General features: G+C 69.4%; 49 protein-coding genes and 1 pseudogene (1 of these 50 cut by a window edge). 10 read left to right on the top strand and 40 right to left on the bottom strand.

What is annotated here, in order from left to right:
• From ACWCQS_RS37550 to allB, 28 genes are all read right to left on the bottom strand, one after another.
• Positions 1–1,044, bottom strand: partial view of a B12-binding domain-containing radical SAM protein gene (locus tag ACWCQS_RS37550; RefSeq protein WP_451008640.1) — the 5' portion only. It extends 453 nt beyond the left edge of the window; the window shows 1,044 of its 1,497 coding nt (coding positions 1–1,044); it begins with the start codon at positions 1,042–1,044; its stop codon lies beyond the left edge, outside the window.
• 6 nt (positions 1,045–1,050) lie between these two features.
• Positions 1,051–1,893, bottom strand: coding sequence for a carbon-nitrogen hydrolase family protein (locus ACWCQS_RS37545; protein WP_451008639.1), 843 nt, complete (start codon positions 1,891–1,893; stop codon positions 1,051–1,053).
• Positions 1,893–2,597, bottom strand: coding sequence for a class I SAM-dependent methyltransferase (locus tag ACWCQS_RS37540; protein ID WP_451008638.1), 705 nt, complete (start codon positions 2,595–2,597; stop codon positions 1,893–1,895). Before ACWCQS_RS37540 ends, ACWCQS_RS37545 begins: the two co-directional genes overlap by 1 nt.
• Complete coding sequence (locus ACWCQS_RS37535) at positions 2,587–3,966, bottom strand: coproporphyrinogen-III oxidase family protein (protein WP_451008637.1); 1,380 nt, start codon at positions 3,964–3,966, stop codon at positions 2,587–2,589. The genes ACWCQS_RS37540 and ACWCQS_RS37535 overlap by 11 nt, the downstream gene beginning before the upstream one ends.
• A complete protein-coding gene (locus tag ACWCQS_RS37530; RefSeq protein ID WP_451008636.1) occupies positions 3,963–4,937 on the bottom strand; it encodes an ABC transporter ATP-binding protein in 975 nt (324 codons plus the stop codon). The genes ACWCQS_RS37535 and ACWCQS_RS37530 overlap by 4 nt, the downstream gene beginning before the upstream one ends.
• A complete protein-coding gene (locus tag ACWCQS_RS37525; protein ID WP_451008635.1) occupies positions 4,930–5,709 on the bottom strand; it encodes an ABC transporter permease in 780 nt (259 codons plus the stop codon). Before ACWCQS_RS37525 ends, ACWCQS_RS37530 begins: the two co-directional genes overlap by 8 nt.
• Positions 5,706–6,560, bottom strand: coding sequence for a carbon-nitrogen hydrolase family protein (locus ACWCQS_RS37520; RefSeq protein ID WP_451008634.1), 855 nt, complete (start codon positions 6,558–6,560; stop codon positions 5,706–5,708). Before ACWCQS_RS37520 ends, ACWCQS_RS37525 begins: the two co-directional genes overlap by 4 nt.
• Entirely contained in the window at positions 6,557–7,738 is a 1,182-nt protein-coding gene (gene mfnA, locus ACWCQS_RS37515; protein WP_451008633.1) for a tyrosine decarboxylase MfnA, read from the bottom strand. The genes ACWCQS_RS37520 and mfnA overlap by 4 nt, the downstream gene beginning before the upstream one ends.
• Before the next feature lies 1 nt (position 7,739).
• The gene (locus ACWCQS_RS37510) at positions 7,740–8,525 is read right to left on the bottom strand and encodes a carbon-nitrogen hydrolase family protein (protein ID WP_451008632.1); all 786 of its coding nucleotides are present in this window, start codon (positions 8,523–8,525) and stop codon (positions 7,740–7,742) included.
• A complete protein-coding gene (locus ACWCQS_RS37505) occupies positions 8,522–9,460 on the bottom strand; it encodes a carbon-nitrogen hydrolase family protein (protein WP_451008631.1) in 939 nt (312 codons plus the stop codon). The genes ACWCQS_RS37510 and ACWCQS_RS37505 overlap by 4 nt, the downstream gene beginning before the upstream one ends.
• A 70-nt stretch (positions 9,461–9,530) precedes the next feature.
• Positions 9,531–10,559, bottom strand: a complete 1,029-nt coding sequence (locus ACWCQS_RS37500) for a phenylacetate--CoA ligase family protein (protein WP_451008630.1) — start codon at positions 10,557–10,559, stop codon at positions 9,531–9,533.
• 2 nt (positions 10,560–10,561) lie between these two features.
• Positions 10,562–13,597, bottom strand: a complete 3,036-nt coding sequence (locus ACWCQS_RS37495; RefSeq protein ID WP_451008629.1) for a flavin reductase — start codon at positions 13,595–13,597, stop codon at positions 10,562–10,564.
• Complete coding sequence (locus ACWCQS_RS37490) at positions 13,594–15,063, bottom strand: 4-hydroxyphenylacetate 3-hydroxylase N-terminal domain-containing protein (RefSeq protein WP_451008628.1); 1,470 nt, start codon at positions 15,061–15,063, stop codon at positions 13,594–13,596. The genes ACWCQS_RS37495 and ACWCQS_RS37490 overlap by 4 nt, the downstream gene beginning before the upstream one ends.
• Before the next feature lie 47 nt (positions 15,064–15,110).
• On the bottom strand, positions 15,111–16,580 hold the full coding sequence (locus ACWCQS_RS37485) for a hypothetical protein (protein ID WP_451008627.1): 1,470 nt from the start codon (positions 16,578–16,580) through the stop codon (positions 15,111–15,113).
• Between the two features lie 7 nt (positions 16,581–16,587).
• Positions 16,588–16,836, bottom strand: coding sequence for a ferredoxin (locus ACWCQS_RS37480; RefSeq protein ID WP_450986577.1), 249 nt, complete (start codon positions 16,834–16,836; stop codon positions 16,588–16,590).
• Between the two features lie 2 nt (positions 16,837–16,838).
• Positions 16,839–18,206 (bottom strand): phenylacetate--CoA ligase family protein, encoded by a 1,368-nt coding sequence (locus tag ACWCQS_RS37475; RefSeq protein ID WP_451008626.1) that lies wholly within the window; start codon positions 18,204–18,206, stop codon positions 16,839–16,841.
• Positions 18,203–19,189 (bottom strand): BtrH N-terminal domain-containing protein, encoded by a 987-nt coding sequence (locus ACWCQS_RS37470; RefSeq protein WP_451008625.1) that lies wholly within the window; start codon positions 19,187–19,189, stop codon positions 18,203–18,205. Before ACWCQS_RS37470 ends, ACWCQS_RS37475 begins: the two co-directional genes overlap by 4 nt.
• Positions 19,176–19,853, bottom strand: coding sequence for a hypothetical protein (locus ACWCQS_RS37465; RefSeq protein ID WP_451008624.1), 678 nt, complete (start codon positions 19,851–19,853; stop codon positions 19,176–19,178). Before ACWCQS_RS37465 ends, ACWCQS_RS37470 begins: the two co-directional genes overlap by 14 nt.
• A complete protein-coding gene (locus tag ACWCQS_RS37460; RefSeq protein ID WP_451008623.1) occupies positions 19,850–20,506 on the bottom strand; it encodes a class I SAM-dependent methyltransferase in 657 nt (218 codons plus the stop codon). Before ACWCQS_RS37460 ends, ACWCQS_RS37465 begins: the two co-directional genes overlap by 4 nt.
• 25 nt (positions 20,507–20,531) lie before the next feature.
• Positions 20,532–22,604 carry a molybdopterin-containing oxidoreductase family protein gene (locus ACWCQS_RS37455; protein WP_451008622.1) on the bottom strand — a complete coding sequence of 691 codons (2,073 nt, stop codon included), beginning with the start codon at positions 22,602–22,604 and terminating at the stop codon, positions 20,532–20,534.
• The gene (locus ACWCQS_RS37450; protein WP_451008699.1) at positions 22,601–23,638 is read right to left on the bottom strand and encodes a BtrH N-terminal domain-containing protein; all 1,038 of its coding nucleotides are present in this window, start codon (positions 23,636–23,638) and stop codon (positions 22,601–22,603) included. The genes ACWCQS_RS37455 and ACWCQS_RS37450 overlap by 4 nt, the downstream gene beginning before the upstream one ends.
• Before the next feature lie 94 nt (positions 23,639–23,732).
• Positions 23,733–25,121, bottom strand: a complete 1,389-nt coding sequence (locus tag ACWCQS_RS37445) for a TrpB-like pyridoxal phosphate-dependent enzyme (RefSeq protein ID WP_451008621.1) — start codon at positions 25,119–25,121, stop codon at positions 23,733–23,735.
• Positions 25,122–25,273: 152 nt separating this feature from the next.
• Positions 25,274–26,191: a transcriptional regulator gene (locus tag ACWCQS_RS37440; RefSeq protein ID WP_451008620.1), complete on the bottom strand. Its 918-nt coding sequence runs from the start codon at positions 26,189–26,191 to the stop codon at positions 25,274–25,276.
• A 929-nt stretch (positions 26,192–27,120) separates the two neighbouring features.
• Positions 27,121–28,032: a DMT family transporter gene (locus ACWCQS_RS37435; RefSeq protein WP_451008619.1), complete on the bottom strand. Its 912-nt coding sequence runs from the start codon at positions 28,030–28,032 to the stop codon at positions 27,121–27,123.
• Between the two features lie 91 nt (positions 28,033–28,123).
• Entirely contained in the window at positions 28,124–28,750 is a 627-nt protein-coding gene (locus tag ACWCQS_RS37430) for a dihydrofolate reductase family protein (RefSeq protein ID WP_451008618.1), read from the bottom strand.
• Between the two features lie 88 nt (positions 28,751–28,838).
• Positions 28,839–29,657: an AIM24 family protein gene (locus ACWCQS_RS37425; RefSeq protein ID WP_451008617.1), complete on the bottom strand. Its 819-nt coding sequence runs from the start codon at positions 29,655–29,657 to the stop codon at positions 28,839–28,841.
• Between the two features lie 123 nt (positions 29,658–29,780).
• Complete coding sequence (gene alc / locus ACWCQS_RS37420; protein WP_451008698.1) at positions 29,781–30,920, bottom strand: allantoicase; 1,140 nt, start codon at positions 30,918–30,920, stop codon at positions 29,781–29,783.
• A 43-nt stretch (positions 30,921–30,963) separates the two neighbouring features.
• Positions 30,964–32,304 carry an allantoinase AllB gene (gene allB, locus ACWCQS_RS37415; protein WP_451008616.1) on the bottom strand — a complete coding sequence of 447 codons (1,341 nt, stop codon included), beginning with the start codon at positions 32,302–32,304 and terminating at the stop codon, positions 30,964–30,966.
• Positions 32,305–32,576: 272 nt separating this feature from the next.
• Here allB and ACWCQS_RS37410 point away from each other — a divergent pair, with 272 nt between their 5' ends.
• On the top strand, positions 32,577–33,371 hold the full coding sequence (locus ACWCQS_RS37410; RefSeq protein ID WP_451008615.1) for an IclR family transcriptional regulator: 795 nt from the start codon (positions 32,577–32,579) through the stop codon (positions 33,369–33,371).
• A gap of 10 nt (positions 33,372–33,381) precedes the next feature.
• On the opposite strand, the gene ACWCQS_RS37405 is transcribed toward ACWCQS_RS37410, so the two are convergent.
• Entirely contained in the window at positions 33,382–33,699 is a 318-nt protein-coding gene (locus ACWCQS_RS37405) for a DUF5955 family protein (protein ID WP_451008614.1), read from the bottom strand.
• A 128-nt stretch (positions 33,700–33,827) separates the two neighbouring features.
• On the opposite strand from ACWCQS_RS37405, the gene ACWCQS_RS37400 reads away from it, so the two are divergent.
• Both ACWCQS_RS37400 and aceB read left to right on the top strand, forming a co-directional pair.
• Positions 33,828–34,430 (top strand): nucleotidyltransferase family protein, encoded by a 603-nt coding sequence (locus tag ACWCQS_RS37400; RefSeq protein WP_451008613.1) that lies wholly within the window; start codon positions 33,828–33,830, stop codon positions 34,428–34,430.
• A 184-nt stretch (positions 34,431–34,614) separates the two neighbouring features.
• On the top strand, positions 34,615–36,240 hold the full coding sequence (gene aceB, locus ACWCQS_RS37395) for a malate synthase A (protein WP_451008612.1): 1,626 nt from the start codon (positions 34,615–34,617) through the stop codon (positions 36,238–36,240).
• A gap of 3 nt (positions 36,241–36,243) precedes the next feature.
• Here the strand turns inward: aceB and ACWCQS_RS37390 are convergent, their stop codons facing one another.
• From ACWCQS_RS37390 to ACWCQS_RS37375, 4 genes are all read right to left on the bottom strand, one after another.
• Positions 36,244–36,519, bottom strand: a complete 276-nt coding sequence (locus ACWCQS_RS37390; protein WP_388635438.1) for a SelT/SelW/SelH family protein — start codon at positions 36,517–36,519, stop codon at positions 36,244–36,246.
• A 10-nt stretch (positions 36,520–36,529) separates the two neighbouring features.
• A complete protein-coding gene (locus ACWCQS_RS37385; protein ID WP_451008611.1) occupies positions 36,530–37,444 on the bottom strand; it encodes a HipA family kinase in 915 nt (304 codons plus the stop codon).
• 95 nt (positions 37,445–37,539) lie between these two features.
• On the bottom strand, positions 37,540–38,526 hold the full coding sequence (gene speB / locus ACWCQS_RS37380; RefSeq protein ID WP_388635456.1) for an agmatinase: 987 nt from the start codon (positions 38,524–38,526) through the stop codon (positions 37,540–37,542).
• A 74-nt stretch (positions 38,527–38,600) separates the two neighbouring features.
• Positions 38,601–40,202, bottom strand: coding sequence for an acyl-CoA carboxylase subunit beta (locus ACWCQS_RS37375; RefSeq protein ID WP_451008610.1), 1,602 nt, complete (start codon positions 40,200–40,202; stop codon positions 38,601–38,603).
• A 605-nt stretch (positions 40,203–40,807) separates the two neighbouring features.
• Between ACWCQS_RS37375 and ACWCQS_RS37370 the strand changes: the two genes are divergently transcribed.
• The 4 genes from ACWCQS_RS37370 to ACWCQS_RS37355 all read left to right on the top strand — a co-directional run bounded on the left by ACWCQS_RS37370 (position 40,808) and on the right by ACWCQS_RS37355 (position 47,015).
• Positions 40,808–43,621 carry an AAA family ATPase gene (locus ACWCQS_RS37370; protein ID WP_451008609.1) on the top strand — a complete coding sequence of 938 codons (2,814 nt, stop codon included), beginning with the start codon at positions 40,808–40,810 and terminating at the stop codon, positions 43,619–43,621.
• Positions 43,602–44,534 carry a metallophosphoesterase family protein gene (locus tag ACWCQS_RS37365; protein WP_450987045.1) on the top strand — a complete coding sequence of 311 codons (933 nt, stop codon included), beginning with the start codon at positions 43,602–43,604 and terminating at the stop codon, positions 44,532–44,534. The genes ACWCQS_RS37370 and ACWCQS_RS37365 overlap by 20 nt, the downstream gene beginning before the upstream one ends.
• Complete coding sequence (locus ACWCQS_RS37360; RefSeq protein ID WP_451008608.1) at positions 44,531–45,214, top strand: 4'-phosphopantetheinyl transferase family protein; 684 nt, start codon at positions 44,531–44,533, stop codon at positions 45,212–45,214. The genes ACWCQS_RS37365 and ACWCQS_RS37360 overlap by 4 nt, the downstream gene beginning before the upstream one ends.
• 142 nt (positions 45,215–45,356) lie before the next feature.
• On the top strand, positions 45,357–47,015 hold the full coding sequence (locus tag ACWCQS_RS37355; protein WP_451008607.1) for a flavin monoamine oxidase family protein: 1,659 nt from the start codon (positions 45,357–45,359) through the stop codon (positions 47,013–47,015).
• Positions 47,016–47,258: 243 nt separating this feature from the next.
• On the opposite strand, the gene ACWCQS_RS37350 is transcribed toward ACWCQS_RS37355, so the two are convergent.
• From ACWCQS_RS37350 to rfbD, 6 genes are read right to left on the bottom strand one after another with little or no spacing between them, the layout of a single operon-like run.
• The gene (locus tag ACWCQS_RS37350) at positions 47,259–48,662 is read right to left on the bottom strand and encodes a class I adenylate-forming enzyme family protein (RefSeq protein WP_451008606.1); all 1,404 of its coding nucleotides are present in this window, start codon (positions 48,660–48,662) and stop codon (positions 47,259–47,261) included.
• 15 nt (positions 48,663–48,677) lie between these two features.
• Entirely contained in the window at positions 48,678–49,391 is a 714-nt protein-coding gene (locus tag ACWCQS_RS37345) for a thioesterase II family protein (RefSeq protein WP_451008605.1), read from the bottom strand.
• A gap of 8 nt (positions 49,392–49,399) precedes the next feature.
• Positions 49,400–50,386 (bottom strand): dTDP-glucose 4,6-dehydratase, encoded by a 987-nt coding sequence (gene rfbB, locus ACWCQS_RS37340; protein ID WP_451008604.1) that lies wholly within the window; start codon positions 50,384–50,386, stop codon positions 49,400–49,402.
• Positions 50,383–51,450, bottom strand: a complete 1,068-nt coding sequence (locus ACWCQS_RS37335) for a glucose-1-phosphate thymidylyltransferase (protein WP_451008603.1) — start codon at positions 51,448–51,450, stop codon at positions 50,383–50,385. Before ACWCQS_RS37335 ends, rfbB begins: the two co-directional genes overlap by 4 nt.
• The gene (locus ACWCQS_RS37330) at positions 51,451–52,074 is read right to left on the bottom strand and encodes a dTDP-4-dehydrorhamnose 3,5-epimerase family protein (protein ID WP_451008602.1); all 624 of its coding nucleotides are present in this window, start codon (positions 52,072–52,074) and stop codon (positions 51,451–51,453) included.
• A gap of 3 nt (positions 52,075–52,077) precedes the next feature.
• On the bottom strand, positions 52,078–53,070 hold the full coding sequence (gene rfbD / locus ACWCQS_RS37325) for a dTDP-4-dehydrorhamnose reductase (protein WP_451008601.1): 993 nt from the start codon (positions 53,068–53,070) through the stop codon (positions 52,078–52,080).
• Positions 53,071–53,319: 249 nt separating this feature from the next.
• Between rfbD and ACWCQS_RS37320 the strand changes: the two genes are divergently transcribed.
• From ACWCQS_RS37320 to ACWCQS_RS37310, 3 genes are all read left to right on the top strand, one after another.
• Complete coding sequence (locus tag ACWCQS_RS37320) at positions 53,320–54,339, top strand: ABC transporter ATP-binding protein (RefSeq protein ID WP_450987036.1); 1,020 nt, start codon at positions 53,320–53,322, stop codon at positions 54,337–54,339.
• The gene (locus tag ACWCQS_RS37315; RefSeq protein WP_451008600.1) at positions 54,336–55,232 is read left to right on the top strand and encodes an ABC transporter permease; all 897 of its coding nucleotides are present in this window, start codon (positions 54,336–54,338) and stop codon (positions 55,230–55,232) included. The genes ACWCQS_RS37320 and ACWCQS_RS37315 overlap by 4 nt, the downstream gene beginning before the upstream one ends.
• Positions 55,233–55,302: 70 nt before the next feature.
• Positions 55,303–56,247: an ACP S-malonyltransferase gene (locus ACWCQS_RS37310; protein WP_451008599.1), complete on the top strand. Its 945-nt coding sequence runs from the start codon at positions 55,303–55,305 to the stop codon at positions 56,245–56,247.
• A 206-nt stretch (positions 56,248–56,453) separates the two neighbouring features.
• Here ACWCQS_RS37310 and ACWCQS_RS37305 read toward each other — a convergent pair.
• Positions 56,454–56,831, bottom strand: a pseudogene (locus ACWCQS_RS37305) (NAD(P)H-binding protein); the annotation flags it as partial.
• Between the last annotated feature and the right edge of the window lie 551 nt (positions 56,832–57,382).

Here is a 57,382-nt window from a genome sequence, read left to right as displayed (position 1 = left end):
GTGCTCGATCGGGCTGGCCGTGAAGAGGCGGTCGATCTCGAGGACCCGCGCCATGTCGAAGCCCTTCATCAGGTCCGACAGGGCTTCGTCGGTGAGCGCGTCGGTGCCGAGGTCCACCCGGATGCAGCCGGCCGCGTGCAGCAGCTCGACGAACTCCGGCGTGACCGCGTTCGGCGTCAACTGGCAGTACCAGGGTACGTCGAGCTTGGCGCGGATCATCTCCTCGCACACTTCGGCCGCGTACTCCATCGGGTAGTTGAAGGTCGCGTCGACGATCTCGAACTCCCGCACGGCCGGGTTGTCCGCCATGGCCCGCTGAATCTCGCCGACGACCTCGACCGGGTCCTTGAACCGGTCGCCCTTGCCTTCGGTCTTGCGGATGATGCAGTACGAGCAGAACAGCTTGCAGCCCCGCTTGGTCTGCAGGGTCTCGATGGCCGGCTGGTGGTCGCGGGTGAGGTCGGAGGCCGCCGAGACGCCCTCCTCGAAATACCGGGGGTCGTAGACGGATCGGTCCGGCTCCAACGCCCCCAGGTCGAAGGCGGAGTTCGACTGGTTCTGGCAGAACTTCCCGTTCTCGTCGAGGTAGCAGAGTCCCGAGATCGACTCCAGACGACCGCCGGACTGGAGGTAGTCGAGCAGTTGGACGATGCCGGCCTCGCCCTCACCCGCGATGCCGTAGTCCGGCTGGGCGTACTCGAAGAACGACAACGGCTCCACCGAGAAGCCGGATCCGCCGAGGACGACCGTGGCACTGGTGTACTTGCGTACGCACTGGACGATCTTCTCGGTCATCGGGCCGAAGAAGACCGGGTCGATGAACGTGAGGTTGTCCAGGTTGCGTACGGCGATGCCGACCACGTCGTACGTGCCGGTGGTCAGCCTTTCCCGGACCGCCTTCAGCTCCCGGGACTCCCAGAGGAGGTCCAGGACGTCGACGTCGTGTCCGGCGTGCTTGAGGGCGGCGCTGATGTAGGCCATGCCGATCGGCAGCGCCGGCCGCGGCACCCTGATCTTGTTGGTGGAGATGAGCAGCACTCGCATGGGATGTCACTCTCGTTCGAGCTGCCAGTACGTCGCCGGCCGCAGATCGCCGCGCAGGGTGGCCTTCGTGCGGTAGCGGCGCATGCGGTCCAGGTCGATCTCGACGACGCCGACGCCCGCCTCCTTGCCGAGGTCCACCATCCGTTCGTCGCCGTCGACGAAGTCGAATCGTTCGGCCTCGAGGAACAGCGGGTCCGCCAGGATCTGACTGCACCCCATGTAGCCGAATCCGGCGTACAGATTGGTGCCGATCCCGGACGCGAACGCGACGATGCATTCGGCGTCCACCGCCCGGACCGGCAGTCGCATGTTCGCCACGTACGCGAACATCTCGGGCACCAGCGCGGAGCACACGATGATGTCGACTCCTCGGCGGCAGTACTCCCGCGCGACCTCGGGGAAGTTGATGTCGTAACCCTGCATCAGGCCGATGCGCCCGAACTCCACGTCGAAGACCGGGTATTCCGATCCGCCGGCGAGGTAGCGGGCCTCGAGTTCGTGGCAGTGCACGCGCCGGTAGCGGCCGAGCAGGGTTCCCTCCGGGCCGATGAGAACCGATGTGCTGTAGTACTTGCCGTCGTCGCCGCGCTCCAGCAGGCCGGCCGCGATGTGCACGCCTGCCTGCTTCGCCTGCTCGCAGAGGAAGTCGGTCTCCGGCCCCGGGACGGGCACGGCCACGTCCGCGACCTCGAGGATGTTGCCGGAGGTGGAGAAGGCCTCGGGCAGGCAGATCAGGTTCGCCTTCCGCTCGACGGCCTCGCGGATGTACCGCTCGGCCCGGCGCAGGTTCTGGGCCGGCTTGCCGAGTTTCGACTCCATCTGGATGACGGCGATCGATGTCCCGGACATCACGGGCTCACCGGCTCGAGGGGGCGCGAGGAGATCACCAGGCCGAGGTCCTCCTCCACCACCTGCCAGTCGGTCAGGCCGGCCTCCCGGAGCAACTCGGCTGCCTCCTCGCGGGTGTACGCGGCCTGCAACGACCGCATGAACTCGTCACCACCCTCCTTCACGAACTGCAGGATGAAGGTGATGTGCCCCTCCTCGGCGTGCCGGTTCATGTCCTCGATGATCACGACGCCGTCGGGTTTGCAGATGCGGGCGCATTCCTTCAGCGTCTCGACCGGCCTGCGCCAGCGGTGCAGCGAGGAGAACGAGAACACGATGTCCGCGGAATCGTCCGGGAACGGCAGCCGGTTCAGCTTGGCCATCTCGAATTCGACGTCGCCGGCGGTGTTCGCCCACACGGCCAGCGTCAGGTTGTCCTCGGCGACGTCAACGAGGTTCTGGTTCTCCTCCACCCCGGACACGGCCAGGTCCGGCAGTTTGCCGGCCACGTGCAGCGACAGCAGGCCGGTGTTGAAGCCGACCTCGACCAGGTCGGTCATCCCGTCGCGGACGTTGGCCAGGATGCGGTCACTGGGCCGCTTGTACGCCATCAGCGCGGATCGGCGCATGCCGAGGTCGTAGAAGCGCACCTTCTCGATGTCGTCGTGCGGGGATGGCTGCGGCACGCGGTCGGTCAGGTTGAGCAGTCGGGTCTCAGTGGTCATGGCGGGCCTCCTCGGCCTTGGGCCGGGGGGTGATCTGCACGGGGATCGGCTGCTGGGCTATGAAGTTGGAGATGTCCGCCCCCAGATGCTGCGGGTAGCGCCGGTACTCCGGCGAGTAGAACGCCTTGGAGATGTTGTCCAGGTAGTACCAGCCCTTCGGGCCGGTCACCTCGATGCCGTCCTCATCGGCGGTGATCAGGCCCTTCTCGATCAGGTCGTCGATCTCGGCGCGGAACATCTCCATGAAGTCGACGCCGTGGATCCGGCGGAACCGGTCCCGGTTGACCCGCCCGGCCTTGACGCCGAGGACCATCGATCGCCGGATCGCCTCCGACTTGGTGATGTGCTTGCCCATGGAGATCGGCAGCCGGCCCTCCATCACCGTCTGGATGTAGCGGCCGATGTCGGGCTCGTTGAAGTACCAGTGGTCGCGCAGGTGCCCGGTCGCGGTGGGGCCGAGCGGGATGATGGGGACGTCCTCGCTCCACGACGTCTCGCCGTACTTCGGCTGGTAGCCGGGTTTGGCGAAGCAGTCGCCGTAGTAGCCCAGGAAGCCGCTCTTGGAGAGCTTGTCCGCGGCGAACAGGAACATCTCGTCGACCACGGCCTTCTCCGGGACCGGCGGCAGCTTCCTGCGCTTCGTGGAGACCTGCGCGAACTCCATGTAGGTGTAGAACGAGATGCAGGTGACCCCGAGCTCGATGGCGGTGTCGAGGCTGTGCTCCCAGCTCTCCATCGTCTGCCCGTTGATGCCGTGCATGAGGTCGATGTTGATGTTCTCGAATCCGCACCGGCGCAGCAGCCGGATGCTCTCCTTGAGCATCTCCGGGTCGTTCGGGCGGCCGATGTTCTTCAGTTCCTCCGGCACGAAGGTCTGCACGCCGAGGCTGATGCGGCGCACTCCGCGTTCCAGCAGGACGTTGGCCTTGCGCTCGGTGATGTCGACCGGCGTGGTCTCGATGGAGAAGTCGGCGTCCTCATCGACGTTCAGGCTGCCGAACAGGTGGCCCAGCAGTTCGTCGAGCTGCGGGGCGGTGAGCGCGGTCGGGGTGCCGCCGCCGATGTAGCCGAGGGTGATGACGTGGTCCTGGATGTACGGCCGGTCCGCGTAGTTGGTGATCTCCGTCTTCAGCGCTTCCAGGTATGTGCGGGTCAGGTCCCGGTCGGTCTGGTGCTTGATGTACGGGCAGCTGAAGCAGAGCCGGTTGCAGAACGGGATGTGGACGTACACCCCCATGGGCTTGCGGGCGAAGACCTCCTCCTCGTTCACCGGCACATGCTTCGTCGGGTACTGCCGCACCCACTCGTTGTCGCGCTCCGGGTATTCCTTCCAGAACGGCATGCTCGTGGTCGTGGTGGTGATGCTCATGCGATGTCCCCCAGTTCGACTTGATCGACGATGGAACGGACGACGTCCGCCAAGGTGGGCTGGAAGTAGGACGCGGAGCGCAGTGCGAGGCCGGCGGCGTGGGCATGGGCAACCATCTCGGCCAGAGTGCCTTGATGATCACCGTCGGACAGGTCGAGCTTCACGCCGTGATCGACGGTGTGGACGGAACGGATCAGGCCGCCGGTCGTCGCCTGCCGCTCCGCCCAGTCGTGCAGCTGCGCGAGGTGCGCGTCGGTGAAGGCCTCCAGGATCAGGCTGGAGCGCTCGCCCCAGCGGGTGACGGCGTCGAGCGAGGCATCCTCGACCTGGTGGCCCTGGTGCAGCACGACGACCGAGTCGGCGAGCGCGAGGAGTTCGTCGCGGTGATGGCTGGCGAACAGCACGCCGACGCCGTCCTTCTTCAGACCCCGCAGCAGTTCCAGCAGCGTCTCGCGGGCCGTCGGGTCGAGGCCCGTGGTCGGCTCGTCGAGGATCAGCAGGTCGGGCCGGTGCGCCACGGCGCAGATGACGTGCAGCTTGCGCTGGCTGCCGCCGGAGAGGCTGCGGACGTACTGGTGGCGGTACTGCTCGAGGTCCGCCAGCGCGATCAGCTCCTCGTAGCGGCCCGGGTCGGCCCGTCGGAGCTTGAGCTGATGCTTGACGTACGTCTCCACGGTGACGCCGTCCGGCAGGTCCTTGGCCTGCTGGACGTACCCGATGTGGCGGCTGACCTGCCCCCAGCGGCGGGGCGGGGTGCCGCAGATGCGCACCACTCCGTCGGCCGGGCGCAGCAGGCCGGCCACGAGCCGGATCAGTGTGGTCTTGCCGGCGCCGTTGGTGCCGATGATGGCCACGCCTTCGCCTGCGTCCACCGTGAATTCGACGGAGCGCAGGGCGAAGTCGGGGCTCACCCGGTAGTCGAGTCGGGAAACGGACAGCACCGGCGTTCCGGCGCCCGTGGTGTCAGCCATGGCCGATCCTCCTGCGAAATGCCCATGCGGCGACGCCGACGGTCAGGAACGAGTAGACGACCGCGAGGGCCGTCGACGACCCGGAGGCCGAGACGTGCGGCGAGGTGGCGGCGCGGAAGATCTCGACGTGCACCGCGAGCGGAAGCCTGGCGAAGACGTCGCCCAGCGTCCCGAGGTTGGCGAGCGGGAAGAAGATCCCGGCGAAGTACATGAGCGGGATGACGATGATGTTCACGACCGCCGGGAAGGAGATCTCGTTGGTGTATGTCGCGACGAGGATCCCGAGCCCGGCGAAGGCCGTGCACGCGGTGAAGAAGCCGAACAGGAACAGCGGCACCGACTCGATGCGGGCGTCGAAGACCCCGACGCCGAGCACGACCACCAGAACGAACTGGAACAGGCACTTGAGCACGACGCCGACCAACCGGGCGAGCAGGAACCCCGAGTAGGACAGGGGCGACAGGATCAGGTCCTCGATCGTCCGGCGGTTGCGGTCGATGATGACCGTGTAGCCGACGGTGTAGGTACAGCTGAACATGATCCCGGCGCCGATGATGCCGGGGAAGACGAAGCCGAAGTAGTTGGCGGCCGTCGGCGCCGGACTCACCATCTGGTCGGTCGCTGCCCCGAAGGCCAGCACCATCGACACCGACGTCAGCAGCGTCGAGATCGCGAACAGGCGGTTGTCGAAGAACTGCCGCATGTCGATGGCGACCAGCCCGAGCACGTCGCCGAGCCAGCTGGACTCCGGCTGCACACGCATTGCTGTCATCGAACGCGACTCCCGTGGCTCGTGGTCCAGGTCGAGCGCAGGTCGTCGTGGAAGGGCAGGTCGGCGCGGATCTTCCGCCGCTGCCGCCAGTGCACCTCCGCGTCGATCACCGTTTCGCGCGTGCCCGGGCCGGCCTCGGCGAGGATGTCCGCCTCCGGGTCCTGCCGGGCGTCCTGCACCAGACCGTCGACGATCATGCTGCGGCCGAGGTAGCTCATGTTCGCGAAGCGGTTCTCCCCGACTCCGCTGGCGAACACCAGCGCACACTCGTTGTCGGCGGCCCGAGCGCGGCAGATGGACCGCAGCGGGTGTGAGAACGGCCCGAAGAGGTTCGCCACGCAGACGACGAGGTCGGCGTCCTGGGCGAGGTAGTGCCGGCTCGCCTCCGGGAACCGCAGGTCGTAACTCACCAGCAGGCCGATCCGCCCGACCGGGGTGTCGATCACCTCGCCCGGCGAGCCGGTGGACACGTATGCGGACTCGCCCGCCCACACGCAGGCGCGGCGATACCAGCCGAGGGGATCGCCGGCGGGGCCGACGAGCACGGCGGCGTCGAAGACGTCACGCCCGGACGAGAGCAGCACACCGGCGGCGATGTGCATCCCGAGGGTGCGGGCCTGCTCGGCGAGGAACTGCACGACGGGACCGTCCTCGGCGGTCGCGTCGGTGCGCAGCGTGGGGAAGTTCAGGCCGGTGGCGAACGTCGCCGGCAGACACGCCAGGTCGGCCTCGCGTTCTCGCGCGGTGGACAGCAGCTTGGCGGCTCGCGCCAGGTTCTCGTCCCGCTGCCCGGGCTCGATCCGCATCTGCAGGGCGGCGAGCCGGGTACCGGGGCCATGGAAGAGGCTCATCGCAGCGCCACCTCGGCCGCGACTTCCTGACGGGCCCGTTCCAGCACCGGAAGGAACTCGTCCACCATCTCCGGTGTCACGTGCCGGGTGACGACCAGGCGCAGGGTTTCGCCGAACCGCTTCGAGGTGGAGACGATCCAGCCCCAGGATTCGAGCAGCTGCGAGATCCGTGCCGCATGCGGCATCTTGACCACCACGATGTTCAGCTGCGGTTCGGCGAACAACTCGTGTCCGGCCGCGCGCAGCCCGACCACCAGGTGCTTCGTCACCTCGAAGTTGGTCCGGGTGAGGGCCCGGAAGCCATCACGCCCGAGGTGCTCCAGGACCGCGTAGGTCGACACCGCGGCGGAGCCCGGACGGGTGCCGAGCAGCGTGTTGTGCACCGGTGTGTCGACGAAGAACGAATCGACCGCGAAGCGTCCGGCGTCCTGTGCGCCCCGGAACAGGATCGCGCCGGCCGGGACGTTGGCCAGTCCGTACTTGTGCGGGTCGATGGTGATCGAGTCGACGCCCTCGACGGTGAAGTCGAACTGGGGCAGGTCATGGCCGAGTTCGCGGGCGAACGGGATGATGAAGCCGCCGGTGGCCGCGTCCACGTGCAGGTGCACGTCCCGTCCGGACACCGCCGGTCCGATCTCGTCGACCGCGTCGACGACCCCGAACTCGCTGCTGCCCGCCGTCGCGATGACCGCGACGGTGTGCTCGCCGATGCGCCGGGCGGCCTCGTCGGCCGGCAGCCGCAGGGAGTCGTCGACCGGCACGACGACCGGGGTCAGCCCCAGCAGGCCGAAGATCTTGGTGAAGGAGAAGTGCACGGTGCTGCTGACGACGACTTCGGGCCGGTCGGTCAGCCGCCCCCGGGCGCGCGCCGATTCGCGGGCCACCAGCATCGCGATCAGGTTCGCCTCGGTCCCTCCGGACACCAGGCTCCCCGACCCGCCGGGACGGCCCAGCAGATCGAGCAGCAGCTGGACGACCTTGCGCTCGATCCGCTTGGTACCGCGGAAGATACGTACGTCGCCGAGGTTGGTGTGCGCCGCGGCGGACGCCATCTCCACACCCAGCGGATGGGGTTCGGTGCAGATGGAGTTGAGCACCCGGTTCCACGGCACGTCGTCTGCGAGCTCCGTCGCGATCCGGCGTCGGACGTCGGAGGCGGGAGCGCCGGCGATTCGCATCTCAGCTCACCTGCGCCGTGAGGTCGGTGTACAACTCCGTGCGGCGCGCCCACAGTCCGAACCAGAGCGTCTGCTGGAAGCGCAGGTCGGGTTCGCGCAGGTGCCGGATCCTCTCGACGTCCCAGGGCGTCTCCAGGATGCCCTCGTGGGTGCCCGCCTCGGCGACGAATCCCTCGGGCATCGCCACTGCGCTGCCCCCGCCGCAGCGCTCGCTCAGCGAACCGGCGAAGGCGACCGCGACGGTGTTGAGGGTCGCGATACCCCACACCGCGGCGCGCTGTGCGGCCTGCTGTGTGCCGTCGAGGGACCCGGCCACCAGCAGCAGTTCGGCGCCGGCCAGGCATTCGATGCGCGGCGGTTCGACCAGCCAGAAGTCGGGTCCGAGGAGCACTCCGACGTGACCGAACGGCGTCTCGACGACCGGGAAGTCGTCGCCGGTGCCGGTCGTCCGGTCGGGCAGGACGGCCCGCTCCACCTGGGCGCACACCGATCCGCTCGGGTCCAGCAGCCGGGCCACCTGCGTCAACCCGCCCGGCCGTTCCTCCGGCCAGGAGCCGGTGAGCACGTAGGCACCATGGGTTCGCGCCAGTGCCGTCAGGCGGTCCAGGCACTGCTCACGCAGCCGCGGGGGCAGCGCCGAGACGTCGTCGCCGGTGGTGAACGCGTTCTCGGGGAGGACGACGAACGACGCCTCGTCGGTCACCCGGCTGTCGAGATCGTTGAGCACGGCGGCGGCCGTCGCCTCGGGGTTCGCCCGGCGGGCGTGTTGCGCTACGAAGATGGTCACGGACGGGTCCCCTCACTTGCACTGGTCGCGGCGACGGTCCGGCTCCGATCCGGGCCGCCGCCCCCGGTCAGGCTCGCCCGCAGTTCCGCGGCGAGATCCCGGTTCACTCCGGCGTACGGGGTGAGCAGCGTCTGGTAGGCGTCCGGCCGGCGCAGCTGCTGCCAGCGGCGGCCGTCTCCGGCCGCGGGCTCGTCGATGTCGACGACGAGCACCTCCGGCTTGTCGCTGCCGGCCTGCGCGATCACGCCCTCCGGGAGGGCGACCAGGCTGGTGCCGGCGAAGTGGATCTCCACGAGCCTGTCGCCGCGTTTGCCGCGGACGACGCCGACCGAACTCGCGTAGACGATGTTGACGTCGTTCAGGTACGCCGCCGTGCGCAAGGCGTTCACCATCAGCGGCTGGTTCTGCCCCAGCGTGCCGCCCGGCACGAAGATCGTTCGGGCGCCGGCCAGCGCCAGCATGCGGATGACCTCCGGGATCCAGAAGTCCGAGCACACGGCGATGCCGATCTTCCCGAACTCGGTCGACATGACGCCGAGCGAGTCCGCCTGACGGCACACCACCATCTCGTTGCCGAAGGCGTGCGCCTTGATGGCGCGTCCGGTGATGGCGCCCTGCCGTCCGATCAGCAGGGATGTGTTGCGGTACATGCCGTCCTGCAGGTCCTCGACGATCGAGCCCAGCAGGATGTGGGTGCCGAGTTCGCGGGCCAGAGACTGGAAGCCGTCGACGACCGGCCCTGGGATCGGCGTGTCGGTTCGCCCTTTCAGGCCGTCCTGGCCCGGCATGTACCACGGCGGGCCGAGCAGGAACTCGGGAAAGCACACCAGGTCGATGTCGCCGCCGCTGCAGACGTCCTCGATCGCCTGGTACGCGTTGCGCAGGCCGTCCTCATGATCGTCGGCCCATTGGGTCTGTACTACCGCTACCCTCATACGTCTTGTCTCCTCGAGATGCCACCGGGGGGATCGGCCACCGCGACGGCTCGCCGCGGCCGGGTGCAGGTCATGACGTGGCGGTACTCCAGTCCTTCGCGTCGACGATGGTGACCTCGGCCTCGACGCCGAGCGCGGCGCCGATCTCGCTGCGGATCAACCGCTGCATCGCGCCGTCGGCGAGCGATTCCGGGTCGGCCACGGCGCAGGTCACATGGAAGGTGCCGTCCCGGACCTCGCAGGCGAAGTGCGGCGCGAGCCCGGCGTGGCCGAACACGATCCGCTCCACGTCCACCGCCGAGATCGGGGCGTCCGGTCCGGGTAGCGCCGCGGCCACGCTCCCGAGCGGAACCAGGACCCGGCTCGCGGCACCGCAGTCACACCTGCGGTCCGCCGGCCACAGCTCGACGAGTTCGCCGGTGGGTGAGCCCTCCAGGAGCAGCTCGCCGCGCCGGCCGCCACGGACCTCCGCCCGTAGCCGGTTCTCGCACAGGTGCAGTGCGCCGTACTCGCAGGCGACGGCCGCCGTCGGCGTCGACGGCGTCCCGTAGAGGGCGGAGGTCTTCGCCGCCCAGGCGGCGCCGATGTGATCGAGGCGTTCGGCGGAGCATGCCTCCCCCGCGCAGATGATGGTCCGGATCGCCGAGTGGTCCGGCCGCTGCCCGAGCGAGACCGCGAGGCTCGCCAGCTCCGCGGCGAAGCTCGGCGAGCACACCAGGGCCGTCACCTCGTACTGCTCGATCAGCCCGAGCAGCCGCTCCATCGGGCAGATGGTCCCGCTCGTCCCGACGCTGATCACCGAGGCGCCGACCATCTCGATCACGCGGTCCATCTCGGCGCCGACGAAGGACAGTTCGTACGGTACGGCCGAGACGACGACGTCGTCCTCGGTCAGCAGCCGGCCCAGCGCCAGCGCCAGGTCGATCTGATTGCGGATCCACTCGTCGCGGTTCATCACGATCGCCTGTGATCCGCCCGAGGAGTCGACCCGTTCGCCGTAGCGCGCGTGGACCGCGCCGCGACCGTCCGCCGTGTCGCCGGTATCGCGGGTGAGCAGTTCCAGGAACTGCTCGTAGTGCGTCGCGATGGGCGTGGTCATCGTCACCTGACCTCCGTTTCCCGGGCGAATCGGCGCCACCCGTGGTCGTCGAGAGCGCTGTCGTCCCGTTCGGCGCGGAGCAGGGGCCGGCGGTCGGTGCCGGCGTCGATGTCGACGTCGAGGACCTTCGCCAGGACGAACTGGTGGTCGCCGATCTGGTAGGTCGACTCCACCGCGCAGTCGATCGTGCCGACGGCGCCGGGGAGCCGGGGGCAGCCGTTGGAGGACGGGGTCCACGAGAGGGTGTCGAAGCGGCTGTCCGGCCTGCCCTGCGAGAACGCGTCGGACAGGTCCTTCTGATCCTCGCCGAGGATGTTGACGCAGAACCGGCCGGTGTCCGCGATGGCGACCCAGCTGGTGCTGCGCGAGCGCACCAGGAAGCCGATCAGGGCGAGTTCCTCGGAGACGACGGTGAGCGAGCCGATCACCAGTCCGTACGGCGACGGCCCGTGCTGCCCGGACTGCCGCGCCGTCCCGGCGACCACCGTGACGGCTCGCGGCAGCAGCTCGCCGATGACGCCGAGGTCCGGCACCGCACTCGGCTGCCCGCCTCCGGCGGGTTCGGGCCCGGGCGTGATCGCGCCGGGTTCGTCGCGAAGCCGGCGTACGAACCGGCCGGTCACGCTGGCCGGGTTGTCGGCGAGTTCCTCCGGGGTCCCGCTGTGCACCACCCGGCCACCGTCGCGGCCCGCACCGGGACCGAGATCGATCACCCAGTCGGCGATGGCGATCACCTTCACGTTGTGCTCGATGACCACGATGGTGTTGCCGGTGGAGATCAACCGCTCGAACAGGGCCAGCAGATGGCGGATGTCGGCGGAGTGCAGGCCGCGCGTCGGCTCGTCGAAGATGAACAGTGTGCGGCTCCGGCGTTGCTTGAGCAGTTCGCCGGCCAGGTTGAGCCGCTGCGCCTCGCCACCGGAGAGAGTGGTCGTCGAGCAGCCGAGCTGCAGGTAGCCCAGGCCGAACTCATCGAGCACGCCGAGGGCCTGGACGACCTTGGGGTAGCTCTTCGCGTCGAACCATTCGAGTGCGTCCTCGACGGTCATCGACAGTACGTCGTAGATGTTCTTGCCGCCCAGCCGTACCTCGAGGACGTGCTCCTGGAACCGGTGGCCGTCGCACTCGGGGCAGACGATGAACTCGCTCTTGAACAGGGTCATCTCGATCTCGGCCAGCCCGAGGCCCTTGCAGGACTCGCACCGCCCGCCGGCCACGTTCGGGCTGAACTCGGCGCGGCCGAGGCCGCGTTCGACCGCGTCGGTACTGGCGGCGAAGGCGTCGCGGACGTGGTCGCTGATGCCGATGTACGTGACGAGTGTGCTGCGGCTGGAGCGGCCGATCGGGCGCTGCTCGACGTAGATGACGTCGTCCAGGGCTTCGGCTGCGTCGACGCCGGTGCTGCCGGCCGCCGCGCCCGTCGACCGCTGGGCGATGGCCCGGGAGACGGAGTCGTGGATGCCGGCCACCAGTGAACTCTTGCCCGCGCCGGACACGCCGGAGACGCAGGTCAGCCCGCCGAGCGGGAACTTCGCGGTCAGGTCCACGACGTTGTTGCGCGTGATGCCGCGTACCTCGAGCCAGGGTGCGCCGGTGAGGTCGGCCTTCGTCCGCGACGGCCCGTTCGACAGCATCGCGGTCGCCGTCGGCGAGTCACCGGAGTTCAGCAGGTCGGCGTACCGGCCCTCGAAGACGATCTCGCCGCCGCGGGTTCCGGCCCCGGGCCCCAGTTCGACGATCCAGTCGGCGGCACGGATCACCGACTCGTCGTGCTCGATGACGATGACGGTGTTGCCGAGATCGCGCAGCCGCCGCAGTGAGTTGAGGACCTTCCCGGTGTCGGCCTCGTGCAGACCGGCGGTCGGTTCGTCGAGGACGTACATGACCCCGGTCAGGTCACTGGCCAGGTGCTGCGCCAGCAGCAGCCGCTGCAGTTCGCCACCGGACAGGGTGGTGACCGGCCGCCGCAGCTGGAGGTGGCCCAGGCCGACCTCCTCGATGTTCGCGCTCTGCTTGGCGATCGCGGAGGCGAGCTCGCGGACCTGCGGCGGCAGGTCACCGGTCGCGAGTGCGTCGCGCAACCGGCTGATGGAGGACGACAGTTCGTCGCTCTGGAAGTCGTGGAAGGTGTGCCCGGCCACCGTCGCCTTGAGCGACTCGGGGCGCAGCCGTCCTCCGTTGCACGCGGAGCAGACCTCCCGGCCGAGGTAGTTGGTGAAGGCGTTCTTGCGGGCGGCCGACGACGCGTTCCGGTAGGCGCGTTCCAGGAAGTCCAGGATGCCCTCGAAGCGGAAGTCGTTGGTGACCTTGCGGATCTTGAGCGTGTAGATCGTGTCCGAGCCGTGCAGCACCCGCTCGGTCTGCTCCGGGCTCAGCTTCTCGAACGGCAGGTCGAGGTCCAGGCCGATGTCCGCGGCCATCGCCTCGAAGGCCTTGCGCACGTTGGGAACGGCGAACGTGCCGGGGTCGGCGCCGTCCCAGATCTCGGTGAGCGTCTTCGACCGGTCCGGGATGATCTTGTCCAGGGAGAAGCCGACGAGTTCGCCGATGCCGTCACACGGAAGGCACTTGCCTTCCTTGCGGTTCGGGCTGAAGTGCTTCGCGGAGTGTGGTTCCGCGAAACAGCCGCACTCGTCGCAGAACAGATCCGGGCCGGTCGGGCCGAGACAGGCCGGGCAGACCGGCCGCGAGCCGGCGCCGAACAGCAGCCGGTACAGCCCGTCGAGGCCGGTGAGTGTCCCCACGGTCGAGCGGGGATTGGAGTAGCCGCCGTCGCGCTGGCGCAGGGCCACCGGCGGCTGCGTCCCCGCGATCCGGTCGAACTGGTAGTCGCCGTCGCCCATGTCGAGGGACTTGCTGGACAGGGCACCCAGGTACAGCGTCTTGGAGTGTTCGAAGAGGGTGTCGATGACCAGGGAAGACTTGCCCGATCCCGAGACGCCCGCGGCGACGACCAGCTTCCCCTTGGGGAAGGAGACGTCGACCGACTTCAGGTTGTGGGTCGTGACTCCCTCGAGTCGAATGCTGTCGAGACTCATGTGATGTCGTTCCGCCCTTCGACCAGCTTTCGGGCCTGGGTTTCGCAGCGCTGCAGGTCGGGATAGCGGGCGTAGAGCATCGAGCGGACCCGGGCGGGATCACCGCGGTTCCACGTCTCGTAGAGCTCCTGGCGCATCCCGAAACGGTCGACGACCAGATCGGCGGCGAGCCGGAAGAGCCGGGCCTTCTCCTCCACCCGCATCTCGCGCCCGCACATGTAGGTGTCCAGCACCGTGCGCAGCTCGGGCGTCGCCAGATCGGCTTCCGAGGGCTGCATGATCAGACCCGAAGCGCCGATCTGCCGGATGATCGCCGAGCCTCGCGTGGAGAAGCCGCCGGCGACGGCGTCGAGCGCGGCCGTCGAACCGGGGGCGAGCAGACCCGAGGGGGTGGGGCGGCACTCGGCGTCGATGGCGGCCAGGCCGAGCCGTACGATCTCGACGTACGAGGTGAGTTCGCCGAGAAGGTCCGTGACCTGCCGGAACTTGTCGACACCGATCGCCTGGGCCAGCAGCGACGCGACGCCGAGCATGGTGCGCAGCCGGTGGTAGTAGCGCAGTTGGCCGGTGTAGAGCGACCACTTGTTCAGCTCGCCGAAGCCACGGACGGCCGTATCGGAGTCGTCGAGCAGGAAGACCCGGTCCATCGGGATGAACACGTCGTCGAACACCAGCATGGCGTCCTGCTCGTCGTAGTGCGCGGAGAGGCCGCCGCCGGAGCCGTCGGCGTAGGACTGGCGGCACAGGACGCGAAGGCCCGGCGTCGCCAGCGGAGCGGCGAACCAGCAGACGTAACTGGGGTCTTCGCGCAAGTAGTTCGCGGGCGAGAGGTAGATGAGCACCTCATGGGCGTACGGCGCCAGGGTGGCGATCTGTTTGGCTCCGCGCACGACGATGCCGTCGGTGCCGCGCCGCACCACCCTCAGTCCCAGCTCCGGCCGATCGGTGGGGGTCGAGGAACGATCGATCTGCGGGTCGCCCAGGCCATGGGTCAGCGTGAGGTCGTTCTCGCGGCAGTAGCGGTAGTAGTTCTCCGCGTTCCGCCCGAACCTCGGGTCGACCTTGGCCAGTTCGAACCGGAAGTCGTACAGGCCGACCACGACGTTCGACATGAAGTCGGGCACCCGGGAGAGCTGGCCGTAGGAGGACTCCACCCACCGGTGGGAGTTGGCCCACTTGCGGCTGAGCTCGTCCCGGTTGGCCGGGGCCAGGTACGACAGGCTGACCAGGTTGCCGGAAGTCTCCGACCGGTAGAGCATCTCGTCCGCCCGGTCGGGCAGATGCTGGGCGTCGTAGAGGCCGGCCAGCGTGGACAGCATCGGCTGAAAGCGCGGGTCGCCGGTCACGTCGACCCGGCGCCCGTCGCACCAGACTTCCCGCTCGTCCTTGATGCTGGCCACGTACTCCGGCCCTCGCCAGGCTCCGCTGGAGGAGCCGGGCAGAAGGGCTGTCTCGTCAGTGGGCATGACGCCGTCAGAGGCGTGAGGTTCTCGGGTGGTCACCGTCCGCGCTCCTACGGGTTCCGCTCGGCCGCACCGGAACGGAACGGCTGATAGCTCTGCTCTTGCACCTGGGGGAAGTACTCGCGTGTCGCCTCACCCACGATCCGCATCAGCTCGGAGTCGAGCGAGCTCGGATCGGTGACGAGCTTGGCCAGTGGTGAGTCCGGCACGGCGTTGGCCAGGCTCGTCCGGCGCGCCCGGTGGATCGCCGCCAAAGAGTGCTGGGCATTGGCCGCGTCCCGCATCTTGTAGACCGCCTGGGGCCCGTCCGGGACTCCGATCATGGACTTGGTGCCACCACTGCCCAGGCAGTTGCGGGGCATGTGCAGATGCTCATGCCGCCACTGCTGGTGGGCGGAGTGCAGTTGGAACGCCTGGTCGACCACGGTGTGCCGCAGCCACGCCTCCGGATCGTCGTGACGGCGTGCGTCGATGTCCCGGACGGTCTCCTCGAGGGAGGACCCACCGAGCGAGCACAGCCAGGCCTCGAGGTCGTTCCACATGTGCTTGAACAGGTCCCGGAACATGTGCTGCTTGATCGACAGCGAGTGCGTGCCGCTCGCGGGTCCCAGATTGGTCCGGAACTCGTGGTACTCGCCGGTGGCCAGGTGCTCGGCCATCACGCGCTGCGCCTCGACCACCGGATCGAGCAGCCACCGGCAGGCCGTCAGGTGCTGCGCCGCCCGGCTCAGAGCCGATGCCCGGATCGCCCGGATGGCGACCTCGAGGTGGTCGTTCGCCTCGGCGCAGAGAATCTCCGGGACCTGGTGCAGGGCGACGAACTCGCCATGCAGGGTGCCGGCGTTCAGCTCGGTCGCGGCGACCGCTCGCGCCAGCGTCTCGGCGGAGATCAACTCGTCGGTGCTCCGGCACACCCCGATGGGTACGGCGGTGAGGTCGCTCTCCCACTTGGTCGCGTCGTGACATCCGATCCGGATGCCGTGCAGCAGGCGGTACAACGAGTCGTCGATGCTCTTGGTGGCGATGGTGGAGCGGGTCACCTCGGGTGCGCCGGCCAGCAGCGGGCCCCTGGCCGCCTCCTCCAGCCCGCGCAGCGCGTCGACGTAGGCCGCGTAACCGGCGGACTCCGAGATGCTCAGGGCCGAGGTCCCGGCGGACAGGCCGGATCCGAAGACGCTGCGGGCGTGGAACATCACGGTGCCGAGCCTGCGCAGCAACCGGTGGAATCCGACGGCCCATTGGACATACCGGGAGGCGGCTGGGATGTCGTCGGCCAGCACACGCGCCTGGGTCCTGCCCGCCAGCCGGGCCAGGTTGAGCAGGCACACCTCCGAGGCTTGGAAGACCGCGCACACCGTGGAGTCGTACGTGCCCTCCGGCACCGCTCGTGCGGCCCGCGCCTCGGCGAGCAGGTCGATGCGGTGCAACTGGTCGTAACTTTCGGCCACCGGCCCCAGTTCGGTCGTCTGCCGCGGGCCGGCGCACGTGTCGGCTACGGCCGGGTCGTCCAGGCTTGACATTGCGCCATCACTCCTCAGTAGGCCCCGCTGTGTACCGGATCGATTCGGTGGGGCAGGATTCGAATGCGTCGAGGACCCGCTCCAGCTCGTCGGGCGTCTCGGGCTGTTTGCACACGTAGTGGACGTCGTTGTCGAGGTCTGCGTCGAAGTTCTCGGGCGCCAGGTCGTTGCAGAGCTTGCAGTCGATGCATGTGTCGTCGATCTCGAAGCGGCCTTCGATCGGAAGGCGCGTGGGAAGCGGCAGTTCCACCCTCACCGTCAGCCCCTCCCTCCCACGTAGGCGCTGAAGTTGCGCATCGTCGGTTTGGCCGAGGTGCGCAGCGCCGTCTCGAACCGGTCGGTGTCCAGTCGGCGGAATCGTGTGGACGCGCCGAGGCGGTCACGGACACCGGCCGCGATCGATGTCCGGGTCGCGTCGTCGCCGCTCGACGGCGGCAGGGCGATCTCCAGGGCGTCCCCGTCGACGTCGAAGGCGAAGTAGTACGGCGCGGTGGTCATGGCGCCCAGCACGATGTCCTCGATCTCCAGCTGGGAGGTCCAGCGGTCACCGACCGGGATCCGGTCACCGATCCGGCCACGGTGGCGCAGCCGGCGCAACGGGGAACCACAGCCGCACGGCGCCGCCTCGATCTGGCACACGTCACCGGTCCGGTAGCGCAGCAGCGGCATGGCCCGGCTGGCCAGCGTCGTCACGGCCAGCTCACCGACACAGCCGTCCGGCAGCCGCTCGCCGGATCCCGGATCCACCACCTCGAAGAACGTTCGTGTCTCGACCAGGTGCAGCTCACGGTCCCGGCAGAACATGGCGAGCGTGTTGGTCTCGGTCATGCCGAACATCGAGTACGCCACGGCGTCCCACTGATCGGCCAGGCGCCGCTTCTTGGCCGGCGACGCGCCCTCCCCCGCCATGAGGATCTTCGAGACCGCGAGGTCGCGGCGCGGATCGATGCCACGGCGGCGGGCGATCTCGCCGAGGAACAGGGCGCGCGTTCCGGAGCACACCAGTGTGGTCGCGCCCGAACGCAGCAGGGCATCGACCATCCGGTCCGGAGTGCAGGACGGTGAGGCCGCGCCGAGCGGCACGATGGTGCACCCGAGGATCTCGATGGCGCGGTCGAGGTCCTGGCCCACCCCGGCGAGCTCGTACGGGACGGCGATGGCCGCGACGTCCCGCTCGTCCAGCACGGCGGCCAGCAGGCCGGCGACGGTGAGGTTGTTCTCCAGCCAGTCCGCCATCGTGAAGAACGCCGCGATCGGGCGTCCGTTGCCGGTGCCGGAACTCTCGTCGAATCGGATGACCTCACGCCGCGGCACGGCGAGCATGCCGAGCGGGTAGGCGGCGGAGAGATGTTCACGGGTCGTGAAGGGGATGGCCTCGAACGCGTGCGGACGGCCCTGCGCAACCGCCTTGGCGACATCGGCGGGAACGAAGTCGGCGTAGAACGGCGAGTTGTGGCACGCGTGCTCCACGGTCGCGGTGAGCGCCTCCGCCGCCCACGCGTCGAGCGCCTGCCGGTCCAGTGACGTCACCGCGGCGACCTTCCGCGCGATGTCGACGCGGGAGAGGAGGGTGTCGTGCAGCCTGCTGCGCGGGTCGTGACCGGCCGGCCGGGCGAACGTGGTCATCGGGACGCCCCCTCCAGCCGCATCATGGCCGTACGCTCGTCGGCCGCGAGACCGTTGACGATCGACGCCGCCTCGTCGAGTGCTCGCCGGGCACTGGCGTCGTCGGCGTCGCGCAGCAGGTTCGCCACTTCCGTCCACCGCTTGGAGATGCGGCGGTACTCGACGGCGAGCTCGTCGTAGGCCTCGATGCCGGTCAGCTCGTGCGCCTCTTCCAGGAATTGCGCCCACAGCGTCCGGAAGAGTCCGCCGCCCGTTCCGCCTTCCTCCATGCTGGTGCCGACAATGCTCATCGCCTCGGCGGGACGCTCGAGCCGGTCGCGCCATGTCGGCATGAGCGAGCCGGCCTTCGCGATCCCTTTGAATCCCATGTTGGTGATCGGCGGGTTCAGGAACTCCTGCGCGGTGGCCAGAATCGAGGACCGGCAGGCCTTCGCGAGGATCGACTCGTCGTACCCGCGCGGGTCCACTCGGACCGACAGGCTGCGCGAGCACATCGGCCCCCTGGCGGACCGGGCCCGCGTCAGGCTTTCCCGCGATGTCGACTGGACGCCGAGTGATCGGGTCTCGACGAGGACGAACCTGTCGTCCTCGTAGCCGATGCAGGCGACGTAGTGCGCGGCGAAGTGGTGGTTCTCGTGCGCGTAGTCGAGGTGGTAGCGGTCGAGTTTGAGTCCCACCACGTCGCCCTCGTCGAGGGCCTTGAGCAGGGTGGCCTCGGCCTTCGCCGGTGACGCGGTCTCCTGCGTCTGCAACTCGAGGGTGAGGGCGTCCGCCACGTTGCGCATGAGGTGGTCCGGCTTGACCCGGCCGGCGAGGAACGGGTTGGGCATCTGCTTGGAGTGCCAGTACAGGAACGACAAGCCTTGTCCCAGCCCGAAGATCAGCGGCTCGCTCAGCTCGATGTCATGGTTGCGGAGCATGTTGAGCAGCGTGGTGGATTCGCAGTGGTCGCCGGAGTACGGCGAGATGTCAATGACTGCCATCGCTGTGCCCCATCTCGCCGCGCGGCGACTCGTACACGATCTCGAGCACGGAACTGCTGTCGTTGTTGCGCAGGTGCCCGTAGGTGTGGCCGAGTTCGTCCGCCTCGGTGAACGCGATGTTTTCCAGGTGGTCGACGCTCCGGTCCAGGACCTCCAGGACGTAGCGGACGTCGGCGTCGGTGTGCACATCGATGGCGACATGCGACATGAGCCGTCCGCGCTCGTCGGCGGAACGCTCCGCCCACGGGCCGAACCGGCGGCAGGCGAACATCTCGATGGCACGTCCGTCGGAGAGAACGATCGAGTTCCACCAGCCCGGCGTGCCGTACTGCCGGGGTGAGATGTACGACGGCCCCATCTCGATGGTGGCGATCCGACCGGAGGCGCGGAGGTCGTTGAGGTAGGCGTTCCAGGCGAACACCTCGTCGTCACTGTCGTAGTCGCCCATGTAGATGCCGACGTGATTGACCCCGGCGAACCTCTCGACGACGTCGTCCGGCGCGTATCCGCACCACGCCGACAGGTACTGCCCGCAGTCGAGGTCCTGCCATGTGCTCGACGTCTCGAGGATCTCTTCCCAGGAGCGGCCGAATCCGGGACGGTCGGGGAAGCGCCCCTCACGAGTGGCGGTGATGGCCGGCAACCTTCCCGCGAGTGCATTCATGGCGCGTCCTTCCTGCCCGTGATGACGATTCCCATCTGCACTTCCGTCACGGTGGCCGTCGCGAGCGCGGTGCCTTTCAGGATTTCCTCGACCTCGCTCTTGATGTACGAGGACCGGATCGAGGTCCGGAAACCCGGGCGCATGTCGGCCGCGATGTTCGCCTTCATGAACTGAAATGTCGTCCGGTCGACGTCCCTGCGCAGATCGGAGATGACGTACCGTCCGCCCGGCCTGAGCACGCGATGCATTTCCGACAGGGCGGCCACCGGGTCCGCCCATTCGTGCAGCGAGGAGGCGCTGATGGCGTGATCGAAGCGCTGGTCCTCGAACGGCAGCGCCAGCACGGTGCCGCATTCGTAGGTGCATTGCCCGGTGACGCCGTAGCCGTCCGCATTGGCGCTCGCCCGCCGGAGCATCGCCGGCGAGATGTCGAGGCCGACGAGCCGGGCGGAGCCATCGGCCTGGGCGATCCATTCCAGACCGAGGTAGCCGGGGCCGCATCCGAGCTCCAGGACCTCCCCGGAGTTGATCCCTGCCTGCAGGATGTCGTCGACCTTCTCCTGGAGCCAGCCGTTGTCCCGGATGTGGCGCTGCATCTCGTCGTACTTGAAAGCCAGTTCGTCGCCCTGCAGGCCTTCGTCGGTCTCCGGCACGCGGGCGGCGACGGTGCCTCGCGCCCTAGCCACGGCCGGGCTCCAGTCGCCGAATTCCCACTGCTACACCTCTCATCGTCGCGCTCCCCATATGCACGTCGGAACGGTCGTTGTTCGTCACGAGATTGACCGAGGATCTGAGCGACTCATCGACCGAGGACTCACTCGGATACCACCAGCCGGCATCCGCCATCACGACGTTCGGTGCGACGGAATCGGAGATCTTGACCGTCATGCGCACACCCCGCGCACCGGCCCGCGAAAAGATGACCACCTCGTCACCGTCTGTCAGCCCTTCCCGCTCCGCGGTCTTCGGATTGACGGTCACCCGCGCCGTCGTCTGATTGCGCGATGTGGTCGGCAGCTGGTGGAACTCGGTGTTGTAGAACTGGCGCGGATGGGCGCTGGTCATGACGTACGGCAGATCCGGGTCCGCCTCCGGCGCAGATCGGAAGGCCGGGAACGGTTCGTAGCCCATGGCGCGCAGCCCGTTGTTCAGCAGGTTCACGCGTCCGGATCGGGTGGCGAATCCGCGGTCGCGATACTTGTGATACCGCTTTTCGTTCCGGATGTAGCCGATCTTCTTGAACTGTTCCCAGGTGAGTTCGAGGCCGGCCAGCTTGGCGTCGAGGGCGGCTTCCAGCGAGGGGAAGAAGTGCCGGCTCAGGCCGAGCCGCTTCGCGAGTTCGAGGATGATCTCCTCGTCCGAGCGGCAGCCGTCGACAGTGGCGATCTTCTGCCGGGCCGCGATGTAGGAGTTGAACTCGACGATCTGGTCCCGCTCGAGCCAGCTCGAGGTCGGCAGAATCACGTCGGCGTGCCGGGCGGTCGGCGTCATGAACAGGTCGCACACGACGACCAGGTCCAGCTTGGCGATCGCCCTGCGGACCAGCTCGGTGTTCTCGTGCGAGGCCAGGATGTTGCTGCCGAAGATCACCATGGAGGTGATCGGGTACGGCGACCCGGTCACGATGGCCTCGTGCAGGTCTCCCGGCGCGACCCAGCCGGACATCGACAGGATCTTGTGCTTGTCGCCGCCGATCCGCTTCCTCGCCTGCTCCTCGGGGAGCAGATCCGAGCGGGGAAAGGCACGCCGGCCCTCGATCGGCATCGGGTCCCAGATCACATCGCCACCGGGAGCGTCGATGTTTCCGCAGATCGCGGCGAGGATGGCGATCGCGCGGTGCGTGTCGAAGGAGTTCTCGTTCTGCGACAGACCGGTTCCGGCCTCGATGCACGCCCGTGACGCGAGGGCGTAGGAGCGGGTCGCCTCGTGGATGAGCTCGGGTGCCAGGCCGGTGATCCGCGCGACCCGCTCGAGGTCGTACGCCCGTACGTGCTCGGCGAGTTCGTCGAATCCGGAGGTGTGCGCGGCGACGAAATCGCGGTCGTACCAGCCCTCGTCGATGACGATCCTGATCATGCCGAGTGCCAGTGCGCAGTCGGTTCCCGGCTGGATGGCCAGATGCAGACTGGACCGGGCCGCGGTCTGCGTCCGTCGCGGATCGACAGTGATGACGCGGCTGCCCCGTTCCACGGCTCGCAGCAGCTTGACACCGATCACGCCGTCGGAGTGGGTGCTCGGCTTGTTGCTGCCCCAGAGCAGGACCACCTCGGGATCGCCGTCGTAGTCGCAGAAGGTGAATCCGCCGTACGTCATGATCGAGGCCATGACGCGGGGGTAGAAGCACACGTGGGCCGGACCGACCACGTTCGGCGTCCCGATCGCGTTCGCGAGCCGGAACACCCACTCCTGGTAGTTGCGGTCGGTCCCTTGGCCGAGGACGACGGACTCGGGCCCGTGCCGGCCGATGGTCGCGGCGAGTTCGCCGCCGATCCGGTCGAGGGCGGCTTCCCAGCTGACTGGCTCGAACGTCCCCGAGCCGCGCGGACCGGTCCGCACCAGCGGCGTCGTCAGCCGGTCCGGGCTGCGCAGCAGGTCGAGTGACGCCTTGCCCTTGATGCAGAAGTAGCCCTCGCTGGTGGGGTTGTCCGGGTCCCCGTGGATGTCGGTGGGGACGCCGTCCACGAGTTCGACGACGGCGCCGCAGCCGCCGTGGCACATGCGGCAGACGGACTTCACCTGAGTGATCGTCAAGCCGGCTCACCTGCCCGTTCGGTGGCCGGCACGAGCAGCCTCTCGAAGATGGACTGTTCGGCGTCGGCGATCGCGTTCAGCCGGGCCGCGACAGCTTCCAGCTGCCTTCGCCCGTCGTCTGCGCCGCGGTAGGCCATCAGCATCTCGATCGCCTGGTCCCATTGCCGCTGTACGTCGCCGAAGTCATCGACGAACGGGTCGAGTTCGGCGTCGCCGCAGCGCTGCCGGGCCTCGAGCAGGAAGTCGCGGTAGAGCTTGCGGAAGTTCGCCCCGCCGGTTCCCGCGAAGCGCCAGAAGCGGCCGACGCCCGGCACCATCTCGTCGGCGGAGGTGAGTGTGTCGCTCCATTCGGCGATCTCGGAAGCGGCCCGCCGCAGGGCGCCGATGCCCAATCGCGGTCCGCGGTCGGCGATCATCCTCTCCGCGGTCGGCCGGATGGCCTTCCAGATCTGCTCGCGCAGGACGGCATCGGTCGCGGTGGTCAGCCGCGCGGGCAGCCGCTCCACGTACATCTGCAGATTCGGCGACGGCATGAATCCCTCGTCGGAAGCGCGGGCCCGGCGCAGCGACTCCTCCGGGAGCGTCTGCGCCCCACCCTGCTGATCGGTGTCGACCACGTAGGCGAGGGAGTCGTCGAGCCCGTACAGCGCGATGTAGTGCGCCGCGAAATGGCTTCGGGAGGTGAAGTAGTCGAGGTGGAAGATGTCGACGGACATTCCCACGACATGTCCGGCTTCGAGCAGCTTCGCCGCCGCGGCGCGAGCCGATTCCGGGTCGGGCGCCCGCGATTCGCGCAATTCCACACCGAGGGCCGAGCAGGCGTTGCGGGACAGCAGGGCAGGACCGATGCGGCCGGTGAGCATGGGCGTGCTTCGCCCAGGATCGGGAGCATCCCAGTACTGGAAGTCGATGCCCTGACCGAGGCCGAACAACATGGGTTCGGAGATGTCGACGCCGGCATGGTGGATCATGTTCCGAAGGGTGGTCGTCTCACAATGAACGCCGAGCTGGGGCTGAAATGTCGCCAAGCGCATATGGCTTCCCAATCGCAAGGTGCGAAGACGCCGTGAGATGGTGGCGCGGCTACGGGTGGTGTGGCCACGTGTGGTGTGGCCACGTGTGGTGTGGTTACGCGTCGAGCAGAACTTCGGCGTAGCCCTGCAGATCGAGGAAACCGGAGCCACTGGCCAGGACGACGATCACCGGTTCGAGGTTTTCCGCGTCGGCCTTGGCCACGACATCCAGGGCCGCGGCGACCGCGTGGCTTGCCTCGGGTGCGAGCAACAGGCCCTCGGTCTGCAGCAGGAGCCGACCGGCCTCGAGCGCCGTCCGCTGGTCGAAGGCGACGGCATCCAGGACGCCCTCGCGTCGCAGCAGGCTGACCAGGGCGGAACTGTGATGGTTGCGCAGGCCGCCGACGTGGTTGGGCGGTGGGATGAAGCTCTCCCCCATCGTGTAGCCCAGCACCTCGGGCGTGAATCCGCCCAGGTCGGTGCGGCCGTACTCGTAGACCCCCTGGGTGAGCCGGGGCGCCGCGGTGGATTCCGCGGCGAGGAAGCGAAGGTCCGCTCCGTCGGCCCTGGCCCGCAGGTGAGGGCCGATGAGACCGCAGAGATTGCTTCCGCCGCCCGAGCACGCGATGAGGTGGTCGCCGCGCCCTTCGACGCCGAGGGCCTCGCCGTGGGTCTCCTTGAGTTGCTGCGCGACCTCGAGCCCGAGCAACGTCTGGTGGAGGTAGACGTGCGGCATCCCGCTGCCGGCGAGATACGCGGCGGAGGGATTGCCCAGCGCGTGCTCGATCGCGTCGCTGATCGCGGTGCCGAGGCTGCCGGGGTGGCCCGGGACCTCCCCGAGGATCTTTCGTCCGATCGCCGTGTGAGTCGACGGCGACGGCTGCACCTTGGCCCCTAGGAGCTCCATGTAGTGACGCCGGTAGGGCTTTTGCTCGAGCGAGCACCTCACCATGAAGATCTCGGCCTGCAGACCGAACATCTTCGCCGCCAGCGCGACGCTCATGCCCCATTGACCGGCTCCGGTCTCGGTGACGAGGGTGGTCCGCCCTTCCTCGGCCGCGTAGTACGCCTGGGCTATCGCGGTGTTCAGCTTGAAGCTGCCGCTGGGAAGGACGTCTTCACGCTTGAGGTAGATCCTCGCGCCCGTACCGAGATGCTCCTCGAGCCGGTGCGCCCGGTGCAGCGGTGTCGGCCGCCCGCAGTGCCGCAGCCGCTCCACGACCGGTTCGGGTATCGCAATCCATTGCTCGTTCGGACTGTTCTGTTCAACGAGCACGCGTGGCCGGACTTTCGCGGATATCTCCGCGGCGGTAGGGCTTCCGGAGTCCCTGACCTCGGGCATGGGGCCGGGCAGATCCCCCAGGAAGTTGTACCAATGTGTGGGCATCCCCGGTGATGGCGTATCGCTACGAGTGGTGGGTTGAGGCGCGGTCGACTGCTCATCCCCCACACGGTTTGGGCTGTACGAAGTCACGTTCCCCCGCTTCGAATTTGTGAGAGCCATCGCATGAAAGCGAACAGACCGAAATCAGCGGATCTCACGGGAAGATGCCAACGGAAGAGTCTGGAAGAAGTAGGACGACGATATCGACGGAATCAACCGGAGGTGCCGCACCGAAGGCGTCGGAAACGGCACTGGCCGAACCGGCCGAAAACCTATGCGTCAGTCTCTCGGGAATTAATCCGTTCCGTCAACGACTCGGCCAGGAGCTGCCAGCTCTCGGCGTGGTGCCGAGCCAGCTCGGCAATCAGTGGCGCGCAGTGCATCGGGAGGCTGCCGGCCATCGCCGCCCAGTCGTGCGGCTGCGTGGCCGAGGGGTCGAGTGTCCGCAGCAGCTTCCGGCCCACCTCGGTGAACCGAAGCGAGGGATCGGCCCGCAACCGCCGGACCGCCAGTGACAGGTCGGCGCACGTCGGGTGCGCCCTGGGACGTTTCACGATCGCGGGGTGGCAGGGCCGGCCCTCCTGGTCCGACCCGCCGTCCGACTCGACCGCGGGGTGGCCGGCTCCGCGCTCCTGGGCCGACCCGTCGTCCGGCCGCACCGTCGTCTGCGGCTCGCCTTGGGCGGCGCGCGCCCGCTTCCGCGCGTCCTTTGCCGTGGTGAGCGAGATGCCCGCGGCACGCGCCACCTCCTGCGCGGACGCGTCGGGATGCGCGGCGAGATACACCAGCGCGCGACTGCGGCCCTCGGCCGCCGCAAGCGGGTAGGCCACCCCGTCACGGCCGAGTCGCACGGTGGTCGGGTGCGGAAGTTCCGCACCCGACCGCCGCCTGAGCGCCGCGATGGTCTTGTCCGACAGACCGACGACCCCCGCCAGCCGCCGGTTGGACCACTCCGGGAAGTCGGCAAGCATGTGGAGGGCCGCGGCCTTGCGGTCGGCCAGGGAGAGTGGCAGTCCGTGGTTGCTGTTCAGCTTGACCGCGAGCACGAAGGCTTCTCGCTCGTCACCGTTGAACAGCACAGCACTTATGTGTGTGGCGCCGCTGTTCTCCACCGCCCTGAGCCGGTGCACGCCGTCGATGACGGTCATCGTCTTGCGGTGGATCACGATCGGCGGGAGTTCTGAGCACACCTCGGCAAGCGCATCGATGTGCCGTGGATCCACCCCGCCCGCACGGAGTGAACCCGCGACCATGATTCGGCTTATCGGTACCTGGATGATCTCCGATAAGAGGCCACCGGGGTACGAGTCCGGGCGCCGGTAGTGACGTTGTATCGGCTTCTGTGTGGATGCAGAGATTTGGTCCATCGCTCTTCCTCTCCAGCGACGCATCCAGCTGCGGATGATCAGACAGCTCGGCGAACCACGGATCGAGGAAGGGTAAAGCGGTCATGGGCAATAGGAAAGGCGCAGCACATCGAGTCTCCCCCGGGACGCAATGTCGAGAACCGGCCATCGAACACTGTCAGGAGGATCGAGTCGACGCAAGACCTTTGTCATGTGGTCCTGTTGAGAACGTCGAGGCCTCTTCTTGATTGTTGATTGAGAAACTATGGGAGTACAAAGCTCCCCGGGGGCGGAATGATCGGCTCCCCGGAGGCGGACATGGGATATCTGAGCATTGACGAGATCACGGAGACTGGGCAGCGGACGATCAGTGCTGCCCCGCTGCGCCGGCGGCTGTCGTGGGACCGCGTTGCCGGTACGGGCCCGAGGTCGGTTCCGGCTCAGCGAGTCCAGGAATTGGTCGCGGTGTCGACGCCGACGCCGTAGAAGAACTACGCGAGGAGCAGCAGGACGGGATTGTCCCGAGCGGTGGCAACGGCCGGACGGGTTGTGGGAGGTCGCAGGCTCGGGTGCGGGCCAAGCTTCGTCTTCCGATCCTCGACGAACTCGGCGCCCAGGGTGAGCCGGACTGGTCGCGGTGCGCCATCGACTCGGTGAGTGTCCGGGCGGCCGCAGGCCCTCGTGCGCTACGACCACCCCCACCTGCGGCGCTGGTCAGGCACGCGCGGCATCATCCCTCGGATGGCTCGCCGCGGCATCGAGAACTCCACACCTCATCTTGCCGTCCTGCGCCCCCACGCGGTGCCCACGAGTACCAGCGCACCGCCCGCGAGAGCGAGCGCGCCGAGCCGTTCCCCGCCCAGCGCGATCCCCGCCGCGGCGGCCCACAGCGGCTCGGTGCCGAGCAGCAGGCCGACCCGGGAGGGTGAGGTGCGGCGGACCGCCCACATCTGCACGAAGAAGGCGAACACCGTGCACAGCGCGGACAGGAAGAGCAGCCCCGCCCAGTCCCGGGCGGTGAACCCGGCCGCGACCGCCCAGGGCGCCGGACCGCCCGAGACGGCCGACAGCAGGGCGAAGACGGCGACGGACGCGCCGAGTTGGACCGTGGTCAGCGGCAGCGCGTCGGCGCCCTGGACGGCCCTGAGCCGGGACATGGCGAGGACGTGCAGGGTACGGGCGAGCGCGGCGAGCAGCATCAGCAGATCCCCGGTGCTCGGCCGGGTGAAGCCGCCGCCCTGGGTGAGCAGGACGACGCCGAGCACCGACAGCAGTGCCGCGCCGAGGAAGGCCGGGGTGGGCCGGGTGCGGGTGACGCAGGCCTCGGCGAGCGGGGTGAAAACCATGGTGAGGCTGATGATCAGACCGGCGTTGGTCGCCGAGGTGTGGACCACGCCGTAGGTCTCCAGCAGGAAGATCCCGCTGAGGATCAGGCCGAGCAGGGCCGCGCCGCGCCACTGGGCGCCGGTGAGCGTCCGCAGGGCGCGGCGGCCGGCGACGGCCAGGACGGGCACGGCGAGCGCGAACCGCAGCACCAGCACCGCGAGGACGGTACGGGCGGTGGTGATGTCCTTGGCCGCGAGATAGCTGGCACCCCAGCAGCCGGCGACGAGGAGGACGGGCAGGTCGGTGCGCCAGGCACGGCGGGGCGCGACGGCGGCACCCGGTACGGCGATCGACGACATGGGGCGGCTCTCCCGGTCTCCGGAAGGGGGTGCGGAGACGGCGGCGGCTCGCACGGGGCGCGATCACCGTACCGGCGAGGACGATCTTCGGCTAGGCGCTTTCCGGGAGGTCGTACGTGCCGTAGCGCGGCCTCCCGGCCAGGTCGTAGGACTGGATGGAGACACCGGCGGCGGTGATGCGGCCGCCCGCGTGCCGGAACCTCGTCGGCACCGCGCCCTCCGCGAAGAAGCGGAGGCCCGAGCCGAGCACCACCGGGAAGGTCAGCAGGTGCAGGGTGTCGATCAGGTCGAGCGCCAGCAGCGACTGGGCGAGGGCGCCGCTGCCGTGCACCTGGAGCTCGCCGTCGATGCGCTCCTTGAGGGCGGTGACCTCCTTGGCGAGGTCGCCGCCGAGCACCGTGGTGCCGGACCAGGAGGGGTCGGTGAGGGTGGACGAGGGGACGTACTTCGGCAGGGCGTTCAGTTTGGAGGCGATGGGGTGGGCCGGGTCGGTCACCTTCGGCCAGTACGCCGAGAAGATGTCGTACGTACGGCGGCCGAGGAGGAACGCGGCGGGGCGGTCGAAGACCTCGTTGATGAACCGGCCGAAGTCGTCGTCGCCGAACGGGAAACTCCAGCCGCCGTGCTCGAAGCCGCCCCGGGGGTCCTCCTGGGGGCCGCCGGGCGCCTGGTAGACGCCGTCGAGCGTGACGAAGATCGTGGAGACGAGCTTGCCCATGACGGGTGCCTGCTTCCTGGTGCGGGGTCTGTGTCACCACCTCAGACCCCGTCCGCACCCGCAACTCATCGGTGGTCCGTACGGCACCTCACCCGGCGTGCGTGGAGAACAGTCCGCCGGTCGGGCCCTGCTTGTCGCCGCCCTGGGCCTTCTTCAGGGCGTTGGCGAGGCTCTCGATGGTGAGGGACTGCAGGATCACCCGGCCGTTTCCCTCCAGGGTGGCCAGGGACAGGCCCTCGCCGCCGAACACCGCGTTCATGATCCCCTGGCGGTTGAGGCCGCCGACGCGCTGGACGCCGTACTGGATGCCCTCCTCGAAGGCCACCACGCAGCCGGTGTCCACCTCTATGCGCCCGCCGAAGTCCGCCGGGTTGAGGTCGATGAAGTTGCCCGCGCCGGCGATGATCACCGTGCCGTACCCGGTGAACTTCTCCAGGATGAAGCCTTCGCCGCCGCTCATGCCGGTGCGGGCGCCGGCGAAGGCGATACCGAAGTCGACGGTGGACTCGGCGGCCACGAAGGCGTCCTTCTCGGCGAACCACGCGCGTGTGCCGTCGAGTTCCAGGGCCCGCATCTCGCCCGGGAGCACGCCGGCGAAGCCGACCGTGCCCTGGCCGCCCTGCCAGGTGAAGTACTGGAATGCCAGCGACTCGCCGGCGAGCATGCGCTGGCCCACCTGCATGGCGGTGCCCATGGCCTGGCGGAGCAGTCCACCCATGCCGCCGGCCCCGCCGCCCTGGCCCTGCTGCCCGCCGTTTCCGGACGGGCCGGACAGGCGCGTCTCCATGGTCACGTTCGTCGTCTTGAACAGGAACTTTCCGGCCTCGCAGTACACGGTCTGGCCGGGCTGCAGGTTGACGACCGCCATCTGCATGGCGTTGCCGACGATCTCTTGCTGAAGGGTCACGCGGGGAGAACGCGGGAGACGGACCCGTAAGTTCCAGAGGTCCGGAAACGGGTCCTTGTGGGTGACGCGCGGACCGCCTCGGTGCTGTCCGGGCCGGGGCGCCCCACGCGGGTACGGGGTGGGTCAGCCGCCCAGTTCCTGGTGCCGGGCGGCGAGGCCGGCCGCGCCCTGCTCGGTCAGGGAGCCGAACAGGCGCAGGCGGGAGATGCCGCCGTCGGGGAAGATGTCGATCCGCGCGTGCGTGCCGACCGCGGGCTCCGGGAGCACGAAGCGGTGGTTGGTGTCGGGCTGCAGGCGGGTGCGCGGCAGGATCTCGGTCCAGTCGCCCTGCTCGCCGTCCTTCACCGACACCGACGCCCAGCCTGCGCTGTTGCCCTTCAGATAGGCGGTGTCGATCTCGATCGCGCGGATCTGCGACCGGGCGGCCAGCTGGTAGCGGATCCAGTCGTTGCCCTGGTCGCGGCGGCGGCGGGTCTCCCAGCCGTCGTCCATCTTGCGGGAGCGGCCCGGCTGGATGGTGTTGGTGGCCGGGGAGTAGAAGAGGTTGGAGGCGTCCTCGACCCGGCCGCCGTTCTCCAGCGCGACCACGTCGAAGGTGCCGAGGACCGCCAGCCACTCCGGGTCCGGGACCACCTCGCCGTACACCCGCAGACGGGCGATGCCGCCGTCGGGGTGCTGGTTGACCCGCAGGTGGGTGAAGCGCTGCTCGACGGTGACCTCGAAGCCGTTGGCCGCGTGGCCGCCGACGGCGGTGCGCGGGACGATCGTCGTCCACTTCACGCCCTCGCCCAGCAGCTCCTCCGGGGACGGCGAGCCGGGTACGGACGTGCCCTCGATCGAGACCGCCTGCGGGTAGTTGCCGCGGAAGTGGGCGGTGTCGACGACGATCCCGCGAATCACCCCGGGCGCGCCGAGGCGGACCAGCGCCCAGTCGTGGTCCTCGGCGGTCGGCCAGGGGTGCTCGGCGCAGACCCCGCGCCGGCGGCGGGTCTCCCAGCCGTCCATGACCTTGCCCTTGTGCCCGAAGTGCTCGGGGTCGAACTCGGCGGGCTCGGGTACCAGCAGGTTCTCCCGCTGGGCGAAGAACTCGTCGTTGGCGGCGATGACACCGGCGCCGAGCTGCCGGTCGGCGAGATTGGCGTACCGGGTGAAGGGGAAATCGGCGGTGCGGTAGTCCGCGTACGGGTCGCCGCCTCCGTAGGGATTCGCGTCGCCGGTGAAGCGAGCCGAAGAAGATTGATGCAGCGCCGTCACGGTGATCAGGGGGTCCTTTCGGGAGTCGGCCGGTTCGGGTGGTGGGGGTGGCTTACCGGGGGCGGGCGAGCAGGGTGCCCTTCGGCGCGGTGAACTCGCCGTCCGCGACGATGCGTTCGCCGCGCAGCCAGGTGGACTTCACGACGCCGTACAGGGTCTTGCCGGCGTACGCGGTGACCCGGTTGCGGTGCTGGAGGCCGGCCGGGTCGACGGTGAAGGTCTCGTCGGGGGCGAGGACGGCGAAGTCGGCGTCGCGGCCGGGGGCGATGGCGCCCTTGCGCGCGTCGAGGCCGACCAGAGCGGCGGTCCTCGCGGACATCCAGCGCACGACGTCCTCCAGGCCGTAGCCACGCGCGCGTGCCTCGGTCCATACGGCGGAGAGGCTGAGCTGGAGGCCGGAGATGCCGCCCCAGGCGGTGGCGAAGTCGGCGGTCTTCAGGTCGGCGGTGGAGGGCGAGTGGTCGGTGACGACACAGTCGATGGTGCCGTCGGCCAGCGCCTCCCACAGCAGGTCCTGGTTGGCGGCCTCGCGGATGGGCGGGCAGCACTTGAACTCGCTCGCGCCGTCCGGGACTTCCTCGGCGGTCAGGGTGAGGTAGTGCGGGCAGGTCTCCACGGTGATCCGGACGCCCTCGGCGCGGGCGGCGCGGATCAGCGGCAGCGCGTCGCTGGAGGACAGGTGCAGCACGTGCACGCGCGCGTGGAGGCGGCGGGCCTGCGCGATGAGGTTCGCGATGGCCGTGTCCTCGGCGTCGCGCGGGCGGGAGGCGAGGAAGTCGGCGTACTTGGGGCCGCCGTGCTGCGGGGCGGCGGCGAGGTGGTGCGGGTCCTCGGCGTGCACGATCAACAGGCCGTCGAAGCCGGCGATCTCCGCCATGGACTGTGCGAGCCGGTCCTGGTCGAGGTGCGGGAACTCGTCCACGCCGGACGGGGACAGGAACGCCTTGAAGCCGAAGACACCGGCGTCGTGCAGCGGGCGCAGGTCCTTGACGTTGTCCGGCAGGGCGCCGCCCCAGAAGCCCACGTCGATGTGCGCCTTGCCGGCGGCCACGTCCCGCTTCACCCGCAGGTTGTCGACGGTCGTGGTGGGCGGGAGGGAGTTGAGCGGCATGTCGACGAGCGTGGTGATGCCGCCGGCCGCCGCCGCGCGGGTGGCGGTCCAGAAGCCCTCCCACTCGGTACGGCCCGGGTCGTTGACGTGTACGTGGGTGTCGACCAGGCCGGGCAGCAGCACGTGGTCGCCGAGGTCCTCCAGCCGGGCACCGGCCGGGGCCTCCGCGTCGTACGGCAGGACGGCCGTGATCCGCCCGGCGGACACGGTGACCGTGGCGGCCCGTGTCCCTTCCGGAGTGATGACGCGCGTCGAACGCAGGACCAGTTCAGCCTCGGACACCCGGACCCCTCTCTGTACCGCCGTTTTACGCCTCAGAAACGGGATTTACACCCACGTAACGGATTTCAACGTTCTGTTGAAGGAGTCTTCACCCCGACTTCTCCGCCGTCAAGGGGCACACTTCTGGGCAGCGCCCGACCGCACCCACTCTGGACGTTTCCACCAAGCGGAATTACAATTCCAGCAAGCAGAACGTAGCTACGTACAAGCAGGGAGTCAACCGGCCGCCGGGTAGGCTTCTCATCTCTTGCCAGTCCCGAAAGGAACGCGCCGTGCCGACGTCCAGCGCCAGCACCACCGACTCCGCCAAGTCCTCCGCCGCGGGCGGGGTCCAGTCCCTGGAGCGCGCCTTCGACCTGCTCGAGCGGATGGCGGACGCGGGCGGCGAGGTCGGCCTGAGCGAGCTGTCCGCGACCAGCGGGCTGCCGCTGCCGACGATCCACCGGCTGATGCGCACGCTGGTCGCCTGCGGCTACGTCCGCCAGCAGCCGAACCGGCGCTACGCGCTCGGCCCCCGGCTCATCCGCCTCGGCGAGTCGGCGTCCCGGCTGCTCGGCACGTGGGCGCGGCCGTATCTCGCACGGCTGGTCGAGGAGACCGGCGAGACGGCGAACATGGCACTGCTGGACGGCGACGAGATCGTGTACGTGGCTCAGGTGCCGTCGAAGCACTCGATGCGGATGTTCACGGAAGTGGGCCGACGGGTGCTGCCGCACTCCACCGGCGTGGGCAAGGCGCTGCTGGCGGGGGTGCCGGACGACGAGGTGCGGGCGCTGCTGTCCCGTACGGGGATGCCCGCCGCGACGGAGAAGACCATCACCACGCCCGAGGGGTTCCTGGCCGCGCTGGAGGATGTACGGCGGCTGGGGTACGCCGTCGACGACAACGAGCAGGAGATAGGGGTTCGGTGCCTCGCGGTGTCCGTGCCGGAGTCTCCGACGGCTGCGGCGATCTCCATCTCCGGGCCGGCCGGGCGGGTCACCGAAGAGGCGACCGAGAAGATCGTGCCTGTCCTGCAGCAGATTGCCCTTGAGCTGTCCCAGGCACTTGCGAGTTCGGGCGCCTAGGCAGCCGCACTCACCCCCGCTGCATCGGCTCCCCGAAGAGGTCCACAGCCTCCCGGACCCCGCTCAGTCCTCTCGCCAAGGCGCTGACCGAGCCGATCGCGCCCGCGATCAGTAACAGGGAGCTGCGCAGGCGGGGGATCTCGGGGCGGCCGCCCGCCGCCATCGCCGCGAGGGCCGCCAGTTCGTCCTCCGCTATGGCGCGGTCGGGGAAGTCGGCCGGGAGCGCGGCGAGTTCGCGGCGCAGCCGGGACACCGCGGTCCGCAGTTCCGCCACTCGCGAGTCCTCGTCTCTGCCGGTCACTGGCCTCTGCCCCAAGCTCCGCAACACAGCCTCCCCCTCACACGCCGTCGTGCGCGGGCCAGTAAACGCCACCGCGTCCGGGAGCGCCACCGCGCGGACCGAAATTCAGCCCAAGGAAACCGGCCGCCGCCTCCCCCGTCAGGTATGCAGGACGCATGACGGACAACCATCGCGGAGAGGTCGCCGGGCTGCTGCTCGCCGCCGGCGGGGGCAGACGGCTCGGCGGACGGCCCAAGGCACTACTGGAGCACCGAGGGCGCCTCCTGGTCGAGCACGCGGTCGGGGTGCTGCGCGCGGCCGGCTGCGGCCGGATCCACGTCGTCCTGGGAGCGCGGGCGGAGGACGTCCACGAGCGGGCCGAGCTGCGCGGCTGTGTACTCGTGGACAACCCCGACTGGGCCGAGGGCATGGGCTCCTCGCTGCGGGCCGGGCTGGCCTCGCTGGCCGGTACGGGGGCCAGGGCCGCCCTGGTCAGCCTGGTCGACCAGCCGGGCATCGGGGTGGCGGCCGTGGCGCGGGTGCTCGGCGCCTACGTGGACGAGAAATCGCTGGTCTCGGCCGCCTACGACGGCATGCGCGGGCATCCCGTCCTCTTCGGCGCGGCCCACTGGGCGGGCATCGCGGCGAGCGCCACCGGGGATCGCGGGGCGCGGGACTACCTGAAGGAGCACGCCGGCCGGATCCGGCTCGTGGAGTGCGCGGACGTGGCCGAGCCGTACGACATCGACACCGAGGCCGACCTGCGCCACCTTGAGTGAAGGGGGTGGCACTGGGCGCCACCTTGCCTCGACTCAGAGAATCTCGACATCAACAAACCATTGAAGTTCCACAATGAGGAAACTACTATCCACTGTTCAGAAGCGCCTGCCCGCACAGTCGGCGCTGTTCGCCCTATTCGTGCCACTAGGCACCCGGTGCCACCGCTGAAGGAAGTGACAGCTCATGTCCGCACCAGCGCCGTCCCCGCTGGCCATCGTCGACGCCGAGCCCCTGCCCCGGCAGGAGGAGGTCCTCACGGACGCGGCGCTCGCCTTCGTGGCGGAGCTGCACCGGCGGTTCACCCCGCGCCGTGACGAACTCCTCGCCCGCCGGGCCGAGCGCCGCGCCGAGATCGCCCGCACCTGCACGCTCGACTTCCTCCCCGAGACGGCCGCGATCCGCGCGGACGACTCCTGGAAGGTCGCCCCGGCCCCGGCCGCGCTGAACGACCGGCGCGTCGAGATCACCGGCCCCACCGACCGCAAGATGACCATCAACGCGCTCAACTCGGGCGCGAGGGTCTGGCTCGCCGACTTCGAGGACGCCTCCGCGCCCACCTGGGAGAACGTGGTCCTCGGCCAGCTCAACCTGATCGACGCCTACACGCGGAACATCGACTTCACGGACCCGAACTCCGGCAAGTCCTACGCCCTCCGGCCGAACGAGGAGCTGGCGACGGTCGTCATGCGCCCGCGCGGCTGGCACCTGAACGAGCGGCACCTGGTCGACGCCGACGGTGCGCCGGTCCCGGGTGCCTTCGTCGACTTCGGCCTGTACTTCTTCCACAACGCCCAGCGGCTGCTGGACCTCGGCAAGGGCCCGTACTTCTACCTGCCGAAGACCGAGTCGCACCTGGAGGCGCGCCTCTGGAACGACGTGTTCGTCTTCGCGCAGGACTACGTCGGCATCCCGCAGGGCACCATCCGCGCCACCGTCCTGATCGAGACGATCACGGCGGCGTACGAGATGGAGGAGATCCTCTATGAACTCCGCGACCACGCCTCGGGGTTGAACGCCGGCCGCTGGGACTACCTGTTCTCCATCGTCAAGAACTTCCGTGACGGCGGCGCCAGGTTCGTGCTGCCGGACCGCAACGCGGTCACCATGACGGCCCCGTTCATGCGGGCGTACACCGAACTCCTCGTCCGCACCTGCCACAAGCGGGGCGCGCACGCGATCGGCGGCATGGCGGCCTTCATCCCGTCCCGCAAGGACGCGGAGGTCAACAAGGTCGCCTTCGAGAAGGTCCGCGCCGACAAGGACCGCGAGGCGAACGACGGCTTCGACGGCTCCTGGGTCGCCCACCCCGACCTGGTCTCGATCGCCATGGAGTCCTTCGACAAGGTCCTCGGCGACAGGCCGAACCAGAAGGACCGGCTGCGCGAGGACGTGCACGTCGAGGCGGCCGACCTGATCGCGATCGACTCGCTGGAGGCGAAGCCGACGTACCACGGTCTCGTCAACGCCGTCCAGGTCGGCATCCGGTACATCGAGGCCTGGCTGCGCGGGCTCGGCGCGGTCGCCATCTTCAATCTGATGGAGGACGCGGCCACCGCCGAGATCTCCCGCTCCCAGATCTGGCAGTGGATCAACGCGGGCGTCGAGTTCGAGAACGGCGACAGGGCCACGCCCGAGCTGGCCCGCAAGGTCGCCGCCGAGGAGCTGTCCAACATCCGCCAGGAGATCGGCGAGCAGGCCTTCGCCGCCGGCCACTGGCAGGAGGCCCACGACCTGCTGCTGAAGGTCTCCCTGGACGAGAACTACGCCGACTTCCTCACCCTGCCGGCGTACGAGCAGCTCAAGGGCTGACGCCTACGCGGTCCTGTCCGAGTGGCCCAGGGGCTTTCCCGGGGCCACTCGGTCGCGTACGAGGCGCTTGACCGCCGTGGGCTCCGGGAAGCCCTGCTCGCGCCGGTCCCAGACGACCTCGTCGTTCACCCGGACGACGAAGACGCCCCCGGTGCCGGGCTTGAGCGACAGCTCGGTCAGCTCGGCCTCGAAGGTGGTGAGCAGCTCCTGCGCCAGCCAGGCGGCACGGGGCAGCCAGCGGCACTGTGTGCAGTACTCGATCTGAACGCGCCAAGTCATCCGATGTGCCTCATCCCAGGTGCACCGACCAGTCCTGTTCCGCCGCCGGCTTGCCGTGCAGGTCGGGGACGCGCTTGAGCCAGTCCGGGCGGCCCGCCTGTGTCTTCTGCGCGCGGGCGGCCTCCTCGGCCGCGAGTTCCTCTCGACTCGGGAAGTCGCCGGGCAGCCACTCGGGCGAGAGCCGTACGCGCGCGAGGAGGTAGTCGACGTAGGCGTCCCGGACGTCGTCCGGCGTCGCGAACCCGGCGTCCTCGGCGAGCCAGGCCTTCGGCACCTCCGCGACGATCCCGCGCAGCAGCTCCTCGGTCACCCGGGGAGCCAGTTCCGCGTCGGCGGCGCGGACGTCGGGGCCGTAGTGACCGAGCGCGTGATGGCGGAAGTCGTACTTCTTGCCCGGTGCCGTGGTGTCCCACCGGTGGTGGAAGACCAGGGCGGCGCCGTGGTCGATGAGCCACAGGCGGGGCGGTACGGTGCCGAGCGTCGGCCAGACCATGAGGTTGGAGCTGTGGACCGTGCGGTCGACGTTGACGGTCAGCGCGTCCAGCCAGACGATCCGGCCCGCCTCCAGCGGGTCCACGGGGAAGCTCCTCGCGATCTCCGGGGTGAAGTCGCAGGCGCCCGGCAGGTAGTCCATGCCGAGGTTCACGCCCGCGCTCGCGCCGTGCAGCTCCCGCACCTCCTGGTGGGGCTCCTCGGCGGCGATCGCGGGGTCGAAGTGGACGAGGACCAGCTCGGGGAAGCGCAGGCCGAGCGCGCGGGCGAGCTCGCCGACGATCACCTCGGCGACCAGCGCCTTGTGCCCCTGTGCCGAAGCGGTGAACTTCACGACGTACGTGCCGAGGTCGTCGGCCTCGACGACGCCGGGGACGGAGCCACCGGAGCGGAGGGGTGCGACGTAGCGGGTTGCAGCGACCTCTCTCAGCATCCTCGAAGGTCCCCTCGCCCATCTGTCTCGCGTTCATGAGCATAGTAACCAAGCGTGACAGCCGGGAGGAGTGCCGGAGCCGTCTTCGGCGGGTGTTACTTGGCCCCCCAGCGGGCCGGACCCATCTGGCGGGACATGATCGTGACGAGTTCGTAGGCGACGTGGGAGGCGGCGACGGAGGTGATCTCGGCGTGGTCGTAGGCGGGGGCAACCTCGACGAGGTCGGCGGAGACCAGGCGGCAGTCGGACAGGCCGCGGATGATCTCGAGCAGTTCGCGTGAGGTGAGACCGCCGGCCTCCGGGGTGCCGGTTCCCGGGGCGTGCGAGGGATCGAGGACGTCTATGTCGACGGAGATGTAGAGCGGGCGTTCGCCGACGCGCTCGCGCAGCTGCTGGACCACCTCGTCGACGCCGCGTCGCATCACGTCCGCGGAGCTCACGATGCCGAAGCCCAGCTTGGCGTCCTCGGCCAGGTCGTCCTGATGGTAGATCGGCCCTCGGATGCCCACGTGGGACAGGGCCGAGGTGTCGAGGATGCCCTCTTCGACCGCGCGGCGGAACGGCGTGCCGTGGGCGTACTGCACGCCGAAGATGGAGTCCCAGGTGTCCAAGTGGGCGTCGAAGTGCAGCAGAGCCACGGGACCGTGCCGGCGCGCCACGGCACGCAGCAGGGGCAGGGCGATGGTGTGGTCGCCGCCCAGCGTCATCAACCGCGCGCCGGTGCCGAGCAGTTCGTCCGCGGCGGCCTCGATGGTCTCCACCGCCTCCTCGACGTTGTACGGGTTGGCGGTGATGTCTCCGGCGTCCGCCACCTGGGCGAAGTGGAACGGGTAGACCTGCTGGGCCGGGTTGTACGGGCGCAGCTGGCGCGACGCCTCGCGGATGGCGTTGCCGCCGAAGCGGGCCCCGGGCCGGTAGGAGACGCCCGAGTCGTACGGTACGCCGACCACGGCGATGTCGGTGTTGTCGACCTCGTCCAGCCGGGGCACTCGGCCGAAGGTCGCCGGACCGGCGTAGTGGAGGGTCCGGTCGGACTCCTCCGGGCCGCGCGGCGGGACGATGCCGTTGGGGTGGGCGTTCATGGTGGGTCCAGGGCCTTTCTCGGGGCGGTCGGTGCAGTGGCGGGCCTGGGCGGGGCCGGCTACGAAGTGCGCCGTCAGACCGGGGGGTTGCCGTGCTTGCGGGCCGGCAGGTCGGCGTGCTTCGTGCGCAGCACGGCGAGAGCACGGATCAGCACCTCGCGGGTGTCGGCCGGGTCGATGACGTCGTCGACCAGGCCGCGTTCCGCCGCGTAATAGGGGTGCATCAGCTCGGCCTTGTACTCCTTGACCATGCGCTCGCGCATGGCCTCGGGGTCTTCGGCCTCGGCGATCTGGCGGCGGAAGACGACGTTCGCCGCGCCTTCCGCACCCATCACGGCGATCTCGTTGGTCGGCCAGGCATAGGTCAGGTCCGCGCCGATGGACTGGGAGTCCATGACGATGTAGGCACCTCCGTACGCCTTGCGCAGGATCAGCGAGATCCTCGGCACCGTCGCGTTGCAGTACGCGTACAGCAGCTTGGCACCGTGCCGGATGATGCCGTTGTGCTCCTGATCGACGCCCGGGAGGAACCCCGGTACGTCCAGCAGCGTGATCAGCGGGATGTTGAAGGCGTCACACATCTGGACGAAGCGGGCCGCCTTCTCGGACGCCTCGATGTCCAGGACGCCCGCCAGCACCCGGGGCTGGTTGGCGACGACGCCGACGACCTGACCGTCGAGGCGGGCCAGGGCGACGATGACGTTGGCCGCCCAGCGTTCGTGGACCTCCATGAACTCGCCGTCGTCGACGATCTCCTGGATGACCTCGCGCATGTCGTACGGCCGGCTGCCGTCCACCGGCACGAGCTTCAGCAGGACGTCGGAGCGGCGGTCGGCGGGGTCGTCACCGGCTACGTCCGGTGGCATCTCGCGGTTGTTCTGCGGCAGGAGCGACAGCAGGTACCGCACCTCGGCGATGCAGGTCTCCTCGTCGTCGTACGCGAAGTGGCAGACACCGGAGGTCTCGGCGTGGACGTCGGCGCCGCCGAGCCCGTTCTGGGTGATCTCCTCACCCGTGACCGCCTTGACCACGTCCGGGCCCGTGATGAACATCTGCGAGGTCTCACGGACCATGAACACGAAGTCCGTCAGGGCGGGGCTGTACGCCGCGCCGCCCGCGCACGGGCCCAGCATCACCGAGATCTGCGGGATGACGCCGGACGCCTTGGTGTTGCGCTGGAAGATGCCGCCGTAGCCGGCCAGGGCGCTGACGCCCTCCTGGATACGGGCGCCGGCGCCGTCGTTCAGCGACACGAGGGGCGCGCCGGCCGCGATGGCCATGTCCATGATCTTGTGGATCTTGGTGGCGTGGGCCTCGCCCAGCGCGCCGCCGAAGATCCGGAAGTCATGCGCGTAGACGAAGACCGTACGGCCCTCCACCGTGCCCCAGCCGGTGATGACACCGTCGGTGTACGGCTTCTTCGCCTCAAGGCCGAAGCCCTGCGCGCGGTGCCGGCGCAGCTGCTCGACCTCCTGGAAGGACCCCGGGTCCAGGAGCAGTTCGATCCGCTCCCGTGCCGTCAGCTTGCCCTTGGCGTGCTGCGCCTCGGTCGCCTTCTCGCTGGGGCCCGCCACGGCCCGGGCACGAATCGCGTGCAGCTCGGCGACCCGGCCGCGGGCATCGCCGGCGGCGGTCGTCGGGGCCGCCGTCGACTGCGTCGCCTCTGTCGTCGTCATTGGACCAGCTCCACCCCGGGCCCGGCAGCAGTCCGGGCGACATCATGGTCCGCGGCCCCGGCGGGCTCGCGCTCGATGATTGAATCCCGTACCCGCCGACGGTTCCACCTGCAACTCCCCCTAACCTTCGCCGGCAACCCCTAATCGTCGCCGCGCCGCCCGGAGGAGCGGCGACCGGCGAGCGGGCCGCTGCGGAACACAGGACGTCACAGTTTGTGAATATCCTCTTACATAACACGCCGTCACCGCCAGGCGAACTTTCTTCACGGGGCCCAGTCGTTGCTAGAGTCACCATCGCGGGCCTCGTGCAGAGGTTCGGAACCGACGCAACCGGCCCACCGTAAAAGCAACTGACCAGTGCTTTCCGGACATTGACGTCGGCTTCGAGGCCCATGGGGAAGTGCCGGGCAGCCGCGGTCATCCGCTTCGCCCGGGTGAAGACACATGAGGTGCAAGCATTCTTACTGACGATCATTCGGACCCACCGCACACCACCCTTCGATGCCTACGAGCCTTTCTACTGATCGGTAGCGGACCAGTGCCCGGCGACATCTCTCGGGAGCTACCTCAATTCTTTGCGCGCAATTAACGGGAAGGAATTGACGATGTTGCTGGAACGGGATAAGGAGACCGCGAGACTCACCCGGTTCCTCGCTGGTGAGGCGCACGGCCGGGGCCGGGTCGGCGTCGTCGCCGGCGCCGTCGGATCGGGAAAGACCGCCTTGCTGCACCGTGTGGCGGAACACGTCACGTCCCGCGGTGCGCGTCTGCTGAGCGCGGTCGGGGCCCCTGATGAACAGGCCTTTCCCTACGCGGTCGTGGAGCAGCTGATCCATGGGCTTCCGCCGGCGCCGTCGGGCCACCCGGCGGCCGCCGCGCAGGGTTCGCCACCGCAGCCGGTGGCAGCTCGGACCGAGGCGGCCCGCCACCACGCCCTCCACCCGGCGTTCCGTCAGCGGCTGGCCCGGGCGGCGTCGGCCGGGCCGGTGCTCATCGTCATCGACGACGTGCAGTTCGCGGACCCGGAGTCGCTGGCCTGCCTGACGCACACCTGGGAGCTGATGCCTGCCGAAACGTTCTCGCTGCTGGTCGCGCTGGGCTCCCCGGACGCCGCGATGCCCGCCGCGCTCGCGGAACTCCCGCACCGGGCCCAGATATGCGACGTCCGGCTCGGCCCCCTGACGGTGACGGGCGTCGAGGGCCTGCTGGCCGGGACGTACGGCACGGCGCACGCCGCGCGGTTCGCGCCCGCATGGCATGCCGCGACCGGCGGCAGTCCCTTACTGGTGCACGCGCTGCTGGACGACGCCTCGGGCCGCCCCCGCACCTCGGGCGCCTCCGGGGTCCGGGACGGGGCGGCCCCCGAGACCGGTGAGATGTTCCGGCAGGCGACGCTGGCCTGTGTGCACCGTCATGGTGCGGCGGGGGTGCGGGTCGCCCGGGCCGTCGCCGTGCTGGGCGGTGCCGAACGGGTGCGGCTGTTGTGCGCGTTGACCTCGCTCGAGGAGCCGGCGGTCCGCGGATGCCTGGTCTCCCTCACCCGGGCGGGCATCCTGGACGGCACCGGCTTCCGGCACGAGGCCGCCCGACGTGCCGTGCTGCAGGACGTACCCGCGGAGCAGGCCGGCCGGTTCCGTACGGACGCCGCGCGGTGGCTCCACGAGAACGGGGCCCCGGCGGTGGAGACGGCCCGCCAGCTGATCGCGCACGAGTCGGCCGTGCCCCACGAGGCATGGGCGGTCGCGGTCCTGCGGGAGGCGACGCGGCAGGCGCTCGACGAGGACGACACCGCCCTCGCCACGCAGTGCCTGCAGGCAGCCGAACGCTGCAGCACCGACGAGCAGGAGCGGCTCACGATCCAGGCGGACCTGGCCCAGCTCATCTGGCGGCTCAAGCCCTCGGCGTCCGGACCCTGGATGCAGTCGCTGACCGAGCCGGCCCGGGCCGGCCTGCTGGCGCCCGCCCAGACGCTGCGCCTCGCGGTGGGGCTGCTGTGGAACGGGCGCACGGACGATGCCGCGGCACTGATCCGCCAGGTCGACGAGGCAATGTCGGGCAGGCCCGACCCGGTCCTCGACACCCAGGTGCGGACCGTCCAGATGATGCTGGCCACCACTTATCCCGACGCCCTCGGGGCGATCCGGGAGTTGTTGCAACGACTGGACGGCGCACAGCGTTCGCCGGCGGACACGGCCGGCAGCGACTCACTGCGGTCGTTCCGCCTGCTGCGCGCCGCGCTCTACCAGGAGTGGGACGAGTCCGCGACCGCCGAGGCGGACCGGCTCCTCGAGGCGAACCAGCCGACGGAGCAGGGATTCGACCAGGTGCGGGTGGCACTGCTGGCGCTGGTGTACGCCGACCGGCTGGAGCAGGCCACGCGATGGTGCCAGCGGTTCCTGGCCGGGGCGGAGGGCCGGTCCTTCCCGGGCTGGCAGACGGCACTCAACGCGATGCGCGGTCAGATCTCGTTGCGCCAGGGCCGGTTGAGCGAGGCCGCGGAGCTCGTCGAGCGCGCGCTGGAGCAGCTGCCGGCCCACGCATGGGGGGTGGCCGTCGGCATGCCGCTCGGCACGCTGGTGGAGGCCAGGACCGCGATGGGCCACCACAACCGCGCGGCCGAGCTGCTCGAGACCCCGATGGCGTCGACCATGTTCGCCACCCGGTACGGGGTGCACTACCTGTACGCGCGCGGCCGTCACCAGCTGGCCACCGGCCGCCACGACGCCGCCCTCGCCGACTTCCTGGCCTGTGGCGAGCGGATGACCGCCTGGCGGATGGACACCGCCTCCCTCGCGCCCTGGCGGCTGGGCGCAGCCGAGACCTGGCTGGCCCTGGGCGACCACACCAAGGCCGCCGCCCTGGCCAAGGAGCAACTGAACCGGCCCGGACAGCCGGCCGCCCGCGGCCCGGCGCTGCGGATCCTGGCCGCCACCCGGCCGCCCTGGGAGCGCATCGGGCTGCTCGGCCGGGCCCTGACCGCGCTGCGGGAGTCCGGGGACCGCTACGAGAGCGCTCGCGCCCTCGCCGACCTGGGGCAGGCGCACCGTCGGGTCGGCAATACCGCGCAGGGCAGGCAACTGGCCCGCAAGGCAAGGGAGTCGGCCGACTCGTGCGGCGCCGAGGAGCTGAGCCGCTCCCTGCAGCCGGAGCCGGGGCGCGACGCCGCGCCGGAGACCGGGCGGGACGGCGCGGACGCGGTGCGGCCGGATGCCGCGGCGCTGGCCTCTCTGACCGACGCCGAGCGGCGGGTCGCGGCGCTGGCCGTCTACGGCCACACCAACCGGGAGATCGCCGCGAAGCTGTTCATCACGGTCAGCACGGTCGAACAGCACCTCACCCGGGTCTACCGCAAGATGAACATCAGTCACCGACAGGACCTCCCGGTCAGTTTGGACAGCGATGTCGCACACAGCGCATGACATACCGGCGCAGCCCGCCGAGCCGGCGAGATCCGGCGGGCAGTTGCTCGCCGTGAGCGATCTGCACATCGGTATGGCGGACAACCGGCCCATCACCGAGTCGCTGCGGCCGGGCTCGGACGGTGACTGGCTCCTGGTCGCCGGAGACGTGGGCGAGCTGACCACGGACATCGAGTGGGCGCTGCGGCTGCTGTCGCAGCGGTTCGCGAAGGTGGTGTGGGCGCCGGGCAACCACGAGCTGTGGACACCGCGCGAGGACCCCGTCCAGCTGCGCGGCGAGCGGCGGTACCGGTACCTGGTGGAGATGTGCCGGGGCCTCGGCGTGGTCACCCCGGAGGACCCGTACCCGGTGTGGGAAGGGGAGGACGGGCCGGTCGCGGTGGCCCCGCTGTTCCTGCTCTACGACTACTCCTTCCGGGCGCCGGGCGCCGCCACCAAGGAGGAGTCGCTGGCCCGGGCGCACGCCACGGGGGTGGTGTGCAGCGACGAGTACCTGCTGCATCCGGACCCCTACCCCACCCGGGAGGCGTGGTGCGCCGCCCGGGTCGAGGCCACCGAACGGCGGCTCGCGGCGCACGATCCGTCCGTGCCGCTGGTGCTGGTCAATCACTATCCGCTGGTGCGCGAGCCCACCGAGGTGCTGTGGTACCCGGAGTTCGCCCAGTGGTGCGGCACCGTGCGGACGGCGGACTGGCACCGCAGGTTCCGCACCGCGGCGGTGGTCTACGGCCATCTGCACATCCCCCGGACGACGTGGCACGACGGGGTGCGGCACGAGGAGGTCTCGGTCGGCTACCCGCGTGAGTGGCGGCGCCGGGGACATCCGCGGGGACTGCTGCGGCGGATCCTGCCGCATCCTCCCGCCCCCGCCGGAAGCGGCGCGGACGGCGTCCGGCAGCGGGAGAGCGTGTGATCGGCGAGCTGATGCCGGGGACGGTCGTGTGCGCCGAGGCGTTCGAGGACCGGGACGAGGAGGCGCTGTTCCCCGAGGAGCGCCGGGTGCTGGGGCATGCGGTCGAACGCAGGCGCCGGGAGTTCGCCACCGTACGGGCGTGTGCCCGGCAGGCGCTGGCCGGTCTGGGCCTGCCCCCGGCGCCGGTGCTGCCCGGGGTGCGCAACATTCCGCAGTGGCCCGCCGGAGTGGTGGGCAGCATGACGCACTGCGACGGCTACCGCGCCGCCGCGCTGGCCCGGGCGTCGGACGTGACCGCCGTCGGCATCGACGCGGAGCCCGACGGGCCGCTGCGGCAGGGGGTGCTGGAGTCCATCGCGCTGCCCCGGGAACTGGCCTGGGCGCGGACTGCGTCGCCGGTCCCGGTGCACCGGGACCGGCTGCTGTTCAGCGCCAAGGAGTGCGTGTACAAGGCGTGGTTCCCGATGATGCGCAGCGAACTGGACTTCGACGACGCGGAGATCATCTTCTCCGGGACCGCGGGGGCGGGGCCGGAACAGGGCGCTCACGGTGCCTTCCACGCGCGGATCCTGCGCCCGGCACGCAACGCCGCGGGGCAACGTGTGGGGGCCTTCTCGGGACGCTGGGCGGCCCGGCGCGGGCTGCTGGTCACGGCGATCGTGCTGGCGGCCGCGCCCTGAAGTCGCCGCGCCGGCCCCGGAGCGGGCGACCCGGGGTCGGTAGGGGTTGTCCGCCCGGAGCGGCCCTCCCTAGCGTGAGAGCGCCGGGGCGATCTGCGATTCCGCGGCCCCGTTGCCGACACGGCCGAGAGGTTTTTCCACCATGTCGACTGCCGGCCCCTCCCCGACCACCATGCTGGTGCCGGACTTCCCCTTCTCCTACGACCGCTGGCTGAGCCATCCGGCCGGGCTGGGTGTGCTCCCCGAAGCACTGCGGGGCACCGAAGTCGCGGTCGTCGGAGGCGGCATGGCCGGGATGACGGCGGCGTACGAGCTGATGCGGCTCGGGCTGCGGCCCGTGGTGTACGAGACCGGGCAACTGGGCGGCAGGATGCGTTCGGTGCCCTTCCCGGAGGATCCGCGGTACGTGGCCGAGATGGGCGCCATGCGCTTCCCGCTGTCGGCCCGGTCGCTGTTCCACTACGTCGGCATGCTCGGTCTCGCCACCCGTCCCTTCCCCAACCCGCTGGCCGCGTGCACCCCGAGCACCGTCGTCGATCTGGGCGGCAGCCGGCACCTGGTGCGGTCCGCGGACGAACTGCCCGGGCTCTACCAGGAGGTGGCCGAGGCCTGGGCCAAGGCGCTGCAGGAACGTGCCGAGTTGTCCACCGTGCGGGACGCCATCCAGCGGCGGGACACGGAGACCCTGAAAGCCGTGTGGAACCGGCTGGTCACCGAATTCGACGACCAGTCCTTCTACGGCTTCCTCGCCACGACCCCGGCCTTCCAGTCGTTCCGGTACCGGGAGACGTTCGGCCAGGTCGGGTTCGGCACGGGCGGCTGGGACACGGACTTCCCCAACTCCTTCCTGGAGATCCTCCGCGTGGTGTTCACCGAGGCGGACGACAACCAGGTGCTGATCGACGGTGGCGCCCAGCAGGTGCCGCTGGGCCTGTGGCAGCACGTTCCCGCCGATCCGGTGCACTGGCCGGCAGGAACGTCCCTGGCGGCCCTGCACGGCGGGTCGCCGCGCCCGGGAGCGGTCGGGCTGAGGCGCACCGCGGGCGGCATAGCGGTACGGGACGCCGGCCAGGAGGAGCGCGAGTACCCGGCGGTCGTGTACACCCCGCACGTGTGGACGCTGCTGCACCGCGTCGACTGCGACCCGGCGCTGCTGCCGGCCGCGCACTGGACGGCGGTCGAGCGCACCCACTACATGGGGGCGTCCAAGCTGTTCGTGCTGGTGGACCGCCCGTTCTGGCGGGACGTCGACCCGGTGACCGGGCAGCACGTGATGAGCATGACGCTCACCGACCGGCTGCCGCGCGGTGTCTACCTGTTCGAGGAGGGCCCCGACCGGCCGGCCGTGATGTGCCTGTCGTACACCTGGAACGACGACTCGCTGAAGGTCGCCACCCTCTCCGCGGAGGAGCGGCTGCGGGCGCTGCTGGCGCGCCTGTCGGAGATCTACCCGGACACCGACATCCGCTCGCACATCATCAGCGAGCCGATCACCGTCACGTGGGAGACCGAACCCCACTTCATGGGCGCGTTCAAGTCCAACCTGCCGGGCCATTACCGCTACCAGCGGCGGCTGTTCACCCAGTTCGTGCAGGAGGGCATGACCCCCGCGCAGCGAGGGTTCTTCCTGTGCGGGGACGACGTCTCGTGGACGGCCGGCTTCGCCGAGGGTGCGGTGACCACGGCGCTCAACGCCGTGTGGGGAGTCCTGCACCACCTGGGCGGTGCCGCACACCCCGCCAACCCGGGGCCGGGTGACCTCTTCGAGGCGCTCGCTCCCGTGGAGCTGCCGTACGCCTGAGGCGATGGTGCGGCCGGCCGGTGCTGATCAGCCCGGCCGGCCGTGCCGCGATCGACGAGCGCGCCGGGAAGCCGCCGATGCCGCCGGCCTCACGGCCGGCGGCGCGTCCGCGTCTCACCGCACTGCGGGACGCCGACGGCGAGGACGCCCTCGGCGCTCTCCAGCGGCGAAGACGTCCTCGCACTCGCCGGCCTCACCGGCGCTCTCATCCGCTGCCGGCGCACCGCCGACCGGGACGTTGCCCTACTGCTGGGCGAGCTCGGCCAGGCGGTGCTTGTCGGGCTTGCCGTTGCGGTTGAGCGGGAAGCTGTCGAGAACCAGGACGCGGTTGGGCTGCTCGAAGGCGGGCAGCAGGCCCGCCAGCACCTCGCGCCAGTGTGCGGCGTCCCGGCCCTCCTCGTCCTCCACGAAGAACACCAGCTGGGTACCGCGCCGCTCGTCCGGCAGCGGAACGATCCGCACCGGGCAGTCGGCGGCTTCCGCCTTCCGTTCGATCATCTCGGGATAGAGGGTGTAGCCGTTGCGGTGCACGGCGAGCTTGCGGCCCAGGACGAACAGGTTGCGGTGCTCGTCGAGGTAGCCGAGGTCGCCGGTCGCCTGCCAGCCGGACGGCACGCGGGCAACGGTTCCGTCCTCGTCCAGATGGCCCTCCAGGCCGTCGGGGGTGTCGACCTCGATCTCCCCCGGCTCGCCCGCGGCCAGCGGGAGCCCCGCCTCGTCGACGATCCTCACCTCGATGCCGTCCATGGCCCGGCCGCAGGCGACCGGGTTGTCCAGGGTGGCGAAGGCGATGTTGCCGAGTTCGGTGCTTCCGTAGCTGTCCAGCAGCGGCAGGCCGAACTCGGCCTGGTAGCGCGCCACCAGCGGAGCGTCCAGCGGGGCGGCGCCGACGCAGAACATCCGCACCGGCTCCAGGTGGGTGCGCAGCGCCGGCTTGCGGGTGACCAGGTTGAGCATGCTGCGGTAGCTCGACGGCGTGGCGTCGATGACGGTGGTACCGGTCTGCCCGGCCATCCGCAGCGCGTGGTCGAGCCGCCGGTAGGGGGCGATCACCAGTGAGCAGCGGGTCAGCCAGGCGATCAGGACCATCGACAGTCCGTACTGGTGCGCGAAGGGCAGCAGCGGCAGCAGTACGTCGTCGGGGCGGTGGCCCACCTGTGCGGCGTTGCGTTCCAGGTTGCGCAGGAACTTCGCGCCGTTCTTGACGACGCCCTTGGGGGAGCCGGTGGAGCCGGACGTCCACATGATGAGTCCGTCGGGCAGGCGGCCCCAGGTGTCGAAGTCGAGTCGGTCCTCCATGCCGGTGAGGCCGGCGGAGGGCACCAGCAACTCGTAGAGATGCACCGGATCGGCCTCGCAGTCGACGGGCGCGTCGTCGTCCACGAAGACGACCTTCGCACCGGTCCGCAGGGCGATGCGGCGGGTTTCCTCGGCGCGCTCCTGCTGGTCGACCAGCACGATGGAGGCGCCGACGTGCATCAGGGCGAACAGCACCGACAGGTAGGCGGTGGAGTTCCCCGCCTTCAGCATGACCCGGTCTCCGGGGCCGACGCCGCGGTCCCGGATCACGCTGGCGACGCGCAGCGCGTCCTGCTCGAAAGCGTCGAGGGTCTGCACCGAGTCGGCACCGAATATTTTCGCTGTCATCGTAGGCTCCCTGTCCTACTCGGCGTCCATGGTCCTTGCGTTGCGCGGGTGGTGGGTCGGGTCGAGCAGCCGCAGCTCTCCCCCGGGTCCCGGCGGTTCCGGCGGGTCGAAGGGCGAGAGGGACATGAGTTGGTCGTGCACGATGTTGACGACCTCGCGTTTGTGCGATTCCAGGCAGCCGCGGGCCCCGGAGAGCGTCTCCAGGTCGAAGCGGCCGCTGGTGCAGCGCCGCCAGGCGCGGACCCCCGCCGGGGTGAGGCGGGGATCGCGGTCGGCGGCCAGTGCCACGATGCGGCAGCGGAGCGTCGGGGGGCCGAGCGGTGCGTGCACGCACGGCGCGTTGCTGCCGGAGACGAACAGGGTCTGCAGCAGTGCGGCGGTCTCCCGCTCCAGCCGTTCGGCCACCCGGTAGGCGAGCCGGGCACCCGCGCGGTGCCCGAGGAACGCGAGCCGGGAGCCGGTGAAGCCGGCGAGTGTCTCGAATATCCTGGAGGCCATTTCCTCGGAGTCGCAGACGGGTTCGGGCCTGTGGTCGCCGAGGTCGCCCGAGTCGCCGGGGTACTGGATCAGCAGCACCTCGACGGTGGGCAGCAGCAGTTCCGCCAGTCCGAGGTAGCGCCCGGTGGCATGCGTGTGGCCCGGAAAGCAGATGAGTCGGAAACTGCTCGGGGTCTCCGGTTGCAGAATCCTGATGAGCCCGATGTCGTCGGGTGTTTTCTCGTGGGTCATGGAATGGGTCATGGAGTCGGCAGCCCCTGCCGGAGCGGGGTCCACACCTTGTGGTTGTTGCGGTACCACTCGACCGTCTCGGTGATCCCGAGGGCGAAGTCGACCATCGGCCGGTAGCCGAGGTCGTCACGGATCCTCGACCAGTCGACGCAGTAGCGGCGGTCGTGTCCCTTGCGGTCGGTGACCGGCTCGACGCGGTCCCAGTCCGCGCCGCACGCCTTCAGCAGGATCTCGGTGAGCTGACGGTTCGTCAGTTGCGTGCCACCGCCGATGTTGTAGACCGATCCCGGGATGCCGCGGGTGAGCACCGCGAGGAGGGCACGGCAGTGGTCGTCGACGTGCAGCCAGTCGCGCACGTTCTCGCCGTCGCCGTACAGCGGGACGGTGCCGCCGCCGAGCAGGCGGGAGACGAAGAGCGGGATCACCTTCTCCGGGTACTGGTAGGGGCCGTAGTTGTTGGAGCAGCGGGTCACCCGCACGTCGAGGCCGTGGGTACGGTGGTGGGCGAGGGCCAGCAGGTCGCTGGACGCCTTGGACGCGGCGTAGGGGGAGCTGGGCCGCAGGGGATCGTCCTCGTGGGAGGCGCCGGTGGGCACCGAGCCGTAGACCTCGTCGGTCGACACGTGCACGAACGGTCCGACGCCGTGCCGCAGTGCGGCCTCCAGCAGCACCGAGGTGCCCAGCACGTTGGTGGTCACGAAGTCTCCGGCCGCCGCGATGGAGCGGTCGACGTGCGACTCGGCGGCCAGGTGGACGACGGCGTCGTGTTCCGGCATCACCCGGTTCACCAGCTCCGCGTCGGTGATGTCACCGTGGACGAACGCGAAACCGGGTTCGTCCGCCACCGGTGCGAGGTTCTCCCGGCGGCCCGCGTAGGTGAGTTTGTCGAGGGCGGTGACATGCACGTCGTCACCGAGCGGTCTGCCGGCCCCGAGGATCGTACGGACCAGGTGGGAGCCGATGAAGCCGGCGGCGCCGGTGATCAGAAGTCTCATGAACGGATCTGCACTTTGCTGTGGTCGCCGAGGATCAGGCGGTGGGCTTGGGGGACGCGCGGCGCGGGGGTGACCTGGACGTGCCGTCCGATCATGGACGCCTCGATGCGGCGTACGCCGTCGATGCCGGCGCCGGTCAGGACGATGGAGTACTCGATCTCGCTGTCCGCGATGGTGCAGTGGTCGGCGACCGAGGTGAACGGGCCGATGTAGGAGTCCTCGACGCGGCTGCCCCGTCCGATGATCGCCGGTCCCACGATCCGGGACCGCGCAACTGTGGCGCCGGCTTCCACGACCACCCTGCCGACGAGCTCGCTGGCCTCGTCGACCGTGCCGTCGCAACGCGGGTCCAGCCGGTCCAGGACCGAGCGGTTGACCTCCAGCATGTCGGCCGCGTTGCCGGTGTCCTTCCAGTAGCCGGTGACCACCGAGGAGCGGACGTCGGTGCCGTGGTCGATGAGCCACTGGATGGCGTCGGTGATCTCCAGTTCGCCGCGCGCGGAGGGCCGGATCGCGGCGACCGCGTCGTGGATGGCGGGGGTGAAGAAGTACACCCCGACCAGGGCCAGGTCTCCCTTGGGGAACCGCGGTTTCTCCTCGAGCCGGATGACGCGGCCGGCGTCGTCCAGTTCGGCCACGCCGAAGGCCGACGGGTCAGCGACCCGGGTGAGCATGATCTGCGCGTCGGGTCCCGCCTGCCGGAAGTCGGCCAGTTGCGCGCGGATACCGCCGACCAGGAAGTTGTCCCCCAGGTACATCACGAAGTCGTCGTCGCCGAGCCAGTCGCGTGCGGTGCGCACGGCGTGCGCCAGGCCCAGCGGGCGGTCCTGCGGGATGTAGGTGACGCGGATGCCGAAGGTCGCGCCGTCGCCGACCGCGCCGCGGATCTCCTGCGCGGTGTCGCCGACGATGATGCCGACGTCCGTGATGCCGGCCTCCGCGATGCCCTCCAGCACGTAGAAGAGGATCGGTTTGTTGGCGACCGGGACGAGTTGCTTCGCCGAGGTGTGGGTCAGGGGCCGCAGGCGGGTGCCGGACCCCCCGGCCAGGACGAGCGCCTTCACTCAGGCCTCCAGGACGGTTGTGGGCGCCGCGGGACGCGGCGGGAGGGAGCGCAGGTGGCGTCGGCACTCCTCGTACGAGGGCAGCAGGCCGGCGGCCTCCAGCTGGGCGAGCCCGGGTGCGGCGGCGTCCTTCTCGGAGAGCACCAGTGGGATGTCCGGCCACTGGATCCCGAGGTCCGCGTCGAGCGGGTGGACGCCGTGCTCGCGGCTCGGCCGGTAGCCGGTGGAGCACAGGTAGACGACGGTGGCGTCGTCGGTGAGCGCCTGGAACGCGTGGCCGAGGCCCTCGGTGAGGAACACGGCGTCGCGGTCGCGGTCGTCGAGTTCGACGGCCTCCCACTGTCCGAAGGTGGGTGAGCCGGTGCGCAGGTCCACCACCACGTCGCGCACCGCGCCGCGTACGCAGGTGACGTACTTGGCCTGGCCGGGCGGGACGTCGGCGTAGTGCACCCCGCGCAGCACGCCGCGGCGCGAGACCGAGCAGTTGGCCTGGGCCGGGTCGAGGTCGCGGCCGGTGGCCTCGCGAAACAGATCGCCGCGGAACCACTCGAGGAAGGTGCCGCGCGGGTCTTCGAACTGGCGCGGGCGGTACCGCCAGGCGCCTTCGATGGACAGGGGTTCCATGGTTCAGCCGACCTCCGTCGCCGCGGCACGCGCGTGCTGTGCCGGTGCCCCGCTCTGTGTGATCGCCTCGTGGAGCGCCGCCCGCCAGGGGCGCGGGGCGGGCAGGCCGGCCTCGGCCCAGCGGTCGTGGCCGAGCACGCTCCAGGCCGGCCGTCGTGCGGGGCGCACCAGTTGGTCGCTGCCGATCGGCCGTACCCGCAGCGGGTCGGCGTCCAGCAGCCGGAAGACCGCCTGCGCCAGTTCGTACCAGGTGGTCCGCCCGGCACCGGTGGCGTGGAAGACACCGCACGTCCGGTCCCGGGGCAGCGAGCCGAGGGCGACCAGGGCTTCGGCGACGTCGGGCGCCCAACTGGGCTGTCCGTGCTGGTCGTCGACCACGTCGACGGTCCGGTCCGGCTCGGCCGCGAACCGGGCCATGGTGCCCACGAAGCCGGTGATCGGGAGACCCCCGGGCGGGGTGTCCCCGTCGGCGGCCGGCCCGTACAGCCAGGAGGTGCGCACGACGGTGGCCTGCGGGAGCTCCGCCAGCACGGCGCGCTCACCCGCCAGCTTGGTACGCCCGTAGGCGGTAAGGGGCTGCGGTGGCGCGTCCTCCGCGTACGGCGTGCCCCGGTGCTCGGGGTCGCCGCCGAACACGTAGTCGGTGGAGACGTGCAGCAGCCGGGCAGCGGAGCCGACGCAGGCCCGGGCGAGGTGGCGCGGGCCCGTGACATTGACCAGGGCGGCGGCGCTCTCGTCGCGCTCCGCGGCGTCGACGTCCGTCCACGCGGCGCAGTTGACGACCGTGTGCGGACGATGTGCGGCGACGGCTTCCGAGACGGCGTGCCGGTCCGTGATGTCCAGGTCACCGTGTCCCAGCGCCACCGTCTCGGCGCCCGCCGTCTCCAGCAGCGCCCGCACCGCGCGTCCCAGCGTGCCGCCCGCGCCCACCAGCAGCCACCCGAATCCGGCCGGCGACCGCGCTGATATGTGCGAAGAATCCTTCGAGGCGATCACACGGCGATGCTACGGGTTATTCGGGTATTGCCATACCCGCCTTTTCCCCCTACGCACCCCTAACCCCCCACACTCACCCCTGACTTGGGGCCCGCGCGGGCCACGGGAAAAGAAACCGTGCTACACATGGCGGGCACCTTTGTCACGTTCCTTTCCGTCGGCGCACACATCGCGCAGCCAGGCCGCACGCGACCCTCGCGGCAGAACGCCGGTGCGGCGGTGTCGCGTCCAGCTTGATTCACAGGTTTCATGAATACAACACGTGCCGCGGATTCCGCCGTCCTCGTCGACGGACTGGTCAAAAAATATCCCGACCGAGAACAATTCGCCGTCGAAGACCTCAGCTTCAGCGTGAACCACGGGGAAGTCTTCGGCTTCCTCGGTCCGAACGGAGCGGGGAAGACCACCACGATCGGCATTCTCACCACCCGGGTGGCCCCCACCGCGGGGCGCGCCTTCGTGATGGGTGTCGACGTGGTGGCCAAGCCCGCGCTGGCCCGCCAGTCGTTCGCCGTCGTACCGCAACGCAACAACCTCGACCGCTCACTGACCATCCGGCAGAACCTCGTCTTCCACGCCGGATACCACGGGCTCCCCCGCTCCGAACGCAACCGACTGGCGGACGAGAGCCTGGAGTTCGTCGGACTGACCGACCACGGCCAGGCGCGCGCCGACGAGGTGTCCGGCGGCCAGGCCCAGCGCGTCATGATCGCCCGGGCGCTGATGCACCGGCCACGGGTGCTGTTCCTCGACGAGCCCGCCACCGGCCTGGACCCCCAGTCGCAGCTGTTCGTGCACGACCGGGTGGCCGAACTCAGCGGCCGGGGCGTCACCGTGGTCATCACCACCCACAACATGGACGAGGCCGAGAAGCTGTGCGACCGGGTGGGCATCGTCGACCACGGCAAGCTCCTCGCCCTCGACACCCCGCAGGCCCTGATGAAGACACTCAGCAACACCTCGGTCTCCGTCACGGTGGCACCGCCGCCGAACGGGGTCGAGGAGGTCCTGGCGCGTCTGAAGCGGATCGAGTCCGTGGCGGGCGTCGAGGTTCTGCACCAGGACGGGGACGACGAACTCGACCTCGACCTCGACTTCCGTCCGAAGGACGTACGGCTGAAGGTCTACAGCGACGCCGCTTCCTCGACGATCCTCCCGACCGTGATCCGCGCCCTCGCCGAAGCCGGCTGCGAGGTCAAGGACATGAGCGTCGGCAACTCCACCCTCGAAGACGTCTTCGTCGAGCTGACCGGCAGGGAGCTGCGATGACCACCGCCGCCACGTCCGCGCCCACCGAGGACACCGCCCCCGAGGCGGACGACCCGACGGCCACCGCCGAGCCCCAGGCACAGCCGACCGCCCGCGGCGGCCGGCACCGGCGCCGGGCCACCCGCTGGCGGACCTTCTGGTTCATCCTGTGGCGGGACATCTTCGTCACCGGCCGTGAGATCGCGCCGTTCCTCGGCCAGGTCCTCGTGGAGCCCTTCTTCATCCTCTTCGTCTTCGGCAAGGTGCTCGGCAACCTCGGCTACACCACGCCGGGGTTCGAGCAGGTGCTGCTGCCCGGCGTCGTCGCGCTCAACAGCTTCCTGGTGAGCCTGCAGAACACCGCCCTGCCGCTGGCCATCGACTTCTCCTACACCAAGGAGATCGAGGACCGGCTGCTGGCGCCGATCCCCGTGGTGCTGGTCGCGATCGAGAAGGTGCTGTTCGGTGCCATACGCGGGCTGATCGGCTCGTTGGTCATGATCCCGATCGGCCTGCTCCTCCTCGACCACGTCTCCTGGCCGCTGCACACCCTGCCGGCCACCCTGGGCATCCTGTCGCTGGGCGGTCTGGTCGGCGGCACGGTGGGCCTGACGCTGGGCACGCTGGCCCCGGCGCGGCACATCAGCATCGTCTTCGCCATGACGCTCACGCCGATCATGTTCACCGGCGCCACCCAGTTCCCCTGGGCGAGCCTGTCCCACATCCGCTGGTTCCAGATCCTGTGCACCCTCAACCCGCTGACCTACGTCAGCGAGGCGATGCGCGGCCTGCTGCTGCCGTCCGGCGGACCGCACTCGATTCCGCTGCCCATCTGCATAGGCGCCATCGCCGCGGGATGCCTGGTCTACGGATTCATCGGAATCCGCGGTTTCCACCGCCGCGCGCAGGACTAGGCCCGTGCACCCGGTGGGAATCGACGGAATTCAGCACCACCCCCGAGCAGCAAAGGGCGTTCACACGACCATGACGACGACATCCACGGCGCCCCGCACCGCGATCGTGTTTCCCGGAATGGGACCTTCCAAGTTCGCCGAAGTGGGGAAGTTCCTACTCCTGGACCCCTTCGCACGGGCCCGTCTCGCCGAGGCCGACCAGGCTCTGGGCACCTCGGTCTTCGACAACTTCAGGGAACAGACGGACGACTACTCCGAATTCAGCCAGGTGGCCTTTCTGGTCAACTCCATGGCCATGGCCGACCGCGCCGAGGAGACCCTCGGTGTCGTACCGGACATCTGCGTGGGCCCGAGCTTCGGGCAGAAGGCGGCGGCGGCCTACGTCGGCTCGCTGCCGTTCGCGGAGGTGGTCCGGCTCACGGCGGAACTCGCCCGGCTCGAGGAGGACTTCTTCGGCCGGGAGTACAGCGACGTGGTCACCCACTCCTTCGTGCGCACCCCCGAGGAGCGCCTCGCCGAGATCCTCGCCGACTTCGACGAGCGCGGTGTGTGGTACGAGTTCTCCGGCCACCTCGACCGCGGCTTCACGATGCTCTCGTTGCGGGAGACCGAACTGGAGGAGTTGAAGGAGCGGATCAGCAAGGCGGGCGGCTACTCGATGTACAGCATGCGCCCGCCGGTGCACGCCCCGGCCTTCGCCGCCCTGCGCCGCCGGGCCGAGGAGGAGGTCTTCTCCCGCTACGCGTTCGCCGATCCGAAGCTGCCCGTGGTGACCGACCAGGACGGCACGGTGATCAACTCGGCGGACGAGCTGCGCACCATGATGCTGGACACCTTCGACCGGCCCATCAACTGGCCGGCCGTCGTGGCCGCGTTGAAGGACTCCGGTGTGTCCAGGGTGTGCGTGACAGGCCCGGACAACCTCTTCCACCGCCTGGACTGCACCAAGGACAACTTCGAGGTCGAGGCCGTGGGCCTGCCCAAGCGCTCGCGCCCCCGCAGGTCCTCGTCATAACCCTCGGCCAGGTAGATAGAGAGACCTTAGTCTCACCGTCATCGAATAGTGTGACAATACTGTGAGCAAAGTCGAAGCCGAACGCTGCAGGATGGGCCAAGCTCCATTCGTACCAAAAGCCTGTCGAAACAGCGATGTACGAACTCTTGCCTAGATCGACTATCGCTCTACGAACATGTGCTAAATCACAATAGAGAAGTCAGACGCTAGGACTGAATAGTGAGTAGTACCGCATGAATGCGCGTCTGAGTATGCTTGCCCTGCGGGTTAAAGACGGAGATGTCTCTTCGTAGCTCCTCGTTGTCCGTGTCCGGTGCCCATTCGTTAGGCAAGATCCATGGCACGCCTGCCTGAGCGGCAGAGTTTATAAGCATCATATCAACTTCCTGAGAAAGTCCCGCCCGAAGTGTAATAACGAGGGCATCATGACCCTTAAGAGCCGCAATTACGGTGTTGGGCTGACTATAGTCGACTCGAGAGCAAATGACGCCGCTTGGCAGCTCGTTAAGGCTGTTTGAGCGAGTGATTGCTGTTACTTTGTGCTTGCCAGACTTTAACAAAGCGTTTGTTATGAATCGACCGCTACCACCGCCAGCCTAAACGTAAATCAAATGTTTTCAGTGTAACTGTTAGAAGTCTAACAACGGCAGCCAACAGCAGGTGAAGGGTAACGTACGCCAACAACAGCTACTTTTGTAATATGATTCAACATTGTGATAAGACATTTGGTAGTACAAGACCTTGTTGTACATGCAGCACTAGTCATTTTATATAAACGCAGCAGCAATGGTCGCATTAGGCTCATCTGCTCGTGCGCTCGGCTCGGCTCGGCTCGGCTCGGCTCGGCCGACCGCCAGCCGTTTCACGGACATTTTCTGGCAGTAACGAAGCTATTCAGAGCGCCTAAAAGTGCCGACTTTGTTTTTCTCTAGAATCTAAAGGATGCGGTAAATGTTTCGGTGGGATTTTAAAGACGCTGGCTGTCGCTCAAGCAAGTTTGCTCAGGGTCGGCCTGTAACCTAAGTGTGAGGTCATTTGCGATCACTAACCCTGCAGCGACCGTTGTGAAAGTAAGCGGATAGGAGATTTTCATGTCATTGGCAGCCACGTGTAGGTATTGGACGTGTTTGCTGGT

Source organism: Streptomyces sp. NPDC002076 (assembly GCF_053593835.1).
The sequence above is the reverse complement of the archived record's forward strand: the minus strand, read 5'-3'. Positions and strand labels throughout refer to the sequence as shown.

What these genes read in the sequence shown, in the direction of transcription:
- ACWCQS_RS37535 (WP_451008637.1), bottom strand. Translation starts at nt 3,966, where the DNA reads ATGAGCATCACCACCACGACCACGAGCATGCCGTTCTGGAAGGAATAC.
- ACWCQS_RS37435 (WP_451008619.1), bottom strand. Translation starts at nt 28,032, where the DNA reads ATGTCGTCGATCGCCGTACCGGGTGCCGCCGTCGCGCCCCGCCGTGCC.
- ACWCQS_RS37470 (WP_451008625.1), bottom strand. Translation starts at nt 19,189, where the DNA reads ATGGCAGTCATTGACATCTCGCCGTACTCCGGCGACCACTGCGAATCC.
- ACWCQS_RS37490 (WP_451008628.1), bottom strand. Translation starts at nt 15,063, where the DNA reads ATGCCCACTGACGAGACAGCCCTTCTGCCCGGCTCCTCCAGCGGAGCC.
- ACWCQS_RS37365 (WP_450987045.1), top strand. Translation starts at nt 43,602, where the DNA reads ATGTCGCACACAGCGCATGACATACCGGCGCAGCCCGCCGAGCCGGCG.
- ACWCQS_RS37320 (WP_450987036.1), top strand. Translation starts at nt 53,320, where the DNA reads ATGAATACAACACGTGCCGCGGATTCCGCCGTCCTCGTCGACGGACTG.
- ACWCQS_RS37385 (WP_451008611.1), bottom strand. Translation starts at nt 37,444, where the DNA reads ATGCTGAGAGAGGTCGCTGCAACCCGCTACGTCGCACCCCTCCGCTCC.
- ACWCQS_RS37450 (WP_451008699.1), bottom strand. Translation starts at nt 23,638, where the DNA reads ATGCGCTTGGCGACATTTCAGCCCCAGCTCGGCGTTCATTGTGAGACG.
- ACWCQS_RS37390 (WP_388635438.1), bottom strand. Translation starts at nt 36,519, where the DNA reads ATGACTTGGCGCGTTCAGATCGAGTACTGCACACAGTGCCGCTGGCTG.
- ACWCQS_RS37495 (WP_451008629.1), bottom strand. Translation starts at nt 13,597, where the DNA reads ATGAGTCTCGACAGCATTCGACTCGAGGGAGTCACGACCCACAACCTG.
- ACWCQS_RS37530 (WP_451008636.1), bottom strand. Translation starts at nt 4,937, where the DNA reads ATGGCTGACACCACGGGCGCCGGAACGCCGGTGCTGTCCGTTTCCCGA.
- ACWCQS_RS37350 (WP_451008606.1), bottom strand. Translation starts at nt 48,662, where the DNA reads ATGACAGCGAAAATATTCGGTGCCGACTCGGTGCAGACCCTCGACGCT.
- rfbB (WP_451008604.1), bottom strand. Translation starts at nt 50,386, where the DNA reads ATGAGACTTCTGATCACCGGCGCCGCCGGCTTCATCGGCTCCCACCTG.
- speB (WP_388635456.1), bottom strand. Translation starts at nt 38,526, where the DNA reads ATGAACGCCCACCCCAACGGCATCGTCCCGCCGCGCGGCCCGGAGGAG.
- ACWCQS_RS37345 (WP_451008605.1), bottom strand. Translation starts at nt 49,391, where the DNA reads ATGACCCACGAGAAAACACCCGACGACATCGGGCTCATCAGGATTCTG.
- ACWCQS_RS37505 (WP_451008631.1), bottom strand. Translation starts at nt 9,460, where the DNA reads ATGAGGGTAGCGGTAGTACAGACCCAATGGGCCGACGATCATGAGGAC.
- ACWCQS_RS37465 (WP_451008624.1), bottom strand. Translation starts at nt 19,853, where the DNA reads ATGAATGCACTCGCGGGAAGGTTGCCGGCCATCACCGCCACTCGTGAG.
- ACWCQS_RS37370 (WP_451008609.1), top strand. Translation starts at nt 40,808, where the DNA reads ATGTTGCTGGAACGGGATAAGGAGACCGCGAGACTCACCCGGTTCCTC.
- ACWCQS_RS37375 (WP_451008610.1), bottom strand. Translation starts at nt 40,202, where the DNA reads ATGACGACGACAGAGGCGACGCAGTCGACGGCGGCCCCGACGACCGCC.
- ACWCQS_RS37310 (WP_451008599.1), top strand. Translation starts at nt 55,303, where the DNA reads ATGACGACGACATCCACGGCGCCCCGCACCGCGATCGTGTTTCCCGGA.
- ACWCQS_RS37355 (WP_451008607.1), top strand. Translation starts at nt 45,357, where the DNA reads ATGTCGACTGCCGGCCCCTCCCCGACCACCATGCTGGTGCCGGACTTC.
- ACWCQS_RS37485 (WP_451008627.1), bottom strand. Translation starts at nt 16,580, where the DNA reads ATGTCAAGCCTGGACGACCCGGCCGTAGCCGACACGTGCGCCGGCCCG.
- ACWCQS_RS37525 (WP_451008635.1), bottom strand. Translation starts at nt 5,709, where the DNA reads ATGACAGCAATGCGTGTGCAGCCGGAGTCCAGCTGGCTCGGCGACGTG.
- ACWCQS_RS37540 (WP_451008638.1), bottom strand. Translation starts at nt 2,597, where the DNA reads ATGACCACTGAGACCCGACTGCTCAACCTGACCGACCGCGTGCCGCAG.
- ACWCQS_RS37315 (WP_451008600.1), top strand. Translation starts at nt 54,336, where the DNA reads ATGACCACCGCCGCCACGTCCGCGCCCACCGAGGACACCGCCCCCGAG.
- ACWCQS_RS37430 (WP_451008618.1), bottom strand. Translation starts at nt 28,750, where the DNA reads ATGGGCAAGCTCGTCTCCACGATCTTCGTCACGCTCGACGGCGTCTAC.
- ACWCQS_RS37330 (WP_451008602.1), bottom strand. Translation starts at nt 52,074, where the DNA reads ATGGAACCCCTGTCCATCGAAGGCGCCTGGCGGTACCGCCCGCGCCAG.
- aceB (WP_451008612.1), top strand. Translation starts at nt 34,615, where the DNA reads ATGTCCGCACCAGCGCCGTCCCCGCTGGCCATCGTCGACGCCGAGCCC.
- ACWCQS_RS37500 (WP_451008630.1), bottom strand. Translation starts at nt 10,559, where the DNA reads ATGACCACGCCCATCGCGACGCACTACGAGCAGTTCCTGGAACTGCTC.
- ACWCQS_RS37520 (WP_451008634.1), bottom strand. Translation starts at nt 6,560, where the DNA reads ATGAGCCTCTTCCATGGCCCCGGTACCCGGCTCGCCGCCCTGCAGATG.
- ACWCQS_RS37545 (WP_451008639.1), bottom strand. Translation starts at nt 1,893, where the DNA reads ATGTCCGGGACATCGATCGCCGTCATCCAGATGGAGTCGAAACTCGGC.
- ACWCQS_RS37475 (WP_451008626.1), bottom strand. Translation starts at nt 18,206, where the DNA reads ATGACCACGTTCGCCCGGCCGGCCGGTCACGACCCGCGCAGCAGGCTG.
- ACWCQS_RS37445 (WP_451008621.1), bottom strand. Translation starts at nt 25,121, where the DNA reads ATGGCTCTCACAAATTCGAAGCGGGGGAACGTGACTTCGTACAGCCCA.
- ACWCQS_RS37400 (WP_451008613.1), top strand. Translation starts at nt 33,828, where the DNA reads ATGACGGACAACCATCGCGGAGAGGTCGCCGGGCTGCTGCTCGCCGCC.
- mfnA (WP_451008633.1), bottom strand. Translation starts at nt 7,738, where the DNA reads ATGCGAATCGCCGGCGCTCCCGCCTCCGACGTCCGACGCCGGATCGCG.